Origin of the sequence: Pseudomonas sp. NPDC008258, from assembly GCF_042956345.1 — a bacterium.
Classification (GTDB): domain Bacteria; phylum Pseudomonadota; class Gammaproteobacteria; order Pseudomonadales; family Pseudomonadaceae; genus Aquipseudomonas.
Window position 1 is genome coordinate 282356 of the sequence record NZ_JBIBGE010000001.1, and the last position, 57450, is coordinate 339805.

48 protein-coding genes (2 of these 48 only partly in view) are annotated in these 57450 nt (G+C 62.4%); 24 read left to right on the top strand and 24 right to left on the bottom strand.

Translation table 11 applies throughout. The annotated features are described in order from the left end of the window. Window positions 1-302, bottom strand: the start of a protein-coding gene (locus ACFY9W_RS01270) for a leucyl aminopeptidase (RefSeq protein WP_391124674.1). Its footprint begins 1192 nt before the window's first position; only the first 302 of its 1494 coding nucleotides appear in the window; its start codon is at window positions 300-302; its stop codon lies beyond the left edge, outside the window. Window positions 303-603: 301 nt separating this feature from the next. Between ACFY9W_RS01270 and lptF the strand changes: the two genes are divergently transcribed. Next, the gene (lptF, locus tag ACFY9W_RS01275; protein ID WP_391124677.1) at window positions 604-1719 is read left to right on the top strand and encodes an LPS export ABC transporter permease LptF; all 1116 of its coding nucleotides are present in this window, start codon (window positions 604-606) and stop codon (window positions 1717-1719) included. Beyond that, window positions 1712-2773 carry an LPS export ABC transporter permease LptG gene (gene lptG, locus ACFY9W_RS01280; protein WP_391124680.1) on the top strand — a complete coding sequence of 354 codons (1062 nt, stop codon included), beginning with the start codon at window positions 1712-1714 and terminating at the stop codon, window positions 2771-2773. The genes lptF and lptG overlap by 8 nt, the downstream gene beginning before the upstream one ends. A gap of 182 nt (window positions 2774-2955) precedes the next feature. Here the strand turns inward: lptG and ACFY9W_RS01285 are convergent, their stop codons facing one another. The 6 genes from ACFY9W_RS01285 to gcvH form a co-directional block, all read right to left on the bottom strand. Beyond that, window positions 2956-3444, bottom strand: coding sequence for an RDD family protein (locus ACFY9W_RS01285; protein WP_391124683.1), 489 nt, complete (start codon window positions 3442-3444; stop codon window positions 2956-2958). A 90-nt stretch (window positions 3445-3534) separates the two neighbouring features. Beyond that, window positions 3535-3747, bottom strand: a complete 213-nt coding sequence (locus ACFY9W_RS01290) for a cold shock domain-containing protein (protein WP_391124686.1) — start codon at window positions 3745-3747, stop codon at window positions 3535-3537. Window positions 3748-4105: 358 nt separating this feature from the next. After that, a complete protein-coding gene (gene gcvT, locus ACFY9W_RS01295) occupies window positions 4106-5227 on the bottom strand; it encodes a glycine cleavage system aminomethyltransferase GcvT (protein ID WP_391124689.1) in 1122 nt (373 codons plus the stop codon). 27 nt (window positions 5228-5254) lie between these two features. Further along, on the bottom strand, window positions 5255-6631 hold the full coding sequence (locus ACFY9W_RS01300) for an L-serine ammonia-lyase (protein WP_391124691.1): 1377 nt from the start codon (window positions 6629-6631) through the stop codon (window positions 5255-5257). A 153-nt stretch (window positions 6632-6784) separates the two neighbouring features. Continuing rightward, complete coding sequence (gcvP, locus tag ACFY9W_RS01305; protein WP_391124694.1) at window positions 6785-9640, bottom strand: aminomethyl-transferring glycine dehydrogenase; 2856 nt, start codon at window positions 9638-9640, stop codon at window positions 6785-6787. An 11-nt stretch (window positions 9641-9651) separates the two neighbouring features. Continuing rightward, entirely contained in the window at window positions 9652-10035 is a 384-nt protein-coding gene (gene gcvH / locus ACFY9W_RS01310; protein WP_391124697.1) for a glycine cleavage system protein GcvH, read from the bottom strand. Between the two features lie 600 nt (window positions 10036-10635). On the opposite strand from gcvH, the gene ACFY9W_RS01315 reads away from it, so the two are divergent. Both ACFY9W_RS01315 and ACFY9W_RS01320 read left to right on the top strand, forming a co-directional pair. Then, the gene (locus ACFY9W_RS01315) at window positions 10636-12027 is read left to right on the top strand and encodes an FAD-dependent oxidoreductase (protein WP_391124812.1); all 1392 of its coding nucleotides are present in this window, start codon (window positions 10636-10638) and stop codon (window positions 12025-12027) included. 78 nt (window positions 12028-12105) lie between these two features. Continuing rightward, a complete protein-coding gene (locus tag ACFY9W_RS01320) occupies window positions 12106-12600 on the top strand; it encodes a RidA family protein (RefSeq protein WP_060497447.1) in 495 nt (164 codons plus the stop codon). A gap of 52 nt (window positions 12601-12652) precedes the next feature. Here ACFY9W_RS01320 and gltS read toward each other — a convergent pair whose 3' ends face one another. The 7 genes from gltS to arcD (ACFY9W_RS01355) form a co-directional block, all read right to left on the bottom strand. Then, on the bottom strand, window positions 12653-13858 hold the full coding sequence (gene gltS / locus ACFY9W_RS01325; RefSeq protein ID WP_391124701.1) for a sodium/glutamate symporter: 1206 nt from the start codon (window positions 13856-13858) through the stop codon (window positions 12653-12655). A gap of 127 nt (window positions 13859-13985) precedes the next feature. Continuing rightward, complete coding sequence (locus ACFY9W_RS01330; RefSeq protein ID WP_391124704.1) at window positions 13986-15494, bottom strand: sigma 54-interacting transcriptional regulator; 1509 nt, start codon at window positions 15492-15494, stop codon at window positions 13986-13988. A 182-nt stretch (window positions 15495-15676) separates the two neighbouring features. Next, a complete protein-coding gene (locus tag ACFY9W_RS01335; protein ID WP_391124707.1) occupies window positions 15677-16045 on the bottom strand; it encodes a DUF5064 family protein in 369 nt (122 codons plus the stop codon). A gap of 56 nt (window positions 16046-16101) precedes the next feature. Further along, complete coding sequence (gene arcC, locus ACFY9W_RS01340) at window positions 16102-17031, bottom strand: carbamate kinase (protein WP_391124710.1); 930 nt, start codon at window positions 17029-17031, stop codon at window positions 16102-16104. A 184-nt stretch (window positions 17032-17215) separates the two neighbouring features. After that, a complete protein-coding gene (locus ACFY9W_RS01345; protein WP_391124713.1) occupies window positions 17216-18226 on the bottom strand; it encodes an ornithine carbamoyltransferase in 1011 nt (336 codons plus the stop codon). Window positions 18227-18295: 69 nt separating this feature from the next. Beyond that, complete coding sequence (gene arcA / locus ACFY9W_RS01350; protein ID WP_012270694.1) at window positions 18296-19555, bottom strand: arginine deiminase; 1260 nt, start codon at window positions 19553-19555, stop codon at window positions 18296-18298. Window positions 19556-19588: 33 nt separating this feature from the next. Beyond that, window positions 19589-21016 (bottom strand): arginine-ornithine antiporter, encoded by a 1428-nt coding sequence (arcD, locus tag ACFY9W_RS01355; RefSeq protein ID WP_338746204.1) that lies wholly within the window; start codon window positions 21014-21016, stop codon window positions 19589-19591. A 434-nt stretch (window positions 21017-21450) separates the two neighbouring features. On the opposite strand from arcD (ACFY9W_RS01355), the gene arcD (ACFY9W_RS01360) reads away from it, so the two are divergent. Then, window positions 21451-22878 (top strand): arginine-ornithine antiporter, encoded by a 1428-nt coding sequence (gene arcD / locus ACFY9W_RS01360; RefSeq protein WP_391124718.1) that lies wholly within the window; start codon window positions 21451-21453, stop codon window positions 22876-22878. Here arcD (ACFY9W_RS01360) and ACFY9W_RS01365 read toward each other — a convergent pair. From ACFY9W_RS01365 to gap, 6 genes are all read right to left on the bottom strand, one after another. Next, window positions 22858-23271 (bottom strand): YbaN family protein, encoded by a 414-nt coding sequence (locus ACFY9W_RS01365; RefSeq protein ID WP_016501292.1) that lies wholly within the window; start codon window positions 23269-23271, stop codon window positions 22858-22860. The genes arcD (ACFY9W_RS01360) and ACFY9W_RS01365 overlap by 21 nt on opposite strands. Before the next feature lie 54 nt (window positions 23272-23325). After that, window positions 23326-23919 (bottom strand): biliverdin-producing heme oxygenase, encoded by a 594-nt coding sequence (locus tag ACFY9W_RS01370; RefSeq protein WP_391124720.1) that lies wholly within the window; start codon window positions 23917-23919, stop codon window positions 23326-23328. Between the two features lie 203 nt (window positions 23920-24122). Continuing rightward, entirely contained in the window at window positions 24123-26699 is a 2577-nt protein-coding gene (locus tag ACFY9W_RS01375) for a TonB-dependent hemoglobin/transferrin/lactoferrin family receptor (RefSeq protein WP_391124722.1), read from the bottom strand. Between the two features lie 126 nt (window positions 26700-26825). Further along, on the bottom strand, window positions 26826-27788 hold the full coding sequence (locus ACFY9W_RS01380) for a FecR domain-containing protein (protein ID WP_391124725.1): 963 nt from the start codon (window positions 27786-27788) through the stop codon (window positions 26826-26828). 88 nt (window positions 27789-27876) lie between these two features. After that, window positions 27877-28389, bottom strand: coding sequence for a sigma-70 family RNA polymerase sigma factor (locus ACFY9W_RS01385; RefSeq protein ID WP_391124728.1), 513 nt, complete (start codon window positions 28387-28389; stop codon window positions 27877-27879). A gap of 242 nt (window positions 28390-28631) precedes the next feature. Then, window positions 28632-29633 (bottom strand): type I glyceraldehyde-3-phosphate dehydrogenase, encoded by a 1002-nt coding sequence (gap, locus tag ACFY9W_RS01390; RefSeq protein ID WP_391124731.1) that lies wholly within the window; start codon window positions 29631-29633, stop codon window positions 28632-28634. Window positions 29634-29897: 264 nt separating this feature from the next. Here gap and edd point away from each other — a divergent pair, with 264 nt between their 5' ends. The 11 genes from edd (at window position 29898) to ACFY9W_RS01445 (ending at window position 43290) form a co-directional block, all read left to right on the top strand. Continuing rightward, complete coding sequence (edd, locus tag ACFY9W_RS01395; RefSeq protein ID WP_391124734.1) at window positions 29898-31724, top strand: phosphogluconate dehydratase; 1827 nt, start codon at window positions 29898-29900, stop codon at window positions 31722-31724. Beyond that, complete coding sequence (locus tag ACFY9W_RS01400; RefSeq protein WP_391124737.1) at window positions 31721-32683, top strand: glucokinase; 963 nt, start codon at window positions 31721-31723, stop codon at window positions 32681-32683. Before edd ends, ACFY9W_RS01400 begins: the two co-directional genes overlap by 4 nt. Window positions 32684-32882: 199 nt before the next feature. Further along, window positions 32883-33581: a two-component system response regulator GltR gene (gene gltR, locus ACFY9W_RS01405; RefSeq protein WP_391124815.1), complete on the top strand. Its 699-nt coding sequence runs from the start codon at window positions 32883-32885 to the stop codon at window positions 33579-33581. Next, window positions 33562-35016 carry an ATP-binding protein gene (locus tag ACFY9W_RS01410; RefSeq protein WP_391124740.1) on the top strand — a complete coding sequence of 485 codons (1455 nt, stop codon included), beginning with the start codon at window positions 33562-33564 and terminating at the stop codon, window positions 35014-35016. The genes gltR and ACFY9W_RS01410 overlap by 20 nt, the downstream gene beginning before the upstream one ends. 210 nt (window positions 35017-35226) lie before the next feature. Continuing rightward, a complete protein-coding gene (locus tag ACFY9W_RS01415) occupies window positions 35227-36474 on the top strand; it encodes an AGE family epimerase/isomerase (protein WP_391124743.1) in 1248 nt (415 codons plus the stop codon). Window positions 36475-36581: 107 nt separating this feature from the next. After that, window positions 36582-37868, top strand: a complete 1287-nt coding sequence (locus ACFY9W_RS01420; RefSeq protein ID WP_391124746.1) for an extracellular solute-binding protein — start codon at window positions 36582-36584, stop codon at window positions 37866-37868. Window positions 37869-38028: 160 nt separating this feature from the next. Then, the gene (locus tag ACFY9W_RS01425; RefSeq protein ID WP_003255050.1) at window positions 38029-38937 is read left to right on the top strand and encodes a carbohydrate ABC transporter permease; all 909 of its coding nucleotides are present in this window, start codon (window positions 38029-38031) and stop codon (window positions 38935-38937) included. Next, window positions 38930-39775, top strand: coding sequence for an ABC transporter permease subunit (locus ACFY9W_RS01430; protein ID WP_391124750.1), 846 nt, complete (start codon window positions 38930-38932; stop codon window positions 39773-39775). Before ACFY9W_RS01425 ends, ACFY9W_RS01430 begins: the two co-directional genes overlap by 8 nt. Window positions 39776-39778: 3 nt before the next feature. Then, on the top strand, window positions 39779-40933 hold the full coding sequence (locus ACFY9W_RS01435; protein ID WP_391124753.1) for a sn-glycerol-3-phosphate ABC transporter ATP-binding protein UgpC: 1155 nt from the start codon (window positions 39779-39781) through the stop codon (window positions 40931-40933). A 41-nt stretch (window positions 40934-40974) separates the two neighbouring features. After that, window positions 40975-42318: a carbohydrate porin gene (locus tag ACFY9W_RS01440; protein WP_391124756.1), complete on the top strand. Its 1344-nt coding sequence runs from the start codon at window positions 40975-40977 to the stop codon at window positions 42316-42318. A gap of 117 nt (window positions 42319-42435) precedes the next feature. Then, window positions 42436-43290 (top strand): D-hexose-6-phosphate mutarotase, encoded by an 855-nt coding sequence (locus tag ACFY9W_RS01445; protein WP_391124759.1) that lies wholly within the window; start codon window positions 42436-42438, stop codon window positions 43288-43290. Here the strand turns inward: ACFY9W_RS01445 and hexR are convergent. After that, window positions 43283-44146, bottom strand: a complete 864-nt coding sequence (gene hexR, locus ACFY9W_RS01450; RefSeq protein ID WP_061405576.1) for a DNA-binding transcriptional regulator HexR — start codon at window positions 44144-44146, stop codon at window positions 43283-43285. The two genes, ACFY9W_RS01445 and hexR, sit on opposite strands and share 8 nt — an antisense overlap. Window positions 44147-44357: 211 nt before the next feature. Here hexR and zwf point away from each other — a divergent pair, with 211 nt between their 5' ends. The 4 genes from zwf to ACFY9W_RS01470 all read left to right on the top strand — a co-directional run bounded on the left by zwf (window position 44358) and on the right by ACFY9W_RS01470 (window position 48229). Then, window positions 44358-45827: a glucose-6-phosphate dehydrogenase gene (zwf, locus tag ACFY9W_RS01455; protein WP_391124761.1), complete on the top strand. Its 1470-nt coding sequence runs from the start codon at window positions 44358-44360 to the stop codon at window positions 45825-45827. Then, window positions 45814-46527, top strand: a complete 714-nt coding sequence (gene pgl / locus ACFY9W_RS01460; RefSeq protein ID WP_391124763.1) for a 6-phosphogluconolactonase — start codon at window positions 45814-45816, stop codon at window positions 46525-46527. Before zwf ends, pgl begins: the two co-directional genes overlap by 14 nt. Window positions 46528-46544: 17 nt before the next feature. Then, window positions 46545-47225 carry a bifunctional 4-hydroxy-2-oxoglutarate aldolase/2-dehydro-3-deoxy-phosphogluconate aldolase gene (locus tag ACFY9W_RS01465; RefSeq protein WP_391124765.1) on the top strand — a complete coding sequence of 227 codons (681 nt, stop codon included), beginning with the start codon at window positions 46545-46547 and terminating at the stop codon, window positions 47223-47225. A 260-nt stretch (window positions 47226-47485) separates the two neighbouring features. Then, on the top strand, window positions 47486-48229 hold the full coding sequence (locus ACFY9W_RS01470; protein WP_391124767.1) for a monalysin family beta-barrel pore-forming toxin: 744 nt from the start codon (window positions 47486-47488) through the stop codon (window positions 48227-48229). A gap of 56 nt (window positions 48230-48285) precedes the next feature. On the opposite strand, the gene leuA is transcribed toward ACFY9W_RS01470, so the two are convergent. The 3 genes from leuA to xseA all read right to left on the bottom strand — a co-directional run bounded on the left by leuA (window position 48286) and on the right by xseA (window position 52603). Further along, complete coding sequence (gene leuA, locus ACFY9W_RS01475; RefSeq protein ID WP_198752585.1) at window positions 48286-49959, bottom strand: 2-isopropylmalate synthase; 1674 nt, start codon at window positions 49957-49959, stop codon at window positions 48286-48288. Window positions 49960-50392: 433 nt separating this feature from the next. Further along, a complete protein-coding gene (locus ACFY9W_RS01480) occupies window positions 50393-51220 on the bottom strand; it encodes a peptidoglycan DD-metalloendopeptidase family protein (RefSeq protein ID WP_391124771.1) in 828 nt (275 codons plus the stop codon). Between the two features lie 3 nt (window positions 51221-51223). After that, window positions 51224-52603, bottom strand: a complete 1380-nt coding sequence (gene xseA / locus ACFY9W_RS01485) for an exodeoxyribonuclease VII large subunit (RefSeq protein WP_391124774.1) — start codon at window positions 52601-52603, stop codon at window positions 51224-51226. A gap of 505 nt (window positions 52604-53108) precedes the next feature. On the opposite strand from xseA, the gene ACFY9W_RS01490 reads away from it, so the two are divergent. The 4 genes from ACFY9W_RS01490 to guaA all read left to right on the top strand — a co-directional run. Further along, window positions 53109-53864 carry a TSUP family transporter gene (locus tag ACFY9W_RS01490; RefSeq protein WP_391124777.1) on the top strand — a complete coding sequence of 252 codons (756 nt, stop codon included), beginning with the start codon at window positions 53109-53111 and terminating at the stop codon, window positions 53862-53864. A 47-nt stretch (window positions 53865-53911) separates the two neighbouring features. Continuing rightward, window positions 53912-54466 (top strand): sugar ABC transporter ATPase, encoded by a 555-nt coding sequence (locus tag ACFY9W_RS01495; protein ID WP_391124780.1) that lies wholly within the window; start codon window positions 53912-53914, stop codon window positions 54464-54466. Between the two features lie 148 nt (window positions 54467-54614). Then, entirely contained in the window at window positions 54615-56084 is a 1470-nt protein-coding gene (gene guaB / locus ACFY9W_RS01500; RefSeq protein WP_016713074.1) for an IMP dehydrogenase, read from the top strand. A gap of 78 nt (window positions 56085-56162) precedes the next feature. Then, window positions 56163-57450, top strand: the 5' portion of a protein-coding gene (gene guaA / locus ACFY9W_RS01505; protein WP_391124784.1) for a glutamine-hydrolyzing GMP synthase. It continues 290 nt past the right edge of the window; only the first 1288 of its 1578 coding nucleotides appear in the window; it begins with the start codon at window positions 56163-56165; the stop codon falls past the right edge of the window.

The window sequence follows — 57450 nt, forward strand, 5'->3', positions numbered from 1 at the left end:
TTGAGCACGCCAGCGACACTGGCAACCAGTTTGCGCCAGGCGCGGTCGCCCAGGGCTTCTTCCTTGCCGCTGCCTACCAGCAGCACGCGCTCGGCCTTCAGGCCAGGCAGGTTTTGCAGCAGCAGGGTCTGGCCCGGCTTGCCGGCCAGGTCACCACGCTTGAGCACGGCGCTAATGGCACCTTCGCAGGCTTGGTCGACAGCCTTGGCAACGGCGCCGAGCTTGCGGTTTTCACCTACCGGAATGACCAGGGTGGCAGTTTTTACCGATGCAGCAGCTACGCTTTTTACAACCAGTTCCATGTCAGGATCCCCGAATGTTCGATACCAATGACGCTGTGTGTGCCAGCGCTCTGGACGGGCCTGGCCGCGTAGTCGCGTGCCAGCAGAAAAGCTGCCAGTTTGAGCCTGCGGCAAGCGTGCTGACAACCCCGTTATGCGCCTTCATGCGCGGCCAAGTGACAGGGGCGGTCAATCACAGGATAATGCGCGCACTTTACATGGAGGTTCGCCTTTGGCGAACCGGCATTGGTCTTGGATGTACTAAGTCATTGTTTGGCGCCATTGCATGGCAGTCCGCCCTGACAACCCAGGAGTGTCTGGTTTGATCGTCTTTCGTTATCTGTCCCGCGAGGTCCTGGTGACCTTGAGCGCCGTCAGCGCTGTGCTGCTGGTGATCATCATGAGCGGGCGCTTCATCAAGTACCTGGCCCAGGCTGCGCAGGGCGTGCTCGACCCGGGCGTGCTGTTCCTGATCATGGGCTTCCGGCTGCCGGGCTTCCTGCAGCTGATCCTGCCTCTGGGGCTGTTCCTCGGCATTCTTCTGGCTTACGGGCGGCTGTACCTGGAAAGCGAGATGACCGTGCTGTCGGCCACCGGCATGAGCCAGCAGCGCCTGCTGGGCCTGACCATGGCGCCGGCCGCCCTGGTCGCTCTGCTGGTCGCCTGGCTGAGCCTGAGCCTGGCACCGCTGGGCGTGGCCCAGGTGCAGCAGATCATCGCCCAGCAGGACACCCTGACCGAGTTCGACACCTTGGTGCCGGGCCGCTTCCAGACCTTGCGTGACGGCTCACGAGTCACCTACACCGAGCAGCTGTCGGACGACCGCGTCAACCTGGCCGGGGTGTTCATCTCCGAGAAGCGCTTCAACCAGGACAAGACCAAGGATCGCGCCCCGTCGGTACTGGTCGCCGAGAAAGGCCACCAGGAGATCCAGGCCGACGGCAACCGCTACCTGGTGCTGGAGAACGGCTACCGTTATGACGGTAACCCTGGCCAGGCCGATTACCGCGCGATCAAGTACGACACGTATGGTGTGCTGCTGCCCAAGCCGGAAGTCGCCGAGGAAGTGACCGAGCGCGAAGCCATCCCCACTTCCGAGCTGATCGGCAAGAAGGGCCTGCGAGAGCGCGCCGAACTGCAATGGCGGCTGTCGCTGCCGATCCTGGTGTTTGTGGTCACCCTGCTGGCGGTGCCGCTGTCCCGGGTCAACCCCCGCCAGGGCCGCTTCCTCAAGCTGCTGCCGGCAATTCTTCTGTACATGGCCTACCTGACAATGCTTATTTCCGTACGCGGCGCCCTCGAGAAGGGCAAATTGCCGATTGGCCTGGGCATGTGGTGGGTCCACGGCCTGTTCCTGCTGATCGGCCTGGGCCTGTTGTATTGGGAACCGCTGCGCCTCAAGCGCGCTGCCCGTCGTGCGGAGGTGGCCCATGGGTAAGCTGGACCGCTACATCGGCCAGAGCGTGCTGCTGGCCATCCTGGCCGTGCTGGGCATCATCCTCGGCCTGGCCTCGCTGTTCGCCTTCATCGACGAGATGAGCGACCTGAGTGACACCTACACGGTGATGGAGGCCGGTAACTTCGTCCTGCTGACTGCACCCCGGCGGCTGTACGACATGCTGCCGATGGCCGCCTTGATCGGCTGCCTGATCGGCCTGGGTAGCCTGGCCAGCAGCAGCGAACTCACCATCATGCGTGCGGCCGGGGTTTCGATTGGCCGCATCGTCTGGGCGGTGATGAAGCCGATGCTGGTGCTGATGCTGGTCGGCTTGCTGATTGGCGAGTACCTGGCTCCGGTGACCGAGAACAAGGCCCAGGCCGACCGTTCCCTGGCCCAGGGCGGTGGTGAGGCGCAAAGCTCCAAGCGCGGCATGTGGCACCGCCAGGGTGAGGAGTACGTGCACATCAACGCTGTGCAGCCTAATGGCCTGTTGCTGGGTGTGACCCGTTACCGCTTCGACAGCGAGCGCAAGATCGTGACGTCGAGCTTCGCCCGCCGCGCGCAATACCAGGCCGACCACTGGCTGCTTGCCGACGTGCGTACCACCTACTTCCGTGGCGACCATACCGAAGTTGTCAACGCGCCGGAGGAGCGCTGGGACGTTTCGCTCACGCCGGAACTGCTCAATACGGTAATCCTGGCGCCAGAGTCGCTGTCGATTACCGGCCTGTGGGACTACATTCACTACCTGTCGGATCAGGGCCTGAACAATGCCCGCTACTGGCTGGCGTTCTGGACCAAGGTGCTGCAGCCGATGGTGACGGCGGCGCTGGTGCTGATGGCGATCTCGTTCATCTTCGGCCCGCTGCGTTCGGTAACCCTTGGCCAGCGCGTGTTCACCGGTGTGCTGGTGGGCTTTGTGTTCCGCATCGCCCAGGACCTGCTGGGGCCATCGAGCCAGGTGTTCGGCTTCCCGCCGCTGCTGGCGGTGGTGATCCCGGCGGGCATCTGTGCCTTGGCCGGTTTGTGGTTATTGCGCCGGGCGGGGTAGTGGCCTGAGCTGCATAAGAAGCCGACCCCAGGGTCGGCTTTTTCATGGGTGTCAGCATGTGCTGGCCTCTTCGCGGGCATGCCCGCTCCCACAGGTACAGCGCAGGCATCAAGGTGGGTGCTATCCCTGTGGGAGCGGGCGAGCCCGCGAAGAGGCCAGCAACGCCAACATGAATCTTTGGTTTATTTCTTCTGCTTCGGCACCCGCACCAGCTGGCTTTCCGAATAGATGTCATGCCAGCCACGCTTGCGCTTGTCGATCAACACCCAGAAAAACCCCAGCCCCAGGCACAGCCACGAAGCAATCGACACCACGAAGCGCAGCAACGCCTGCCACAGGCTGATGGCCGAGCCATCGGCGTTCTGCACCCGCACGCCCCATACCTGCATGCCCAGCGTCTGCCCACCGTGGGTCCAGAATTTGGCAAAGAAGCCAAACAAGGCGAACAGCAGTACCGTCGACAGCAACGGGTCGCCATCCAGTGCGCCGGCCTCGGTCAGTTCGCGCATGCGTGCTTCGCCAATGATCGCCATCTGGATCAACTTGTAGGCGCCGGCAGTCACGATCAGCAGCGCCGTGCACAGCAGAAAGTCATAGAACATCGCCGCCAGGCGCCGGCCAAGGCCGACCGGTGGGAAATCACCCTGGGGTGTAAGCAGAGACTTGGTCATGCAGGGCAGCTCCAGAAATCGAAGCCGCTATTCTACGGGCAAAAAAAAGCCCCTGCACTTGGCAGGGGCTTTTGGGTGTCTGGTATTCGCTTAGGCGACGACCTGAACCTTGTCAGCCTGTTGGCCTTTCTGGCCCTGGACTGCTTCGAAGGTGACTTTCTGGCCTTCTTTCAGGCTCTTGAAGCCGTTGCCTTCGATAGCGCGGAAGTGCACGAACAGATCCGGACCGCTTTCTGGAGTGATGAAACCGTAACCTTTTTCGTCGTTAAACCACTTGACGGTACCGCTCTGACGCTCAGCCATTGTCTTATTTCCTACGAAGCTTGAATTGTGATGACAGTTACTTTCGCACTTATCTGTAAGCGAAAGATTACTGGGCTGGGTTGCAGGAAAGTAAGAGACGTCGAACGGGTTGTAGCAAATATCGGCTACTGGCCCAGGTCACGAACTGTTGCGACCCATGCAAACACAGTCCCGTGAATGTACGCCAACTGCCGAGCGAAAAACAAGCCCTTGGTCGTATGGAAAAATGGCCGTTTGCCGATAACCGACCGTTTTGTCGGAAACGGTATGGCGCCTGGCCTGGCGCCATATTCAAAAGTTATTGGCAAGGTTCGAAAACGAATATGTCGAACCTCACCGAACTCTTCATAAAGTGGCTTCAGCCGCGGTAGTAACGTTGTGCCACGAAAGGCATTTTGCTGACTTTCAAGGCAACCTTCTTGCCGCGCACCACGGCATACAATGCGGTGTCGAGTGCGGCATGTTCACTATCGATATAACCCATTGCGACAGGTGCACCGAGTGTGGGGCCAAAACCGCCACTGCACACTTTACCTACGGGTTTGTCGTTTGCATCGACAATATCGGCCCCTTCACGCACCGGTGTACGTTCTTGTGGCAGCAGCCCGACGCGTTTGCGGACCACGCCATCGCGCTGGTGGGCATAGATCGCTTCGGCGCCCGGGAAGCCGCCGGCACGTGCACCATCGGCACGGCGCACCTTGGAAATCGCCCACAGCAGGCTGGCTTCAATCGGGGTGGTTTCGGTGTTCATGTCGTGGCCGTACAGGCACAGGCCGGCTTCCAGGCGCAGCGAGTCGCGTGCACCCAGACCGATCGGCTGTACTTCCGGCTCGGCCAGCAGGCGGCGGGCCAGGGCTTCGGCAGCATTGACCGGTACCGAAATTTCGTAGCCGTCTTCGCCGGTGTAGCCCGAGCGGCTGACGAAGCAGTCTTCACCCAGCAGTTTCACCGGGCGGAACTGCATGAAGGTCATGCCGGCTACTTCGGGGGCCAGGCGCTCCAGCACCTTGACTGCTGCCGGGCCTTGCAGGGCGAGCAGGGCACGGTCTTCGAACAGTGGTTGCACCTCGCAACGGTCGCCAATGTGTTTCTGCAGATGGGCCAGGTCCTGGTCCTTGCAGGCGGCGTTGACCACCAGGAACAGCGTGTCATTGCCCAGGTTGGCAACCATGAGGTCGTCAAGGATGCCGCCTTGCTCGTTAGTGAACATGGCATAGCGTTGCATGCCTGCCGGCAGGTCGATGATATCCACCGGTACCAGGCTTTCCAGGGCCTTGGCGGCGTCGGCGCCGCGCAAGGTGATCTGGCCCATGTGCGAAACGTCGAACAGGCCGGCCTGCTCGCGGGTGTGCAGGTGCTCCTTGAGCACGCCCAGCGGGTACTGCACGGGCATGTCGTAGCCGGCGAACGGCACCATGCGCGCACCCAGTTCAAGGTGCAGGGCGTGCAGTGGGGTCTTGAGCAGTGTTTCGGACATCGGTGACTCCTTGCTGTTGTTGTCGGGTCAACATTCGATGATGTTGACGGCCAGGCCGCCGCGGGCGGTCTCTTTGTATTTGCTTTTCATGTCGGCGCCGGTCTGGCGCATGGTGCGGATAACCTTGTCGAGCGACACGAAGTGTTGCCCGTCGCCGCGCAAGGCCATGCGTACCGCGTTGATCGCCTTCACCGAGCCCATGGCGTTGCGCTCGATGCAGGGCACCTGGACCAGCCCGCCGATCGGGTCGCAGGTCAGGCCCAGGTTGTGTTCCATACCGATTTCAGCGGCGTTTTCCACCTGCTGCACACTACCGCCCATCACTTCGCACAGTGCTCCGGCGGCCATCGAGCAGGCCACGCCAACCTCGCCCTGGCAGCCCACTTCGGCGCCAGAGATGGAGGCGTTTTCCTTGTACAGGATGCCGATGGCGGCGGCAGTGAGCAGAAAACGCACCACCCCGTCATCGCTGGCGCCCGGTACGAAGCGCATGTAGTAGTGCAACACCGCCGGGACGATGCCTGCCGCGCCGTTGGTGGGCGCAGTGACCACGCGCCCGCCGTAGGCGTTTTCTTCGTTCACCGCCAAGGCGTAGAGGTTGACCCAGTCGAGTACCGAAAGGGCATCGCGCAAGCTTGCCTCCGGGTGGCGACTCAGCTGGCGGTACAGGGCCGGAGCCCTGCGCTTGACCTTCAGCCCGCCCGGCAATATGCCTTCATGCTGGCAGCCGGCTTCGACGCAATCCTGCATCACCTGCCAGATGCGCAGCAGCCCCGCGCGGGTTTCTGCCTCTGGGCGCCAGGCGGCCTCGTTGGCCAGCATCACCTGGCTGATCGACAGGTTTTGCGTGGTGCAGTGGCCGAGCAGTTCCTTGGCGGTCTTGAACGGGTAGGGCAGCACGGTGCTGTCCTCGACGATGCGGTCGTGGCCGGCGGCGTCTTCGTCCACCACGAAACCGCCGCCCACCGAGTAGTACTCGCGGCTGCGGATCTGCAGGCCGGCGTCGTCGAAGGCGCGGAAGATCATGCCATTGGGGTGGTAGTCCAGCGGCTTGCGGATCATCGCCAGGTGCTGCTTTTCAATGAACGCGATGCTGTGCTCGCCCAGCAGGTTCAGCCGGCCGCTGTCGCGGATGGCTTGCAGGCGGGCGGGGATGATGTTGGTGTCGACGGTGTCGGGGTGTTCACCTTCAAGGCCCAGTAGCACGGCCTTGTCACTGCCGTGGCCCTTGCCGGTAGCGCCCAGCGAGCCATACAGCTCGGCCTTGATGCTGGTGGTGCGGGCCAGCAGGCCATCACGGCGCAGCCCTTCGGCGAAGCGTGCAGCGGCGCGCATCGGGCCGACCGTGTGCGAACTGGAGGGGCCGATGCCGATCTTGAACAGGTCGAAGACGCTCAGTGACATGGTGGACCTCCTGCCATGGATAGTGGGCGGATGGTGAACCCTGTGGGAGCGGGCGTGCCCGCGAATGCGTCGGTGAGGCCACCATCGCATTCGCGGGCATGCCCGCTCCCACAGAGGGCCACACCTCAGGTCAGGTGGCGGGCCAGAGGGCTATCAGGCGTCCTGATAGCTCTCGATCGACGGGCAGGCGCATACCAGGTTGCGGTCGCCGAACACGTTGTCTACCCGGCCGACCGGTGGCCAGTACTTGCTTTCCACCAGGCTTGGCAGCGGGTACACCGCCTGCTCGCGGCTGTAGCCGTGGCCCCATTCGCCAACCAGTTCGGCCGCCGTGTGTGGGGCGTTTTTCAGCGGGTTGTCGTCCTTGTCCAGGCTGCCGTTTTCGACCGCGCGGATTTCCTCGCGGATCTGGATCATCGCGTCGCAGAAGCGATCCAGTTCTTCCTTGGCTTCGCTTTCGGTCGGCTCGATCATCAGCGTACCGGCCACCGGGAAGGACATGGTCGGGGCGTGGAAGCCGAAGTCGATCAGGCGCTTGGCCACGTCGTCAACGCTGATACCGCTGGTGTCCTTCAGTGGGCGCAGGTCGAGAATGCACTCGTGGGCCACCAGGCCATTTGCGCCGGTATACAGAACAGGATAGTGCTCTTCCAGCCGGCGGGCGATGTAGTTGGCGTTCAGGATCGCCATCTGCGACGCACGCTTGAGGCCGGCACCGCCCATCATGCGGATGTACATCCAGGTGATCGGCAGGATGCTGGCGCTGCCGAACGGTGCGGCGCACACCGCACCTTCGGTGTTTTCCAGCTGTGCGTGGCCTGGCAGGAACGGCGCCAGGTGCGACTTGACGCCAATCGGGCCGACGCCCGGGCCGCCACCGCCGTGCGGGATGCAGAAGGTCTTGTGCAGGTTCAGGTGGGACACGTCGCCGCCGAACTTGCCTGGGGCGCACAGGCCGACCATGGCGTTCATGTTGGCGCCGTCGATGTACACCTGGCCACCATTGTCGTGGATGATCGCGCAGATTTCACCGATGGCCTCCTCGAACACACCGTGGGTCGACGGATAGGTGATCATGATCGCGGCCAGGCGCTCGCGGTGCTCGATAGCCTTGGCGCGCAGGTCCTCGACATCGACGTTGCCGCGGGCATCACAGGCGGTGACCACGACGCGCATGCCAGCCATGTTGGCAGTGGCCGGGTTGGTGCCGTGGGCCGACGATGGGATCAGGCAGATGTCGCGGTGGCTTTCGCCACGGCTGCGGTGGTAGGCGCGGATAGCCAACAGGCCCGCGTACTCGCCCTGCGAGCCGGCGTTGGGTTGCAGCGACACGGCGTCATAGCCCGTGGCGGCGCACAGCATGGCTTCCAGCTCGGTGGTCATCTGCAGGTAGCCCTGGCTCTGCTCGGCCGGGGCGAACGGGTGCAGGTTGCCAAACTCGGCCCAGGTGACCGGGATCATTTCGCTGGCGGCGTTCAGCTTCATGGTGCACGAGCCCAGCGGGATCATGCTGCGGTCCAGCGCCAGGTCCTTGTCGGCCAGGCGGCGCAGGTAGCGCATCAGCTCGGTTTCGCTGTGGTAGCGGTTGAACACCGGGTGTTCGAGGATGGCCGACTGGCGCAGCAGAGTGGCTGGCAGCAGCGGGGCGGTGCTTGCGGCCAGGGCGGCGAAATCAGGTTGTGCCTGATCGCCGGCGAACAGCTGCCACAGGGCTTCGACATCTGCCTGGCTGCTGGTTTCGTCCAGCGACAGGCCCAAGTGGGTGGCGTCGACCTGGCGCAGGTTGATGCCCTGGGCGCGAGCCTTGTCGTGCAGGCCGGCGGTGGCAGTGCCGGTGGCCAGGGTCAGGGTATCAAAGGCGCTGGCGCCCACTACCTGCACGCCCGACGCCTTCAGGCCAGCGGCCAGGATTGCGGTCAGGGCATGGGTACGCTCGGCAATGCGTTTGAGGCCGGCCGGGCCGTGGTACACGGCGAACATGCTGGCGATGTTGGCCAGCAGCACCTGGGCGGTGCAGATGTTGCTGGTGGCCTTCTCGCGGCGGATGTGCTGCTCGCGGGTTTGCATGGCCAGGCGCAGGGCGGTCTTGCCGAAGCGGTCGATGGATACGCCGACCAGGCGGCCCGGCATGTCGCGCTTGAAGGCATCACGGGTGGCGAAGTAGGCCGCGTGCGGGCCACCGAAGCCCAGTGGCACGCCGAAGCGCTGGGCGCTGCCGATGGCCACGTCGGCATCGAATTCGCCCGGCGGGGTCAGCAGGGTCAGGGCCAGCAGGTCGGCCGCAACGGCCACCAGGGCGTTGGCGGCGTGGAAGCGCTGTACCACTTCACGGTAGTCGAACACTTCACCGTTGCTGCCCGGGTATTGCAGCAGGGCGCCGAAGAAGGCGCTGACATCGCCCAGCTCGCGCTCGTCGCCGACCACAACCTCGATACCCAGCGGTTCGGCACGGGTGCGCAGTACGTCGAGGGTTTGCGGGTGGCAGTGCACGGAGGCGAAGAAGGCGTGGCTGGCCTTGTTCTTCGACAGGCGCTTGCAGAAGGTCATGGCCTCGGCTGCTGCAGTGGCTTCGTCAAGCAGGGAGGCGTTGGCGATCGGCAGGCCGGTCAGGTCGCTGATCAGGGTCTGGAAGTTCAGCAGCGCTTCCAGGCGGCCTTGGGAAATCTCCGGCTGGTACGGGGTGTAGGCGGTGTACCAGGCCGGGTTTTCCAGCAGGTTGCGCAGGATCGGCGCCGGGGTGTGGGTGTTGTAGTAGCCCTGCCCAATGTAGCTTTTGAACACCTGGTTCTTGCCGGCGATGGCCTTGAGCGCGGCGAGGGCGTCGGCTTCGCTCTGGCCGTCGTGCGAGCCAAGTACGCTGGTGCCCTTGATGCTGTTGGGGATGACCGCGGCGGTCATGGCTTCCAGCGAGTCGAAGCCCAGGGTGGCGAGCATGGCCTGCTCGTCAGCGGTGCGCGGGCCGATGTGGCGGGCGATGAATTCGTTGGCGGTGCTGAGGTTGATGGTCATGGTGGGGATCCTCAGGCGTCGGCGTTGGCGTTGAGCAGGCGGTCATAGGCGTCCTGGTCGAGCAGGGCGCCGACAGCGGCGGCATCGGCAGGCTTGAAGCGGAAGAACCAGCCTTCGCCCATCGGGTCTTCGTTGACCAGTTCCGGGCTGTCTTCGAGCTGGCCGTTGACCTCGACCACTTCACCGGTCAGGGGCATATAGACGCCGCTTGCGGCTTTTACCGACTCGACGGTGGACGCTTCGCTGCCTTTCTCATAGTGCTGCAACTCTGGCAGTTGCACGAAAACCACATCGCCAAGGGCGTTCTGGGCGTAGGCGGTGATGCCCACGGTGACGCTGCCATCGGCTTCGACGCGCAGCCATTCGTGATCTTCAGTGAAACGCAACTCGCTCATGGGGAATCCTCGGGAAGCAGGGCGTTGGGCGCGGTGGCTCCGCGCTCTTGGGTTGGAATTCTCAAAGCAAAAATGCGGCCAATCTTAAAAAACCATTAAAAATCATATATCTATGAGTTTTTTGAGAGTCGAGGCGCATTCGGCTGGAATGAAAACGCTACAGTAAGCAGGCGAGGGAAAAGGGTTTCGGGATCAAACCCTTGTACGTGCGCAGCGGGAGGGGCTTGTATTGATTTCAATCCGCTGTATTTAAATCGATACAGAGCGGTACGCCTGGTCTGTACCGACCTTATCGGTGGTGTTGGTCGGCAATCCAGATCTTTGACTTGAAGTAACTTTTGAAACTTCGCGTCGCTCTATCAACTTTTTATGTCGGCTGTACGAAAGTTTCCAAATAGGTGAACTAAGTATTTGCCCTCAGCGATTTTTTCTACCGTGGGGCGTCACCAGAATGGCCACCCTTCAATTTGAACCGTCAGCCTGACGCAACGTTGGCCAAGACGGCTGTCGGCCAAGTATGTGTCTCGCTGCCTGGGCTCATGCAACCAACACCGAATACCAGGAAAGGAAAGTGTCATGGGAATGACAAGGCGTAAATTCATGATCGGCGGTGGCGTCGTGGCGGTGGCGGGTGCCGCGGGCATTCTGACCCCCCTGTTGACCCGCGAAGGCAGGCTGATCCCCGGCAAACCGCGGTTTGGCTATGTAGAGGGCACCGCAGGGGCGCTTCCCGGGCAGGCAGATGTCGTCGTCATTGGCGCTGGTATTCTGGGGCTGATGACTGCAATCAACCTCGTCGAGCGCGGCCTCTCCGTAGTTGTCGTTGAAAAGGGTGAGATTGCCGGTGAGCAGTCCTGCAGGTTCTATGGTCAGGTCATGACCTATAAAATGCCTGATGCGACATTCCAGTTGCACCATCTTGCCAAGCAACGCTGGCGAGAGATGAATGCCAAAGTGGGTGCAGATACAAGTTACCGCACACAAGGCCGGGTCGAAGTACCTTTTGATGAAGAAGACCTGGAAGGCGTCAGAAAGTGGATCGATGTCAAAACGCGGGAAGTCGGCGGGGACATTCCTTTCAAGACGCGAATCATTCAAGGCAGTGAACTCGAACAGCGGCTGCATGGAGCAGCTTCGAAATGGTCGGTGGCAGGCTTTGAGGAAGACTCCGGTAGCCTGGATGCCGAGCGCGCATCATTTGTCATGGCCGAGTACGCCAAGAAAGTGGGGGTACGGATCTACACCTATTGCGCCGCCAGGGGCCTGGAAACCCAGGCAGGTGCCATCTCCGATGTAGTGACAGAGAAGGGTGCCATCAGGGCCTCTCGCGTGATCGTGGCCGGTGGCGCATGGTCAAGGTTGTTCATGCAGAACCTGGGCGTCGATGTACTAACTTTGCCCGCCTACCAGTCCCAGCAGATCATCAGTGCGGCACCCCTTGCACCCGGGGGCAACGTTGCATTGCCGGGCAATATCTACTTCCGCGAGCAGGCTGACGGCACATACGCCACCTCGCCACGCGTCGTCGTTGCCCCGGTGGTCAAAGAGTCGTTCATGTATGGCTATAAATACCTGCCATTGCTGGCCATCCCCGACTTCCCGGTGCACATCTCGCTGAACAGGCAACTGATCGATTCGTTCCTTCAGCCAACGCACTGGAAGCTGGACGAGGTTTCGCCTTTCGAGAAAAACCGGCTGATGACCGCAGCCCCGGACTTGCCGGAACTGAATGCATCACTGGAAAAGCTCAAGGTCGAGTTCCCCGCCTTCAGCGACGCGAAACTGATCGATCAGTGGAGCGGTGCCATGGCCATCGCACCCGACGAAAACCCCATCATTTCGCAGGTCAATGAGTACCCGGGGCTGGTCCTCAACACCGCAACCGGGTGGGGGATGACCGAAAGCCCCGTGTCGTCCGAATTGTCGGCGGACTTGCTGCTTGGCAAGGCGCCGGTGCTAGACCCCAAGCCCTTCAGCCTGTATCGGTTCTAAGTACACCAGGCGCAATGGAATGACCCGTGCGCGCGTCGTCGATGCGTGCACATTTTTGGCAATCATCAGGAGTACAGAATGAAAGTTGCTTTAACGACCGCAGCAATGGCCGTGGCACTCGCAGGTGCCGGGAGCGTTCATGCACAAGAAATCGTGCGCCATGGCGCAGGTAGTTTCCCTATCTCGTCGGCTGTAGAGGTACCTGCCGGTAAGACGGTTGTCTACCTGAGTGGTTCTGTGCCGTCGGTTATTCACCCCGACGCACCCAAGGGCTCGCTGGAAGCCTACGGTGATACCAAGGCACAAACCATCAATGTGCTTGGCAACATCCAGCAGCAGCTGAAAGAACTGGGCCTTGGTCTTGCCGACGTGGTGAAGATGCAGGTGTTCCTGGTGGGCGGGCCGGAGAACGGCGGCAAGATGGATTTCGACGGTTTCATGGCCGGCTATACCCAGTTCTTCGGGCCAGCCGCCAAGCAGCCGGTGCTTCCTGCGCGCTCGGCGTTCCAGATTGCAGGCCTGGCCGATCCTGCCTGGCGTGTCGAGATCGAGGTGACAGCGGTTCGTCCCTGAACCCAGGCATGCGCAGTCCCGGGCTAGCCATGCCCGGGACTGGCCGGTGGGTTTAGCCAGTGATGAACAGCGGCAATGCCAGGTACAGCTTGATCACGATCACGTTGATGATGTCGATGAAGAACGCACCTACCATCGGTACCACCAAAAAGGCGATGTGCGAGGCGCCGTAACGTTGGGTCACCGCTTGCATGTTGGCAATCGCCGTTGGAGTTGCACCCAGGCCGAAGCCACAATGCCCCGCCGCCAGCACCGCCGCATCATAGTTGCGGCCCATGACCCGGAATGTCACGAAGATCGCAAACAGTGCCATGACCAATGTCTGTGCAGCCAGCAGTATGAAGAACGGCAATGCCAGTGCTGCCAGGTCCCACAACTTGAGTGACATCAAGGCAATCGCCAGGAACAACGACAAACTCACATTGCCCAGCACTGATACTTCCCGTTCGAATACTTGGTAAAAGCCCAGCGCTGAAAGCCCGTTGCGCAACAATACGCCCACGAAGAGTACGCAAACGAACGTCGGTAGCTCGAGTGCCGTCCCTTTCAGGAAGGCGTTAAGTAATGTGCCAGCCAGCAAGCTGACGGCGATAAGGGCCAAGGTTTCGATGAATGAAAACGGGGTGATCAGGCGCTCTTTTTCCGGCTGTTCAAAGCCTTTTGGTAACTGTGGGGTTTCGTCTTCGATTCCCGATATCTTGACCCGCTTGATCAGCAGCCGGGCGACCGGGCCACCAATCAGGCCCCCCAGTACCAAGCCGAACGTGGCAGAGGCCATTGCCAGTTCGGAGGCCGATGCCAGGCCAAACTTCTCGGTGAACGTAGTACTCCAGGCTGCGCCTGTACCGTGGCCACCCGACAGGGTGATGGAGCCAGCCAGCAGGCCCATCAGCGGGTCGAGCCCCAATGCGGTAGCAAGGCCGATGCCCATGCCGTTCTGAACCACCAGCAAGCCTGTCACAACCAGCAGAAACACCGCGACCACGCGGCCGCCCTTTTTCAGGCTGGCGAAGTCTGCGCTCAAACCGATGGTGGCGAAGAATGCCAGCATCAACGGTGCCTGCAACGAGGTATCAAACTGGACATGTATATCGAAACTGCGCAGTGCCAGGAGTGTCAAGGCAACGACCAACCCGCCTGCAACAGGTTCCGGGATATTGTAAACACGCAAGAAACCAATGCGTGCGACCAGCCCGCGCCCCAGTAAAAGTACTAACGAGGCGGCTACGAGTGTCCCGTAAAAATCGAGTTCAAACATCAAGGTACTCTTCGTTCAAGGTGACATGCGAAATTACGATGTCACCATTCTACGGCGAGCCTTCCAGTCAATTGCGGCCAAGCGGCTAGGAAAAGTCTGAACAAACTGTCGGTTTTAACGACACGTATCAAAGTTTCCCGGGTATTCCATATTTGCGCAGTCGCTGGGCAATAGCGGTATGCGAAGTTTGCAAGCGCCCGGCCAGCTGCCGTGTCGATGGGTAACTGGCATACAGTCGTTGCAACAGTTCGCGCTCGAAATCACCTACCGCTTGTTCAAGACTTGCCACTTCACCATCCTGGCCACGCGCCACCGAGGTGCCTGCGATGTCCAGGTCACCGATGTCCACCAGGTTGCTCTCGCAGATGGCTGCGGCGCGGAAAATCACGTTCTGCAATTGGCGCACGTTGCCCGGCCATGGGTTGGCCAGGAGTGCCGAGTGGGTGGCCGGGGTCAGCCGGCAGGGCGGGCGCTGGATCTGCGTGCAGGCCTGCTGCATGAAGAAGTGCGCCAGCATCAGGATGTCCTGGCCACGGTCGCGCAGCGGCGGCACCTGCAGGTTGAGTACGTTGAGGCGGTAGAACAGGTCTTCGCGGAAGGTGCCCTCGGCGACCATGCGCTCCAGGTCGCGGTGGGTGGCGCTGATGATGCGCACATCCACCCTCACTTCGCGGTCGCCGCCCACCCGGCGGAAGCTGCCATCGCTGAGAAAACGCAGCAGCTTGGCCTGCAGGTACGGCGACATCTCGCCAATTTCATCGAGGAACACCGTGCCCTGGTTGGCCAGTTCCATGAGCCCGGGTTTGCCACCGCGTTGTGCGCCGGTGAAGGCGCCGGGGGCGTAACCGAACAGTTCGCTCTCGGCCAGGCTTTCGGGCAGTGCGGCGCAGTTCAGGGCCAGGAACGGAGCGGCGTGGCGGCTGCTGATGGCGTGGCAGGCGCGGGCTACCAGCTCTTTGCCGGTGCCGGTTTCGCCATGCACCAGCAGCGGTGCATCGAGGGTTGCCACCCGCAGCGCGCGCGCCTTGAGCGTGCGGATGGTCGGCGACTCGCCGAGCAGGGCATCGAAACCTTCGGCGTGGTCGTGGTGCAGGGCCGACAGGCGTTCACCCATCCGTGAGGGTGGGTACAGGGTCAGCAGGCCACCAGCGTTGGTGATCGGCATTGCGTCCAGCAGCAGGCTCTGGCCGTTGAGCTGCATTTCGCGCATGGGCAGGTGGAAGTTGTTGTCCAGCAGGGCTTGCAGCAGCGCCGGGTCGCCGAACAGTTCACCCACCGAGCGCCCGGCAGATTCGCGGCCGCACAGGGCGATCAATGCCGGGTTGGCCAGCAGCACCATGCCCGCGCTGTCCACCGCCAGCACCGGGTCGCTCATGGCGGCCAGCAGGGCGTCCAGTTGCAGGTGGCGGCGTTGACCGGGGAGGATGTCGACCACGTCCACCGATTGCACGCCATGCACCTCGAACAGTGCGTCGTGCAGCTCTTCGAGCACGGCGGGGCTGAGGGTGGGGGCGTCGATGTAGACGTTCGGCGGGACCATCTCCACGGCATCCAGGTTAAGGTTGCGGGCACCGAGCAGGGCGAGGACTTCCTGGGTGATGCCGACGCGGTCGATGAAGCTGACGTGGATGCGCATGGGGGACGATGAAGTGATGGCCGGGGAGGGCGGTAGTATGCCTCAACATCGCCGGGGCCGCTTTGCGCCCCATCGCCGGCAAGCCAGCTCCCACAGGGCAGCGCAGATTTCAAGCTTTGCGCAGTCCCTGTGGGAGCTGGCTTGCCGGCGATGGGGCGCAAAGCGGCCCCCGGTTCTGGAGTTTACTCCAGATGTTCAGGCTTGATCGGATCGCCCGATTTCACATCCAGTTTTTCGCGAATGTCTGCAAACATGTAGTCGTAAAGCTTGTGCGGCGAACTCAGTGTCTCGAATTTCTTCGGCGGTGCCAGATACGACTGCGCCTTGCGGGTCAGCAGCATGAGGAAGCTGGGCAATACCTGGTCCTTGGCGAGGAAGAATTTTTCTTCCACCTGCTTGCCTTCGATGTTGCCATGCATGTGGAACTGAATGCCCCTGCCTTCCTTGGGATCAGACACTGCCTCGTATTCGATGTTCAGGTCGTAGCTGTGGTCTGCCGGGTTCAGCGCAGCGCGCTCGATGTGTACATGACCGGGGTGGTACTGGGCCATGGCTAGCTCCTTCGGAAGGTCGAAAATGGCGGGCACCGTAGGCCCGCCGACTGCATTCAACGGTAGCTGATCCCCGGCTTCGCGGTGGAAACCCGTGTGCCGGCGGTGCCTTTCACAATGTCTTCAATGTTTTCCAGCGAGCTGATCACCGCCACCTTGCCGGTGGTACGGGCAAAGTCACTGGCAGCCTGCACCTTCGGCCCCATGGAACCGGCGGCAAAACCCAGGCGTTCGAGTTCGTCGGGATGGGCCTGGGCAATGGCTTTTTGCGTAGGCTTGCCCCAGTCAATGTAGGCTGCATCGACGTCGGTGGCGATAATCAGAAGGTCGGCTTCCAATTGTTCGGCCAGCAGTGCCGAGCACAGGTCCTTGTCGATCACCGCTTCGATGCCCTTGAGCTTGCGGTTTTCATCGTACATGGTGGGGATGCCGCCACCGCCTGCGCAAATCACGATGCTTTGCTTTTCCAGCAGCCACTTGATCGGGCGGATTTCAAAGATGCGCTTGGGTTTGGGGCTGGCCACCACGCGGCGATATTTGTCGCCATCAGCTTTGACCACCCAGCCCTTTTCCTTGGCCAGGCGCTCAGCTTCTTCCTTGCTGTAGACCGGGCCGATGAACTTGGTCGGGTCCTTGAAGGCTGGGTCGTTGGCGTCCACTTCCACCTGGGTCAGCAGGGTGGCGAACGGCACCTCGAAGGCCAGCAGGTTGCCCAGTTCCTGCTCGATCATGTAACCGATCATGCCCTCGGTTTCGGCACCCAGTACATCCAGCGGGTAAGCCTCGTCAGGCTTGTAGGACAGCGCCTGGAGCGACAGCAGGCCAACCTGCGGGCCGTTACCGTGGGCGATGACCAGTTCGTTGCCAGGATGGATCTTGGCGATCTGTTCGGTGGCGGTGCGGATATTGGCACGCTGGTTGTCAGCGGTCATGGGCTCGCCGCGACGCAGCAGGGCGTTACCGCCCAATGCAACAACGATACGCATGGGGAATGTCCTTTAACGAAAAAAGAATGAGCTGCCGCTGTACAGAACACTGCTGGGTTCCCTGTGGGAGCGGGCGTGCCCGCGAAGAGGCCAGACCAGGCATCATCAATGATGCGGCTGACGCTTTCGCGGGCTCGCCCGCTCCCACAGGTACCGTGCAGGTCTCGGCGGTAGCAGAAGCTGTTTAGAGATCAGCCAGGGTCGACACCAGGATCGCCTTGATCGTGTGCATGCGGTTTTCCGCCTGCTCGAACGCGATGCAGGCCGGCGACTCGAACACGTCGTCAGTCACTTCAATGCCGTTGGCCAGGTCCGGGTACTGTTCGGCGATCTGCTTGCCTACCTTGGTCTCGGAGTTGTGGAACGCCGGCAGGCAGTGCATGAACTTGGTCCGTGGGTTGCCGGTAGACTTCATCAGCTCGGCATTCACCTGGTATGGCTTGAGCTGCTTGATGCGCTCACCCCAGGCTTCGATCGGCTCGCCCATCGATACCCACACGTCGGTGTGCACGAAGTCCACACCCTTGACCGCCGCTTTCGGGTCTTCGGTGAGGGTGATGCGGGCGCCGCTCTCCTCTGCGTACTTCTTGCAACGGTCGACCAGGTCGTCATGTGGCCACAGTGCCTTGGGCGCGGCGATACGTACGTCCATGCCAAGCTTGGCGCCAATCAGCAGCAGCGAGTTACCCATGTTGTTGCGGGCGTCGCCCAGGTAGGCGTAGCTGATGTCGTGCAGCGGCTTGTCGCTGTGTTCACGCATGGTCAGCACGTCGGCGATCATCTGGGTGGGGTGGTACTCATCGGTCAAACCGTTGAACACCGGCACGCCGGCGAACTTGGCCAGCTCTTCGACGATTTCCTGCTTGAAGCCACGGTACTCGATGGCGTCGTACATGCGCCCGAGCACGCGGGCGGTGTCCTTCATGCTCTCTTTGTGGCCGATTTGCGAAGAGTTGGGGTCGATGTAGGTGACGTTGGCGCCCTGGTCATAGGCAGCTACTTCAAAGGCGCAGCGGGTACGGGTGGAGGTTTTTTCAAAGATCAGGGCGATGTTGTTGCCCTTCAGGTGTTGCTGCTCGGTGCCGGTGTACTTGGCGCGTTTCAGGTCGCGGGACAGGTCCAGCAGGTAGCGCAGTTCGCGCGTGGTGTGGTGTTCGAGGCTGAGCAGGTTGCGGTTATGGATGTTGAACGCCATGACATTTCTCCTTGAGTTTGGTGAACGCACCGGCCGCCGCTTTGTGAGGGCGGCCGGGGGTGATGGGCGTTAGTAGTCGATCGGGTCGCGCACGATCGGGCAGGTCATGCAGTGGCCGCCGCCACGGCCCCGGCCCAGTTCGCCGGCGCTGATGGTGATGACTTCGATGCCGGCCTTGCGCAGCAGGGTGTTGGTGTAGGTGTTGCGGTCGTAGCCGATGACCACGCCCGGCTCGATGGCCACCACGTTGTTGCCGTCATCCCACTGTTCGCGTTCGGCGGCGAAGCTGTTGCCGCCAGTCTCGACCACGCGCAGGCCACCCTTCAGACCGAGCTGCTCGCCGACCACTTCAATGAACGACTTGTTGATACGGCGTACGTCCATGCCGTAAGGCTTGCTTTCGTCCGGGCGGATGATGAATGGCACGATCTCTTTCACCACTTCCGGGAAGACCGTGACCAGGTCGCGGTCGCAGAAGCTGAACACGGTGTCCAGGTGCATGGCGGCGCGGGACTTCGGCAGGCCGGCGACGATCACTTCCTTGACGGCGCCCTTGGCGAACAGGTTCTGTGCCAGCTGGCCGATGGCCTGGCGCGAGGTGCGCTCGCCCATGCCGATGAGCACGATGCCATTGCCGATCGGCATCACGTCACCGCCTTCGAGGGTGGCATTGCCGTGGTCCTTGTCCGGGTCGCCGTACCACACCTGGAAGTCGGCGCCAGTGAACTCCTTGTGGAACTTGTAGATGGCGGTGGTCAGCAAGGTTTCCTGGCGTCGCGCCGGCCAGTACATCGGGTTCAGTGTCACGCCGCCGTAAATCCAGCAGGTGGTGTCGCGGGTGAACTGGGTGTTGGGCAGTGGCGGCAGGATGAAGCTGGAGTGGCCCAGGTAGTCGTTGTACATCTTGACCACGTCGGCACCTTCGCTTTGCGGCAGGTCCTGGCCCGCCACGCCGCCGATCAGGAACTCGGCCAGGTGGCGCGGGTCAAGGCCTTCGAGCCAGCTGCGCACTTCGTTGGTCAGGCCCACACCGACGGTGTCGGGGGTGATCTTGCGGTCGAGGATCCACTTCAGGGCCTCTTTGTTCTGCACGATGTCGGTCAGCAGGTTGTGCATCTCCAGCACATCCACACCGCGTTCGCGCATCTTGGTGACAAAGTCGAAATGGTCACGCTTGGCCTGGTCGACCCAGATCACATCGTCGAACAGCAGTTCGTCGCAGTTGCTCGGCGTCAGGCGCTTGTGCGCAAGGCCCGGGGCACAAACCATTACCTTGCGCAGTTTGCCGGCTTCGGAGTGGACACCGTACTTCTGTTTTTCAGCGGACATGGTTTCATTCCTCCAATTGAACGAAGACGTGGGTCAAAGGGTCAGGAAGCCGTCGTACAGGCCGAAGGCTGCCACCAGGGCGCCGATGACCACGGCTGCGAAGATCAGTTTTTCCACGTTGGTGAAGACAGGTTGGCCTACCTCACGCTTGGCCTTGGCGAACAGGATGGCGCCAGGTGCGTAGAGCAGGGCCGAGAGCAGCAGGTATTTCACGCCGCCGGCGTACAGCAGCCAGATGGCGTACAACAGGGCGATACCACCGATGATCAGGTCTTTCTTGCGTTCGGCCAGGGCCTGTTCGTAGGTTTCGCTGCGCAGGGCCAGCAGGAAGGCGTAGGCCGCCGACCACAGGTAAGGCACCAGGATCATCGAGGTGGCGAGGTAGATCAGCGACAGGTAGGTGCTGTTGGAGAACAGCGTGATGACCAGGAAGATCTGCACCATGGCGTTGGTCAGCCACAGGGCGTTGGCCGGTACCTGGTTGGCGTTTTCGCGGCGCAGGAACTCCGGCATGGTGTGGTCCTTGGCGGCGGCGAACATGATCTCGGCACACAGCAGCACCCACGACAGCAGGGCACCCAGCAGCGAGATGATCAGGCCGACGCTGATCAGCACCGCACCCCAGTGGCCGACCACATGCTCCAGCACGGCAGCCATCGACGGGTTCTGCAGCTTGGCCAGTTCCGGTTGGGTCATGATGCCCAGCGACAGCACGTTGACCAGTACCAGGAACAGCAGCACGGTAACAAAGCCGATGACCGTGGCCTTGCCCACGTCAGAGCGTTTTTCCGCCCGGGACGAGAAGATGCTCGCGCCCTCGATGCCGATGAACACCCACACAGTGACCAGCATCATGTTGCGCACCTGGTTCATCACACTGCCCAGCTCTGGCGTACCCAATGCCCAGATGTCGGCGGTGAAGATGTCGAGCCTGAAGGCGAACAGGCAGATGAGTGCGAACAGCACCAGCGGCACCACTTTGGCCACGGTGGTGACCAGGTTGATGAATGCCGCTTCCTTGATGCCGCGCAGCACCAGGAAGTGTACCGCCCACAACAGGACCGACGCGCCAATGATGGCGGCCGGCGTGTTGCCTTCACCGAAGATCGGGAAGAAGTAGCCCAGGGTGCTGAACAGCAGCACGAAGTAGCCGACGTTGCCCAGCCAGGCACTGATCCAGTAGCCCCAGGCCGAAGAGAAGCCCATGTAGTCGCCAAAACCGGCCTTGGCGTAGGCATACACCCCGCCATCCAGGTCAGGCTTGCGGTTGGCCAGGGTCTGGAACACGAAGGCCAGGGTCAGCATGCCGACGGCGGTGATACCCCAGCCGATCAGCACGGCACCAACCCCAGCGCTGGCCGCCATGTTTTGCGGCAGCGAGAAGATCCCACCACCAATCATCGAGCCGACGACAAGTGCAACTAACGCGCCGAGCTTTAGTTTTCCGGATGAATCAGACATTTAACAACTCCTGCCAGGAGAAAGTTGACGTAAGAATAAATCTGACGCCTCAGCCACAACCTGACGTGTGTCAGTTTATGGTGACGTGAAGGTAGGAAATTTCCTTCACGGTGCTCCTGGAGAGTGCCGACAGCTTAAGCTGCAGGCCTTGCGCGCTGGCACCTCCATGTCTTTCTAGAGCAAACGCTCTGTTCAGCCTGCGATGCTTGAAGCTAGCCGCTTTTGCCGCTTTCGCAAATTTTTCACAATAATTTCGAGTTTTAACGGGAACTTTTCCAGTTGCTGGGCAGCTGCTAGCGTTATAAGGATTGGTGCATAGACAAAGCAGTTATGAGTGCTATAGGTTTAATGGCGTGTTCCATTATAAGTAACAACATTTATATGGCGCGCAGGGCTGTTTCAAAGTCATTACAGCGCGAAAAAACGGGGGATGCATGAGCGAACCGGGACAGAAGCTGCGCCTGGGCGCGCTGATCGCGCTGGTGGTGGGCTCGATGATCGGTGGCGGGATCTTCTCGCTGCCGCAGAACATGGCGGCGCGTGCCGACGTGGGGGCAGTGCTGATTGGCTGGGGCATTACCGCCGTCGGCATGCTGGCACTGGCCTTCGTGTTCCAGACCCTGGCCAACCGCAAGCCGGAGCTGGATTCGGGTGTTTACGCCTACGCCAAGGCTGGCTTCGGGGATTACATGGGTTTTTCCTCGGCCTGGGGGTACTGGATCAGTGCCTGGCTGGGTAACGTCGGTTACTTCGTGCTGCTGTTCAGCACCTTGGGCTTCTACTTCCCGGTGTTTGGCGAAGGCAACACGCCAATTGCCATCGGCTGCGCCTCGGTGCTGCTCTGGTCGGTGCACTTTCTGGTGCTGCGCGGCATCAAGGAAGCCGCGTTCATCAACCAGGTAACCACTGTGGCCAAGCTGGTGCCGCTGGTGATGTTCGTGGTGATTGCGGCGTTTGCTTTTCGCGCCGACATTTTCACCCGGGATATCTGGGGCCTGAGCAACCCGCAGTTTGGCAGCGTGCTGGAGCAGGTACGCAACATGATGCTGGTGACCGTGTTCGTGTTCATCGGCATCGAGGGCGCCAGTGTGTATTCCGGGCGCGCCCAGCGCCGTTCGGACGTTGGCAAGGCCACGGTCATTGGCTTTCTGGGGGTGTTGGCGCTGCTGGTGCTGGTGAATGTGCTGTCGCTGGGGGTAATGACCCAGCCGGAGCTGGCCGGTCTGCAAAACCCTTCACTGGCTTCGGTGCTGGAGCATATTGTCGGGCCTTGGGGGGCTTTGCTGATCAGCCTTGGCCTGGCGGTTTCGCTGCTCGGTGCCTTGCTGTCATGGGCGCTGCTGTGTGCCGAAATCCTTTTTGCCACGGCGCGGGACAAGACCATGCCGCGTTTCCTGGCCAAGGAAAACGCCAACCATGTGCCGGCCAATGCCCTATGGCTGACCAACTGCATGATCCAGGGCTTTTTGCTGATTACGCTGTTCTCGGCCGGCACCTACACCAGCCTGATCTACCTGGCTTCGTCGATGATCCTGGTGCCGTACCTGTGGTCGGCGGCCTATGCCGTGCTGTTGGCGGCGCGTGCAGAAACGTATGCCGGGCAGCCGGGGGTGCGGCGCAAGGACTTGCTGGTGGCGCTGGTGGCCTTGCTGTATGCCGTGTGGCTGCTGTACGCAGGGGGGCTGAAGTACCTGCTGCTTTCGGCGCTGTTGTACGCACCGGGGGTGATCCTGTTCGCAAGGGCCAAGCGCGAGCAGGGGCAGGCGTTGTTCACCACCTGGGAGAAGCTGATTTTCGCTGCCGTGCTGGCGGGCGCTGCTTTGGCAGCCTACGCCCTGTATTCAGGGCTGTTGAGCTTGTGACGGGGCTGGGCAGGCATGTTCCGGGCGTGACCAGATCCACAGGTTGCCCAGGGTCATGCCGGCGATGGCCAGGAACACCGGCCAGTGGTGTTCCAGGAAGGTCAGCATCAGGCCTGCGCACAGCAGCATGCTGATGGTCGCGCTTACCTTGGCCCGGCGCTGGATCACCTTGCCATTGCGCCAGTTGTACAGGATTGGCCCGAACAGCCGGTGGTTCTCCAGCCAGGCAGACAAACGCGGCGAGCTGCGGGTAGCTGCCCAGGCAGCCAGCAGGATGAATTCGGTGGTCGGCAAACCAGGAATGACGATCGCCACCAAGCCCACCCCAAGGCTTACGTAAGCCAGGATTCCATACAACAGGCGGGCGATCTTCGAGCGGGCAGGTCGGGTCATGGTCTCACTGCAAAAAGCGGTTCGGCCACCGGTAGGGTGGCCGGGTACGGCGTATCAGGCCAGCGCGGCATCCGCAGCATAGGCATGCTTGAGCAGTTCGGTGAAACGCTCGAAGGCAGCAACTGCACCGCGCTCGGCGGCGGCGTCCTCTTCGGCCGACAGCTCAAGGCCATCGAGGATGCGGGTGAATTGCTTCCAGCCCTCGGCACGGCCACCGGCCGGCTCGCCCAGATGACGGGCACCGAAACTGTCGGACAGCTCCAGGGCCACGGCACGCTTGATCAGAAACGCAGCGCCCAGTTTGGAGCCTTCGGAGACGAAGATCCAGCCCATTGCCTCGCCCAGGCTTGGTTTGCCCAAGGCGCCAGGCACGGCAGCGGGTACTTCGGTGTCGAGGTCGGCAAGGTCCAGGCGGGCCTGGTCGGCACGGCAGCGCTCGGCCAGGTCGGGGACGATGGCGATCAGTTGCGGGTCGTTGTACAGCGCTTGCAGCTCGGACTGGAACAGGTACTGGGCTACGACGAAGCGGGCAAAGCTTTCGCGGCTGTCGAACGGCTTGTGCGATTTGACCAGGGCATCCAGCTCGGCGTGCGGGGCGTGGGTGATCTGGTTCAGGCGCTGGGAGCGCAGGGCTGGGCGGTCGGTCATGGGGCAGTCCTTGGAAAAAGGGGCGTCTAGATACAAGACGAAACAGCGGGGGCGGGACAGTAAAAAAACTGGGTTTTAGTGGTGTTTGTACCGGCCTCTTCGCGGGCACGCCCGCTCCCACAGGGAAACCACAGGCCTCAAGACTTGCGAAATACCTGTGGGAGCGGGCGTGCCCGCGAAGAGGCCAGTACAGGCCAGTGGGATCAGATATCCCACACCACATTGATACCGAAGTTGCGCCCCGGCATGCTCAGGCGGTCGATGTTGGCTGGCTGGGTCACACCAGCTTCACCCTGGCCGTCGTAGCTGCGTACCGAATCCCACTGCCAGTACTTCTTGTCGGTGAGGTTGTACAGCCCGGCGTTGATGGTGACGTCGTCGGTGACCTTGTAGAAACCGGTCAGGTCCAGCACGCCGTAACCAGGGGTGCGGAACTTGGAAGTCGAGCCATCGGGCGAGTAGAAGTTGCTGTCGTCGACACGGGTCTTGCGCTTGACCAATGTCCAGCTCAGCAGGCCGCCGTAGTTCTGCTGCTCGTAACCCAGGCCGAACACGCCCTTCAGCGGGTTGACGCTGTTCAGCGGCTGGCCGGTGTCATCGTTGCGACCGTAGGTGTACGCAATCGAACCCTGGGTGTACAGACCTTGTGGAGCACCAAAGTGGTCCAGGTTCAGGCGGCCTTTGACCTCGGCACCCTTGATGGTGGCGTGCTTGATGTTGTTGGCCTGGAAGGTCTGCTCCAGATTGGCGCTTTGCACCGCGTCTTCGTCAATGAAGTCGCGGTACTTGTTGTAGTACACCGCCACGTCGAAGTTGCCGGCGTCGAAGTTGCCACGCAGGCCGGTTTCGTAGCTTTTGCTCTTCTCCGGTTCGAGGTTCGGGTTGCCCTCTACACGGTAGCCTTGCTCGATGTTTTCAAAGCGACCATACATGGCTTTGGCCGTCGGCGTGCGGAAGCCTTCGGCATACTGGCCGTACCAGGTGTAGTTGTCGTTGAAGGCATAGGTCAGGCCAAACTTGGGCGAGACGCGGTGCCACTTCTTGTCCGAGTCGTCCTGGGAGGTAGGTGCCGTACCGGTCGACGCCAGGCCACGCAGGAATTCGTCGGTGAACTTGGGCTCCATGCGCGTGTAGTCGTAGCGGGCGCCGGGCATGAAGGTCCAGTTGTTCCAGCGGATCTCGTCCTGCACGAACAGGCTGTAGGTGTTCACGGTCGGGTCTGGGAAATCGCTGACCAGTGCCTGGCCGTCTGCCGCACGGTCGGCGCCGACGGCGGTGCAACCGGAGCCAATGGTCAGGCAGGTGCCGGTGCCACTGCGCGAGCCGGTGACCTTCTCGTGCTTGAGCGTGGTGCCGTAGGTGAGCAGGTGGTCGGTGGCGCCGATGCTGAAGGCCTTGTCCAGCTGGGCGTCGAATACCCACTGGCGGTCCTTGTAGGTGGTGTCGCGGGTACGCAGCACCTGGCGACCGGGCGGTGCGTAGACTTCTTCGGTGTGCTGGTCGGTCTTGGCGATCTGGTAGTTGAGGCTCCATTTCACGTGGTCGGCAACCAGCGAATCCAGGCCGAACTCATGGTTGATGCCGAAGCGCTCGCGGGTGATGGTGTCGTTGCCGCTGCGCGCCTTGTAGTAGCCCATGCCGCCAAAGCCGGGAATGAACGGCCCGCCCACCGCGCTGAGGATGTTCTGGTCGCGGTCATCCTTGTAGCGTTCGTAGGTGAAACCCAGGCGCGCGTCGTCGGCGTAGTTCCAGCCCAGCTTGGCCAGCACGTTGGTGGTGCGCACGTCCATCGGGTTGGCTTCGGTGCGCGACAGGCCGTCGCCGCTGTGGTTGCCGTGGGTTTCAGTCTCGTGGCCGTTGCGCTGGCTCAGGTGCAGCAGGCCATCGAAATCGCCCTCGCGGCCAGCGACGGTAGCGGAGGTCAGCCAGCTTTCGTCAGCCGAGCTGTAGCCGGTTTTCAGGCGTGCGCCTACGTCCTTGCCGGGCTTGATGATGTCGTCCGGGTCGAGGGTGAAGTAGCTCACCGCACCGCCGATGGCGTTGCTGCCGTACAGCACCGAGGCCGGGCCGCGGAGGATTTCCACGCGCTTGACGATTTCCGGGTCGACGTAGTTGCGCTGGGTTTGCGCGTAGGGGCCGTAGAAGAAGCTGTCGGGGATCGACACGCCGTCGACCTGGGTAAGGATCCGCTCGCCGTCGATACCGCGGATGTTGTAGCCGTTCAGGCCGCTGCGCTGACCTGTACCGGCCACCGACACACCCGGCTCGTAGCGCACCAGGTCCTGGATGTTGTTGACGTTCTGCCGGTCCAGTTGCTCGCGGGTCTGCACGCTGACGGTGCTGGGCACCTGGCTGACGTCCTGGGCGCTACGGGTGGCGCTGACGGTCACCTGCTGCAGGGCCACCACGTTGCCGCTGGCCTGGCGTTCAAGTACCACGTTGCCGTTGCTGATCTTGCGGAAACCCAGGCCAGTACCGTGCAGCAGGCGCTTGAGCGCCGCTTCGGGTGCCAGCGAACCTTGTACACCCGGCGAAGCCACGCCATCGGCCAGCTCGGCGCTGAAGCCGACTTGCCAACCGGTGACCTGGCTGAAGGCGTTGATTGCCGACACCAGCGGCTGCTGGCTGATGCTGAAGCGGTAGTCACCCATGCGCGGGCTGCTGGCCTGGGCCGGTTCGGCGGCCAGCGCAGGCAGGCTGCAGGCGCCGCTGGCGAGCAGGGCCAAGGTCAACAGGGACAGACGGGGAAGGGTGGACGAGCGGGTAGGACCAGTGGACATCGGTAGCGCTCCCAGATGCGCGGGCTGTTATAGGTGATGGCTGTTCTCGTTTTCAAACAAGAATCAGTTGCATTGGCTATAACGAGACGGGCGGGGTAGCGCGATCGCGTAAAAATAATTTGCGGGTCAGTTCAGGATGACCAGCGCCGGGTACTCGTGCAGCTGTGCCGAGGTGATGTGGGCCAGTGCGCGCAGGGTTTCCAGTGGCTGGTCGAGGCGGTAGTTGCCGGTGACGGCAACGTCTTCCAGTTGCGCATTGCGGTTGATGATCCAGCCGGGGTAATAGCGCCGCACTTCGGCCAGCACCTGGCTCAACGGGCAGTTCTCGAAGACCAGGCGGCCGTCGACCCAGGCCAGGTCCTTGTTCATGTCGGGGCGCTGGCGCTGGCTGAAGCCCTGCGGGCCGACGCTGATGCTGTCACCGGCACTCAGGCGGATGCGCTGGTCGCGCGCGCCCTGCAGGTCGACATCACCGCGTTGCACCCGCACCTGGGCCTCGCCATCGAGGTAGCGCACGGCAAAGTCGGTGTTACGCACCTGGGCACGCAGCGGCCCGGCTTCCACCTCCAGCGGCAGCAACGCGTCCTCGGGTACCTGAAAGTAGGCCTCGCCCTGCAGCAGGCGGGCTACCTGGCGGCCGTCGCGACGGTCGCTGGCAAATGCCGAGTTGGTGTTGAGCAGCACCTTGGCACCGTCGTCCAGTTGCAGACGCTGGCGCTCTCCCACCACAGTCAGGTGGTCAGCTTGCAGGCGCATGGGCAGGTTGCCGACAGTAAACAGCCCGACCAGCAGCACTGCCGCAGTGGCCAACGGTTTCCAGTGGCTGCGCAGGCGCCCGCGCCATGAGCGGCGTTGCTGCTGGTGCAGCTGCGTGGCTACATGGTGCAGCGGCGTACCATTCCACAGGGCTTCGGCCTCGACATAGGCCTCGGCGTTTTCCGGTGCGGCGCTCAGCCAGGCTTCAAAGGCCTGGGTGTCTTCGGTGCTGGCACATTGCAGGCGCACCAGCCAGTCCAGCGCCTCGTCCATGGCACGAGCACGGGCGCTGGGCCCGGCGGGTGACGGGCGAGGGGCGGGGCTGTCAGTCACGGTGAATCCTTGAATGGTTTTTCGCGAATGATCAAGGCTAAGGCGGGGTGTGGCAAGGGCTTTGCGTAACCGCCTGGCTGCGGTCGGCTCACTTGAGGCGGTCGGCGACACCCATGCAGATCGCCATGATCAGCTTTAGCTCCTTCTGTACCGTGCTGGGCGAAACCTTCAGTTGCTCGGCAATTTCCAGATAGGTGGCGCCATGCAGGCGGCTGAGGATGAAGATGCGCTGCTGGCGTTCGCTCAGCTGGTTGAGGCTGAGGCTCAGGTGCTTGAGCAACTGCTCGGCGTGGGCGGCATCTTCGCTGCTGGTGGCGGGTGCGGCCACGCTGTGCAGCACTTCGTCGGGCACGTCGTCGACCAGCATGCGGGCCTGCACCCGGCGTGCCCGCAGGTGGTCCAGTGCCAGGTTGCGTGCGGTCTGGAACACGAACGGCTCGATATGCTCGATGGGCCGCTCGCCCAGGGCGCGGGAAACCCGCAGGTAGGTTTCCTGCAGCAGGTCCTCGGCGGTGCTGGGGTTACCGACCATGCGCTGCAAGGTGCGCAGCAGGGTAAGGCGCTGGACGAGGAAGACAGAGTTGAACCGGGACTGACTCACGGGGGGACCTGGCCGACGAAAGGTTAATGATAATGCTTATCATCTGTGCCTGAGGTCAAGTGTGGAAATGTTAGGAAAAGGTAAAGATTGTACGTTGCAGGAGGTCAGCGTTCTTTTGTGGAAGCGGCCTTGCGTCGCGAAAGGGCTGCAAAGCAGCCCCAGAAATTTCTGCGCAAAAGCTGAAGTACGGGGGCCGCTTCGCGGCCCTTTCGCGACGCAAGGCCGCTCCCACAAAGCGTGCGTCAGCTTGCCCGGCACAGCGCCAAACAGTTATCCAGCATCCGGTTACTGAACCCCCACTCATTGTCGTACCAGGCCAGCACCTTGAGCATGCGCCCGTTGGCCCGGGTGTGGTTGGCGTCGAAGATCGACGACAGCGGGTTGTGGTTGAAATCGCAGGAAACCAGCGGCAAGGCGTTGTAGCCCAATACCCTGGAGTGCTTGCTGGCTTCAAGGAACAGCTGGTTGACCTGCTCGGCGGTGGCTTCGCGCTTGAGGTTGACGGTGAGGTCCACCAGCGACACGTTGATCACCGGTACCCGCACCGCCATGCCGGTCAGCTTGCCGGCCAGTTCCGGCAGCACCAGGCCCACGGCTTCGGCGGCGCCAGTCTTGCTCGGGATCATCGACTGGGTGGCCGAGCGCGCGCGGTACGGGTCGCTGTGGTACACATCGGTCAGCACCTGGTCGTTGGTGTAGGCGTGAATGGTGGTCATCAGGCCCTGCTCGATGCCGAACTCGCGGTGCAGCACCTGGGCGATCGGCGCCAGGCAGTTGGTGGTACAGGAGGCGTTGGAAATGACCTGGTGCGAGGCCCGCAGGATGTCGTGGTTGACCCCGTACACCACCGTGGCATCGGCGCCCTTGGCCGGTGCTGAGACAATCACCTTGCCAGCCCCGGCGGCCAGGTGCGCGGCAGCCTTGGCGCGGTCGGTGAACAGCCCGGTGCACTCGAACACCACGTCGATCGCCTCGGCCTTCCAGGGCAGCTCGGCCGGGTTGCGGATGGCACTGACCGCAATACGGTCACCATTGACCGTGAGGCTTTCGTGGTCGGCCTCGACCGTGGCGTCGAAGGTGCCGTGCACGCTGTCGTATTTGAGCAGGTGGGCATTCATGGCGCTGTCGCCCAGGTCGTTGATGGCGACGACCTGCAGGTCCTGGCGGTAGCCTTGGGTATACAGTGCGCGCAGGACGTTGCGCCCGATGCGGCCGAATCCATTGATGGCGATGCGTAGGGTCATGGCAGTACCTCTGGCAGTCCGAGTGAAACCTGTGGCAAAAAGGAGCTTCACTGAAACGGTTTTGTTGTTGGAATTACAAGATTATTCACTGGCTGATAGAAAACAAGCCTTTTTAGTGGCAGTATTTTGTTTAAACATACAACGAGTGGTTGGGCGATGTGCCTCCACCGATGCAGCGGGCTCCTTACCTTGAGCCTAGGCCGCAATCGTTTGGAGGGGAAATGCCCGGTAAACCGCCCTTACAATTAGCCTGGAGTCCAGTACATGCATCCGCGCATCCTTGAGGTCACCCAGCGGCTGGTCGAACGCAGCCGTGCCACCCGCGAACGCTACCTGCAGCTGATTCGCGGCGCGGCCAGTGACGGCCCCATGCGTGCCAGCCTGCAATGCGCCAACTTCGCCCATGGCGTGGCCGGTTGCGGCAGCGAGGACAAACAGACCCTGCGCCTGATGAATGCGGCCAACGTAGCCATCGTCTCGGCCTACAACGACATGCTGTCTGCTCACCAGCCGTACCTGCACTTCCCCGAACAGATCAAGCAGGCCCTGCGCGAGGTCGGTTCGGTCGGCCAGTTCGCCGGTGGTGTGCCGGCCATGTGCGATGGCGTTACCCAGGGCGAACCGGGCATGGAGCTGGCCATCGCCAGCCGCGAAGTCATTGCCATGTCTACTGCGGTAGCGCTGTCGCACAACATGTTCGACGCCGCGCTCATGCTGGGTATCTGCGACAAGATCGTCCCGGGGCTGATGATGGGCGCACTGCGCTTTGGCCACCTGCCGACCATCTTCGTGCCAGGTGGGCCAATGGTTTCCGGTATCTCCAACAAGCAGAAGGCCGACGTGCGCCAGCGCTATGCCGAAGGCAAGGCCAGCCGTGAAGAGTTGCTGGAGTCGGAGATGAACTCCTATCACAGCCCGGGTACCTGCACCTTCTACGGCACCGCCAACACCAACCAGTTGGTGATGGAAGTGATGGGCCTGCATCTGCCGGGCGCTTCGTTCGTCAACCCGTACACGCCGCTGCGCGATGCGCTTACCGCCGAGGCCGCGCAGCAGGTCACGCGAATGACCAAGGCCAGCGGCAGCTTCATGCCGCTGGGCGAAATCGTCGACGAGAAGGCGTTGGTAAACTCCATCGTCGCCCTGCACGCCACGGGCGGTTCGACCAACCACACCCTGCACATCCCGGCGATTGCCCAGGCGGCCGGTATTCAGCTGACCTGGCAGGATATGGCCGACCTGTCCGAAGTAGTGCCGACCCTGTCGCACGTGTACCCCAACGGCAAGGCCGACATCAACCACTTCCAGGCCGCTGGCGGCATGGCGTTCCTGATCCGCGAGCTGCTGGATGCCGGGCTGCTGCACGAAGACGTCAACACAGTGGCCGGCCATGGCCTGCGCCGCTACACCCGGGAACCGTTCCTCGACAACGGCAAACTGGTGTGGCGTGAAGGGCCGCAGCAGAGCCTGGACGAAAGCATCCTGCGCCCGGTGGCACGGCCATTCTCGGCCGAAGGCGGCCTGCGGGTGATGGAAGGCAACCTGGGCCGTGGCGTGATGAAGGTTTCTGCCGTTGCCCCCGAGCATCAGGTGGTCGAAGCCCCGGCGCGGGTATTCCACGACCAGCAGTCGCTGGCCGATGCGTTCAAGGCCGGCGAGCTGGAGCGTGACTTTGTCGCCGTGGTGCGCTTCCAGGGCCCGCGCTGCAACGGCATGCCAGAACTGCACAAGCTCACGCCGTTCCTCGGCGTGCTGCAAGACCGAGGCTACAAAGTGGCGCTGGTTACCGACGGGCGCATGTCGGGTGCCTCGGGCAAGATTCCGGCGGCCATCCATGTTTGCCCCGAAGCGTATGACGGCGGCCCGCTGGCGCGGGTGCGAGATGGTGATATCGTGCGGGTCGATGGTGTCGAAGGCACGCTGCGGGTGATGGTGTCGGCCGAAGAACTGGCCAGCCGCGACCTGCCGCCAGCACCTCAGGGCAACGACCTGGGCTGTGGGCGCGAGCTTTTCGGCTTCATGCGCATGGCGTTCAGCCCGGCAGAGCAGGGCGCCAGTGCCTTTACCTCTGGCCTGGAGCACCTCAAATGAAAGACCTGCTGGTTGGCGACATCGGCGGCACCAATGCCCGTTTTGCGTTGTGGCGTAACAACCAGTTGCACGAGGTGAAGGTGTTTGCCACCGCGGACTACACCAGCCCGGAGCAGGCCATCGAGGCCTACCTGCACGGCCAGGGCATCGCCCGCGGCGGCTTGGCGGCAGTGTGCCTGGCGGTGGCCGGGCCGGTCGATGGCGATGAGTTCCGCTTTACCAATAACCACTGGCGCCTGAGCCGCACGACCTTCTGCAAGACCTTGCAGGTCGAGCGGTTGTTGCTGATCAACGACTTCACCGCCATGGCGCTGGGCATGACCCGCCTGCGCGAGGGTGAATTCCGCGAGGTGTGCCCCGGCCAGGCCGACCCGGCGCGACCTGCGCTGGTGATAGGGCCAGGCACTGGCCTGGGCGTGGGTTCGCTGCTGCGCCTTGGCGAGCAGCACTGGCAGGCCTTGCCGGGGGAGGGCGGCCATGTCGACCTGCCGGTGGGCAATGCCCGCGAAGCGGCAATCCACCAGCAGATCCACGGGCAGATCGGCCATGTCAGTGCCGAGACCGTGCTCAGTGGTGGCGGCCTGGTGCGGCTGTATCAGGCCATCTGCGCGCTGGATGGCGACACACCCCGGCACACTTCCCCTGCGCAGATCACCGATGCCGCGCTGGGCGGCGAGCCACGGGCGCTGGCGGTGGTCGAGCAGTTTTGTCGCTTCCTTGGGCGAGTCGCTGGTAACAATGTACTCACGCTGGGGGCCCGAGGCGGGGTCTATATTGTCGGCGGGGTGATTCCGCGTTTTGCCGAGCTGTTCCTGCGCAGCGGGTTTGCCACAAGCTTTGCCGACAAGGGTTGCATGAGTGGCTATTTTGCTGGCGTGCCGGTATGGCTGGTAACGGCAGAGTTTTCCGGGTTGCTGGGCGCTGGTGTGGCCTTGCAGCAGGCGCTGGATCACGGATAGTTGAAGGGGGCCGCTGTGCGGCCCATCGCGGGCTTGCCCGCTCCCACAAGTGCATCGCTATGCTCATGAATTGTGCGATCCCTGTGGGAGCGGGCAAGCCCGCGAAGGGCTGCAGAGCAGCCCCAATAAAACAGGCAAAAAAGACCTGTAACCAACAAGAGGAAGGACCACCTTGACCACTGCCGGCAAATCGATCCTGATGGTCGACGACGACCAGGAAATCCGCGAGCTGCTGCAAACCTACCTGAGCCGCTCCGGCTTCCAGGTGCATGCCGAGGCCGACGGCGCCGGCTTTCGCCGCGCGCTGGAAAGCACCCCCTGCGACCTGGTCATCCTCGACGTCATGCTGCCCGACGAAGACGGCTTCAGTTTGTGCCGCTGGGTCCGCCAGCACCCGCGCCAGGCCCGCGTGCCGATCATCATGCTCACCGCCAGCTCCGACGAAGCCGACCGGGTCATCGGCCTGGAACTGGGCGCCGACGACTACCTGGGCAAACCCTTCAGCCCGCGTGAACTGCAAGCGCGGATCAAGGCCCTGCTGCGTCGCGCCGAGTTTGGCCAGGCGGCGCCGGGCAATGCGGTGCTGGCCTTCGACGACTGGCGCCTGGACACGGTCAGCCACCGGCTGTTCCACCGTGATGGCGAAGAGGTGGTGCTGTCTGGTGCCGATTTCGCCCTGCTCAAACTGTTCCTCGACCACCCGCAGCAGATTCTTGACCGTGACACCATCGGCAACGCCACCCGCGGCCGCGAGCCGATGCCGCTGGACCGCATCGTCGACATGGGCGTCAGCCGCCTGCGCCAGCGCCTGCGTGACACCGACAAACCACCCCGGCTGATCCGCACCGTGCGCGGCAGTGGCTATCTGCTGGCGGCGCATGTCTGCAGTGCGCCCTGAGCGCCATTGGCGCCTGCTGCCGCGCTCGTTGCTGGGGCGCATGCTGCTGCTGACCCTGCTGGTGGTGCTGCTGGCCCAGGGCTTGTCCAGCATCATCTGGGTATCTCAACTGCGCGCCAGCCAGTTGCAGGGGCTGCGTGCCAGTGCCAGCAGCCTGGCCCATTCGATGAGTGCCAGCGTCAGCTACTTCCGCTCGTTGCCGGTGGCTTACCGGCCGCTGGTGCTCGACCAGTTGCGCAGCATGGGCGGCACGCGGTTTTTCGTATCGCTCAACGCCACGCCGCTGGACATGCAGGTACTGCCCGTCACCCCGCGCAAGCAGGCGGTGATCGATGTGTTCCAGCAGGTGCTGCACGAGCGCCTGGGGTCGCAGATGGAGATTTCCGTAGAGTTCGTCAGCCCTGACGACCTGCGCATTTTCAACAGTGGCCTGAAACTCGACGAGCTGCCACGCTCCTGGGCGCATTACTCACTGACCCTGGAGCCGCTGAACCCGCCGGTGCTGGTAACGCAAATCCGCCTGGGTGAAGGCGAGTGGTTGTACATCGCTTCGCTGCTGCCCGAGCCTTACACCAGCCTTGAGGCCGAACGCCTGCCCCGGCAGCAGATCGGTTTCATCGTGCTCACCACCGCCTTGCTGCTGTTGTTCATCGGCCTGCTGGTGCATTGGCAAAGTTGGCCACTCAAGCGCCTGGCGCGGGCTGCGCGGGAGATGTCGCTGGGGGCCGATGTGGCGCCGCTGGCGGAAGGTGGCGGCAGCGAAGTGGTTGAGGTAAGCCGGGCGTTCAACAGCATGCGCGAGCGCATCAGCCGCTACCTCACCGAGCGCAGCCAGCTGTTCAGCGCCATTTCCCACGACCTGCGCACACCGATCACCCGGTTGCGGCTGCGGGTCGAACTGCTGGAGGACGAACGCCTGCAGGCCAAGTTCAGCCAGGACCTCGACGAGCTGGAGCTGCTGGTCAAGGGCGCCTTGCAGTGCGTGAAGGACACCGACATCCACGAAAACATCGAGCCGGTCGACCTCAACCAGGTGCTGGAGATCCTGGCTGAGCCTTACCTGGGGGACGGTCGCATCACCGTCGATGGCCGGGCGCTGGCACCGTACCCGGGCAAGCCGTTGGCGCTGCGGCGCTGCATCGGCAACCTGATCGACAACGCCATCAAGTACGGCGAGCGGGCGCGGCTGCGCATTATCGACGCTGACAATGGCTTCGTGTTGCAGGTAGACGATCAGGGCCCGGGCGTACCGCAGCAGCAGCTGGAGCAGGTGTTCGAGCCGCATTTCCGCCTGGCCGGGCAGCAGCAGGGGTACGGGTTGGGGTTGGGGATTGCACGCAATATCGCCCATAGCCATGGCGGTGAGGTGAGCTTGCTGAACCTGCGTGAGGGCGGGTTGCGGGTGACCTTGTACCTGCCACGGGGTCTGGACTGAGATTCTGTACTGCCTGTGCCGGCCTCTTCGCGGGCAAGCCCGCTCCCACATGTACGGCGTGATCCCTGTGGGAGCGGGCGCGCCCGCGAAGAGGCCGGCACAGGCAACACAAATGTCACTGCCCAGTGACAATCCCGCCGTCCTTCGTGACATCCACCAAAACCCCGCTGGCTAGAATTCGCAAACGACTGGCAAGGATCAAGCTGGCCCATGAACACCCTCAATCTGCCTGCCACCAGCTGGCTCAAAGCCCCGGCCCACAACGCCTGGCGCCGGGCCGAAGCACAGCGCCTGCTGGATTTCGCCAAGGCCGCGAAACTGCCTGACGGCTTCGGCAACCTCGACGCCAACGGGCAGCTCGCCCCCGGTGCCCGCGCCGAAACCATGAACACCGCGCGCATGACCCACTGTTTCGCCCTGGCCCACCTGCAGGGCATCCCCGGTTGCCTGGCGTATGCCGAACACGGCGTGGCTGCCTTGCGCGGTGCCATGCAGGACGCCAGCTACGGCGGCTGGTTCGCCCACCCCGGGGGGCAGGAAGACAGCGGCAAGGTCGCCTACCTGCATGCCTTCGTCGCCCTGGCTGCCAGCTCGGCAGTGGTGGCCGACGTAGCCGACGCCCACGCATTGCTGGACGACGCGACGCAGGTGATCGAAACGCACTTCTGGAGCGAAGCCGAAGGCGCCCTTCAAGAGGCCTTCTCCCGCGCCTGGCAGCTACCTGAGCCGTACCGTGGCGCCAACAGCAACATGCACGCGACCGAGGCATTCCTGGCCCTGGCAGACGTCACTGGCAACACCCTGTGGCTGCAACGCGCCTTGCGTATTGCCGAGCGCATCATCCTCACCCATGCCGCTGCCAACGGTCATCAGGTCATCGAACATTTCGACGCCCATTGGCAGCCGCTGCCGGACTACAACCACGAACACCCCGCCGACCACTTCCGGCCTTATGGCACCACGCCCGGGCATGCCCTGGAATGGGCGCGGTTGCTGCTGCACCTGGAGGCCAGTCTCGAGCAGGCTGGCCTGCAGCCTCCGCAATGGCTGCAAGGGTGTGCCCGCGCCTTGTTCGATACAACCTGCCAGCAGGCATGGAACGCCGATGGCGAACCTGGTTTCGTCTACACCCTGGACTGGGCCGATCGCCCGGTCGTGCATGCGCGTTTGCACTGGGTGCACGCGGAAGCCTGCGCTGCCGCCGCCGCCCTGTTGCAGCGTACTGGCGAGGCACAGTACGAGCAGTGGTACCGCAACTGCTGGGGGTTTATCGCCAACCACTTCATCGACCCGGTCGCTGGCAGCTGGCACCACGAACTCGATGCCTGCAACAAAACCGCCGGGACCATCTGGCCGGGCAAACCCGACCTTTATCACGCCTATCAGGCGCTGCTGCTGCCAGGCCTGCCACTTGCTCCCAGCCTGGCCAGCAACCTGGCCGGCTATGTAACCAGATGATGACATTCACGCATCGCTTCGTTACCTGAAGGGGCGGCCACGCTGTTTAGACTCCATGCTACGCAAGCGATCGACTTGCACGGCATAACAACAAGAAAGGTGCTTCGATGAATTCCACGCTCTGTCTCGCTGCCGCAATTTCCCTTGCCTCGTTGATCCCGCTGGGTGCCCAGGCTGCCGAATCCAAAGGCAGTGTCGAGGTGGTGCACTGGTGGACCTCGGGCGGTGAAAAGGCGGCAGTCGATGTGCTCAAGGCACAGGTCGAAAAAGACGGCTTCACCTGGAAGGACGGCGCCGTTGCCGGTGGCGGCGGTGCCACGGCCATGACAGTGCTCAAGAGCCGCGCCGTCGCCGGCAACCCGCCGGGTGTTGCACAAATCAAAGGCCCGGACATCCAGGACTGGGCGGCCACCGGCCTGCTCGACACCGATGTGCTCAAGGGCGTGGCCAAGGAAGAGAAGTGGGACTCGCTACTCGACAAGAAGGTCGCTGACACCGTGAAGTACGACGGTGACTACGTTGCCGTACCGGTGAACATCCACCGCATCAACTGGCTATGGATCAACCCAGAAGTCTTCAAGAAAGCCGGCATCGACAAGGCGCCTGCCAACCTCGACGAATTCTATGCAGCCGCCGACAAGCTCAAGGCCGCAGGCTTCATCCCGCTTGCCCATGGTGGCCAGCCATGGCAAGACAGCACCGTGTTCGAAAGCGTGGTGCTGGCCGTGATGGGGGCCGACGGCTACAAGAAGGCCATGGTCGACCTCGACAGCGCGACCCTGACCGGCCCGCAGATGGTCAAGGCGCTGACCGAGCTGAAAAAGGTCGCCACCTACATGGACCCGGATGGCAAGGGCCAGGACTGGAATCTGGAAGCCGCCAAGGTCATCAACGGCAAGGCCGGCATGCAGATCATGGGAGACTGGGCCAAGAGCGAATGGACCCTGGCGAAGAAAACCGCCGGCAAGGATTACCAGTGCGTGCCGTTCCCCGGTACCGACAAGGCCTTCCTGTACAACATCGACTCGCTGGCGGTGTTCAAGCAGAACAACGCTGGCACCTCCGCCGGCCAGCAGGACATCGCGCGCAAGGTGCTGGGTGAGGACTTCCAGAAGGTCTTCAGCACCAACAAAGGCTCGATCCCGGTGCGCAACGACATGCTCGCCGACATGGGCAAGTTTGGTTTCGACGCCTGCGCGCAAACCTCCGCCAAGGACTTCCTTGCCGATGCCAAAACCGGCGGCCTGCAGCCAAGCATGGCGCACAACATGGCCACCACGCTGGCCGTGCAGGGTGCGTTCTTCGATGTGGTAACCAACTACATCAACGACCCCAAGGCCGACCCGGCCGATGCGGCGAAGAAACTGGAAGCGGCGATCAAGTCTGCCCAGTGAAGACCTGATGGCCCTATCGCCGGCAAGCCAGCTCCCACAGGTACCCCACAGCTCTCAAAGGCAGTGAATACCCTGTGGGAGCTGGCTTGCCGGCGATAGGGCCAGTACCGACAACACAAAAGGCAGAACCCCACACTGCCTGGGCTTCGGGTACCACATCATGACCACAACCACCGCCCAACTGCGGGCCTCACCCCTGGACGCGCTTCAGCGCTGGCTGCCCAAGCTGGTGCTTGCGCCCAGCATGTTCATCGTCCTGGTGGGCTTCTACGGCTACATCCTCTGGACCTTCGTGCTGTCTTTCACTACCTCGACCTTCCTGCCCACCTACAAATGGGCCGGCCTTGCGCAATACGCCCGGCTGTTCGACAACGACCGCTGGTGGGTGGCCAGCAAGAACCTGCTGCTGTTCGGCGGCCTGTTCATCGCCATCAGCCTGGCTATTGGCGTGTTGCTGGCGGTGCTGCTGGACCAGCGCATCCGCCGCGAAGGCTTCATCCGCACTATTTACCTGTACCCCATGGCACTGTCGATGATCGTGACCGGCACCGCCTGGAAGTGGCTGCTCAACCCCGGCATGGGGCTGGACAAGCTGCTGCGCGACTGGGGCTGGGAGGGCTTTCGCCTGGACTGGCTGATCGACCCTGACCGGGTGGTGTATTGCCTGGTGATAGCCGCCGTGTGGCAGGCCTCGGGCTTCATCATGGCGATGTTCCTGGCCGGCCTGCGTGGTGTGGACCCGTCGATCATCCGCGCAGCGCAGATGGATGGCGCCAGCCTGCCACGCATCTACTGGACCGTGGTGCTACCCAGCCTGCGCCCGGTGTTCTTCAGTGCGTTGATGATCCTTTCGCACATTGCCATCAAGAGCTTCGACCTGGTGGCAGCAATGACCGCAGGCGGCCCGGGCTACTCATCCGACCTGCCGGCCATGTTCATGTACTCGTTTACCTTCAGCCGCGGCCAGATGGGCATGGGCTCGGCCAGCGCCATCCTCATGCTCGGGGCGATCCTGGCGATCCTCGTGCCTTACCTGTACTCGGAGCTGCGGAGCAAACGCCATGCATAGCCCTGCCAACAAGGCGCCGCTGAGCGCGAGCCGCATCGCCATCCACGCCGTACTGCTGGCTGCGGTGCTGTTGTACCTGGTGCCGCTGGTGGTGATGCTGCTGACCAGCTTCAAGACCCCGGAAGACATCAGCACCGGCAACCTGCTGAGTTGGCCGCAGGTGATTACCGGCATTGGCTGGGTCAAGGCCTGGGGCACGGTCAGCGGGTACTTCTGGAACTCGATCATGATCACCGTGCCAGCGGTATTGATCTCCACCGCCATCGGCGCGTTGAACGGCTATGTGCTGTCGATGTGGCGTTTTCGTGGCTCGCAGCTGTTCTTCGGCCTGCTGCTGTTCGGCTGCTTCCTGCCGTTCCAGACCGTGCTGCTGCCGGCCTCGTTCACCCTCGGCAAGCTCGGCCTGGCCAGCACCACCGGCGGCCTGGTGCTGGTGCATGTGGTCTACGGCCTGGCCTTTACCACGCTGTTTTTCCGCAACTTCTACGTGAGCATCCCCGATGCGCTGGTGAAGGCCGCGCGCCTGGACGGTGCCGGGTTTTTCACCATTTTCCGCCGCATCATCCTGCCGATGTCCACGCCCATCATCATGGTCTGCCTGATCTGGCAGTTCACCCAGATCTGGAACGACTTCCTGTTCGGTGTGGTGTTCTCCAGCGGCGACTCGCAACCGATCACCGTGGCCCTGAACAACCTGGTCAACACCAGCACCGGGGCCAAGGAATACAACGTCGACATGGCGGCGGCGATGATCGCCGGCCTGCCAACCCTGCTGGTCTACGTGGTAGCAGGCAAATATTTCGTCCGCGGGCTCACGGCCGGCGCGGTCAAGGGGTAAGTCATGGCAACGCTCGAACTTCGCAATGTGAACAAGACCTACGGCAGCGGCCTGCCAGACACCCTCAAGGACATCCAGCTGTCGATCAATGATGGCGAGTTCCTGATCCTGGTTGGGCCTTCTGGTTGCGGCAAATCGACCTTGATGAACTGCATCGCCGGCCTGGAGCAGATTACCGGCGGCGCGATCCTCATCGACGACCAGGATATCAGCGGCATGAGCCCCAAGGACCGCGACATCGCCATGGTGTTCCAGTCCTACGCGCTGTACCCGACCATGAGCGTGCGCGAGAACATCGAGTTTGGCCTGAAGATCCGCAAACTGCCCCAGGCGGCCATCGACGAAGAGGTGGCGCGGGTGGCCAAGCTGCTGCAGATCGAACACCTGTTGGCGCGCAAGCCGGCGCAGCTGTCCGGTGGCCAGCAGCAACGGGTGGCCATGGGGCGGGCGCTGGCGCGGCGGCCGAAGATCTACCTGTTCGATGAGCCGCTGTCCAACCTCGATGCCAAGCTGCGGGTCGAGATGCGCACCGAAATGAAACTGATGCACCAGCGCCTGAAGACCACCACCGTGTACGTCACCCACGACCAGATCGAGGCCATGACCCTGGGCGACAAAGTGGCGGTGATGAAGGACGGCATCATCCAGCAGTTCGGCACCCCGCAGCAGATCTACAACGACCCGGCCAACCAGTTTGTCGCCAGCTTCATCGGTTCGCCGCCAATGAACTTCGTCCCGGTGCGCCTCACCCGGCAGGAGGGGCGCTTGCTGGCCGTGCTCGACAGTGGCCAGGCGCGTTGGGAGCTGCCCTTGGGCGTAGCCGGTGAAGAGCTGGACGGTCGCGAGATCATTCTCGGCATCCGCCCTGAACAGATCGCCCTGGGTGCCGCAGAGGGCAACGGCCTGCCAGGCATCCGCGCCGAGGTGCAGGTAACCGAACCCACCGGGCCCGACCTGCTGGTATTCGTCACCCTCAACCAGACCAAAGTGTGTTGCCGCCTGGCGCCGGATGTGGCGTGCCGGGTGGGCGACACCCTCAACCTGCAATTCGATCCTGCCCGGGTGCTGCTGTTCGACGCCGCAAGCGGCGAACGCCTGCACCTGGCAAGCACTGCGGCAACTGCAAAGCACAACGTGGCTCACTTCAAAGGCCGTTGACTCGTCTACACCATCAATAAGAAAAAAGAGGACGCAAAGGGATGGAACAGCGCAAACGCATCAGGACATTGGGCTCGCTGGCTTTGCTCGCCGTGGTCGGCAGCAGCGGCGCGCAGGCTGCCGAGGCCTTTTCCAGCGAATCGAAATGGATGACCGGCGATTGGGGCGGCACCCGTACCGAGCTGCTGGAGAAGGGCTATGACTTTACCCTCGACTACGTTGGCGAGGTGGCCGGTAACCTGCACGGCGGCTACAACGACGACAAGACTGCACGCTACAGCGACCAGTTCGCCCTTGGCGCGCACCTGGACTTGCAGAAGATCTTTGGCTGGCACGATGCCGAGTTCAAGCTGGCGATTACCGAGCGCAGCGGCCGTAACCTGTCCAACGACCGCATCAGCGACCCGCGCGCCGGGCAGTTCAGCTCGGTGCAGGAAGTGTGGGGCCGCGGCCAGACCTGGCGCCTGACCCAGATGTGGATCAAGCAGAAGTACTTCGACGGCGCCCTGGACGTAAAATTTGGCCGCTTCGGCGAGGGTGAGGACTTCAACAGCTTCCCCTGCGACTTCCAGAACCTGGCCTTCTGCGGTTCCCAGGTGGGCAACTGGGTCGGTGGCATCTGGTACAACTGGCCGGTCAGCCAGTGGGCGCTGCGGGTAAAGTACAACATCACACCGGAATTCTTCGTCCAGGTTGGCGCCTTCGAGCAGAACCCCTCCAACCTGGAAACCGGCAACGGCTTCAAGCTCAGCGGCAGCGGCACCAAAGGCGCGATCCTGCCGGTGGAGGCGGTATGGTCGCCCAAGGTCAACGGGCTGCCGGGCGAGTACCGCCTGGGTTACTACTACAGCACCGCCAAGGCCGACGATGTGTTCGACGACGTCAACGGCAACCCGCAGGCATTGAGCGGCGGGGCCTTCAAGTCGCATTCCAGCAAGCATGGCTGGTGGGTGGTGGCGCAGCAGCAGGTCACTGCGCATGCGGGTGACGTCAACCGCGGCCTCAGCCTGTTCGCCAACTTCACCGTGCACGACAAGGCCACCAACGTGGTCGACAACTACCAGCAGGTGGGGCTGGTCTACAAAGGCGCCTTCGATGCCCGGCCCAAGGATGACATCGGCTTCGGAGTGGCGCGTATTCATGTGAATGACGACGTGAAGAAGCGCGCTGAACTGCTCAATGCCCAAAGCGGTATCAACGATTACGACAACCCAGGCTTCGTGCCGCTGCAGCGCACCGAGTACAACGCCGAGCTCTACTACGGCTTCCACGTCACCAACTGGCTGACCGTGCGGCCCAACCTGCAATACATCAAGAGCCCCGGCGGGGTGGACGAGGTGGACAACGCGCTGGTCGCGGGGTTGAAGATTCAGTCGTCATTCTGAGGGCATTTGTTGTAAATTTACGCCAATCCCTTTTCGGTTCCCGGCACCCACTGGCCTGCAGTGGGTGTCGGGGATAGGCCGAGACAGCGCTATCTCAAACAACAAGAGCTCTGAACCATGCCCGAACATCCGCTCCATCGCTTCTTTTCCTCGCAGCGGCCAAGGCCTGTATTCGAGTGGGAGCGTTACCAGCAGCGCGATGTGCTGATCATCGATCATCCCCGTTGCCAGGCGGTCTTCAGCCGCCAGGGGGCACAACTGCTGCATTTTCAGCCAGCGGGCGAACGGCCCTGGCTGTGGTGCGCCGAGCAGTGGCCGCAGGTGGGGGCGATCCGTGGTGGCGTGCCGGTGTGTTGGCCGTGGTATGGCCGCCACCCCAGTGAGGATTTGTGGCCGGCCCATGGCTGGGCGCGCCTGCTGGACTGGAAGCTGGTGGACAGCCGCGAGGACGAGGAAGGCGTGACCCTGAAGTGGCGGCTGGACCTGTGCGACTGGCAGGTTGACCTGCATGCAAGGCTGGGTAACCGCATGGAGTTAAGCCTGAGCACCGAGCATCAGGACAGCGAACCCTGCCAGCTGAGCCATGCGCTGCTAGCCTACTGGCGCATCAGTGACGTGTCTGAGATAGCGCTGTCTGGGCTGGAGGATATCGAAGGTTATGACCGCCTCAACCGCCAGGCCTGCCGTGAAGATGGCGCGCTGAAGCTCAAGGGTGGCTGCCAGAAGGTTTACCCGGGTACCCCGCGGGTGCAACTGCAGGACCCGGCCTGGCAGCGCGAGCTGTGTATTGATACCGGTGACAGCGACGACACCGTGGTTTGGCACCCCGGCAACCGCCCGCTGATGGGCGTGACAGGCCGTGAAACGCAGCGCTTCATTTGCGTCGAGGCCGCCAGCGGCAGTGGCGAGGGCCTGAGCCTGGCGCCGGGGCAGCGTGCCCACCTGAGCCTGCAGGCGCACCGGCTCAGTTGAGGTCGTCGTCCTCGATGGGGTAGCGGCTGGCGTTCAGGCTTTCCTTGATCTTGCGCAGGTGCGGCTGGAAGTCCACGCCGCGGCGCAGGGTCATGCCGGTGGCCAGTACATCGAGCACCGTCAGCTGAATGATCCGCGAGGTCATCGGCATGTAGATGTCGGTGTCTTCCGGCAAGGGAATGTGCAGGCTCAGGCTGCAGGCATTGGCCAGCGGCGAGCCGGCGGCGGTCAGGCCCAGCACCGAGGCACCGTTTTCACGGGCCAGGCGCGCTACTTCGACCAGTTCGCGGGTGCGCCCGGTGTAGGAAATGATCACGAACAGGTCACCGGTGTGCGCCACCGAGGCCAGCATGCGCTGCATCAGCACATCGGCGTGGGCCGACACAGCCAGGTTGAAGCGGAAGAACTTGTGCTGCGCATCCAGGGCCACCGGCGCCGAGGCGCCAAGGCCGAAGAAGTGGATCTGCCTGGCCTGGATCATCATGTCCACGGCGCGGCTGACCTGCTGCGGGTCGAGCTGCTGGCAGGCACTGTCGAGTGAGGCGATGGCGCTGGCGAAGATCTTCTGGGTGTAGGCGGCCGGGTCATCGTCAGCTTCTACCGCGCGGCTGACATAAGCGGCGCCGCTGGCCAGGCTCTGGGCCAGTTGCAGCTTCAGTTCCGGGTAGCCGCTGACGCCGAAGGAGCGGCAGAAGCGGTTGACGGTCGGCTCGCTGACCTTGGCCGCCTGGGCCAGCGCAGCGATGCTGAAACGGGTGGCTTGTTGCGGGTTGAGCAGGATGACTTCGGCGACTTTGCGTTCGGCCTTGTTCAGCTCGTCGAGGCGTCCCTGGATCTGTTCCAGGAGGTTTCGCACGCGGTCCATGGGTGTGTCCTTGGGTCGGGAAGACAGCCGGCTGACGAAGCAGCAGGCTTTTTGCACGGTCGTCTATCGTACTGTCGGTGCGGGTGGCGCACCACTTGTCTGTAATACTTATGTGCGATGTTGTGGTTTTTACTACATTATCCCTTGAAAATCGTATGTGAAAGCGGTATTCCTAGACCAACTTTAGGAAAGAACCTACATCATGGCTGCGATCAGTGTCGAACCTTGCACCTTTGCCCTGTTTGGCGCCCTTGGCGACCTGGCATTGCGCAAGCTGTTTCCTGCGCTCTATCAGCTCGACCGTGCCAACCTGCTGCACCCGGACAGCCGCCTGCTGGCGCTGGCCCGCGAGCCGGGTAGCGCGCAGGAGCACCTGAACAGCATCGAAGCCCATTTGCGCCGGCATGTACCCGAGGCCGATATCGAGCCTGCCGCATTGGGCCGTTTCATGGCCCGGCTAGGCTACCAGCACCTGGATTTTCTCCAGCCCGAGGGTTACCAGGCACTGGCCGAGCAACTGCCGGGCGAGCAGCCGCTGATCGCCTACTTCGCCACGGCGGCAGCGGTGTACGGGGCCATCTGCGAAAACCTCGACAAGGCGGGGCTGGCTGCGCGCACCCGGGTGGTACTGGAAAAGCCCATTGGCCACGACCTGGAGTCGTCGCGCCGGGTCAATGATGCCGTGGCACGGTTCTTCCCCGAGGGCCGGGTCTACCGCATTGACCACTACCTGGGCAAAGAGACGGTGCAGAACCTGATTGCCCTGCGCTTCGCCAACAGCCTGTTCGAAACCCAGTGGAACCAGAATTCCATCTCCCACGTAGAGATCACCGTCGCCGAAAAGGTCGGTATCGAAGGCCGTTGGGGCTATTTCGACAAAGCCGGCCAGCTGCGTGACATGATCCAGAACCACCTGCTGCAGCTGCTGTGCCTGATCGCCATGGACCCGCCCAGCGAGCTGTCTGCCGATGCCATTCGTGACGAGAAGGTGAAGGTACTCAAGGCCCTGGCACCGATCACAGGCGACGGGTTGAGCACCCGAGTGGTGCGTGGCCAGTACATTGCCGGCTACAGCGAAGGCAAGCCGGTGCCCGGCTACCTGGAGGAAGACAACGCCAACGCGCAGAGCGACACCGAAACGTTCGTCGCCCTGCGCGCCGACATTCGCAACTGGCGCTGGTCGGGTGTGCCGTTCTACCTGCGTACCGGCAAGCGCATGCCGCAAAAGCTGTCGCAGATCGTGATCCACTTCAAGGAAACGCCACACTACATCTTTGCCCCGGAACAGCGTTTGCAGATCGGTAACAAGCTGATCATCCGCCTGCAACCGGACGAAGGCATTTCTTTACGGGTGATGACCAAGGAGCAGGGCCTGGACAAGGGCATGCAACTGCGCAGTGGCCCCTTGCAACTGAATTTTTCCGACACCTGGCGCAGCGCACGCATTCCAGATGCCTACGAGCGGCTGTTGCTCGAGGTGATGCGTGGCAACCAGAACCTGTTCGTGCGCAAGGACGAAATCGAATATGCATGGAAATGGTGCGACCAGTTGATCGCCGGCTGGCGTAACGCGGGCGATGCGCCTAAGCCTTACGCGGCGGGCTCCTGGGGGCCAATGAGCTCGATTGCATTGATCACACGCGATGGGAGGGCGTGGTATGGGGATATCTGAACTGACGCTGCCAGCAACCGTGAAGGTTCACGATTTGGCGAACGCCAAGGCGCTGGCTGAAACCCTGGCTCATGACGTGGCCGAACGGCTGCGTGCAGCTATTGCTGCCAAAGGCCAGGCTTGCGTGGTGTTGTCCGGTGGCCGCAGCCCGGTGCCGTTTCTTGAGAGGCTGGCCAGCGAAAACCTGGACTGGAGCAAGGTCACTGTCAGCTTGGCGGATGAACGCTGGGTACCGGTGGAGCACGCCGACAGCAACGCTGGGCTGTTGGCCCGTCACTTGCTGAAGGGGGCGGCCGCCAAGGCCCGTTTTGTTGGGCTTTACCAACAGGCAGATAACCTTGATGCAGCTGCGCTGAAGGCCGAGCAAGCCTTGGCCGGGTTGCCGCCCATCGACGTGCTGGTGCTGGGCATGGGCGACGACGGCCATACCGCTTCGCTGTTCCCGGCCAGCCCCAACCTGGAAGCCGGCCTGGACCTGGCCAGCCAACGTCGCTGTCTGCCGTTGCTGGCACCGAGCGTGCCCCACCAACGCCTGTCCATGACCCGCTCGCTGCTGGCAAGCGCTGCCTTTACCGCGCTGTCCGTGCAAGGGCCGGGCAAACTCGCTACCCTGCGCGCCGCGCTGGCTGGCAACGACCTTACTGAAATGCCGATTCGCGCTTTTCTTCACGACCCCCTGGGCATCTACTGGTGCCCATGAGCCAAGGATCCACTGTCATGACCACCCTCGAACGCCCACAGCCCAAGCTCTCGATGGCCGACAAGGCCGCCCGGATCGACGCCATCTGCGAAAAGGCGCGCATCCTGCCGGTAATCACCATCGCTCGTGAGGAAGACGTCCTGCCGCTGGCTGATGCCTTGGCCGCAGGCGGTATCCGTACCCTGGAAGTAACCCTGCGTTCGCAGCATGGTCTCAAAGCGATCCAGGTACTGCGTGAGCAGCGCCCGGAATTGTGCGTAGGGGCAGGCACCGTGCTGGATCGCAGCATGTTCGCTGCGGTCGAGGCGGCCGGGGCGCAGTTTGTCGTTACCCCGGGCATCACCCAGGACATTCTCGAAGCCGGGGTCGACAGCGAAATACCGCTGCTGCCGGGCATCAGCACGCCGTCCGAAATCATGATGGGTTACGCCCTGGGCTATCGCCGCTTCAAGCTGTTCCCTGCCGAAATCAGCGGCGGCGTGGCGGCAATCAAGGCCTTTGGCGGCCCGTTCGGCGATATTCGCTTTTGCCCAACCGGCGGCGTGAACCCGGCCAACGTGCGTAACTACATGGCATTGCCCAATGTGATGTGCGTGGGCGGCACCTGGATGCTCGACAGCAGCTGGATCAAGAACGGCGACTGGGCGCGGATCGAGGCGTGCAGTGCAGAGGCCATGGCGCTGCTGGACGCCAACTGAAACTGTTGTGTGCTTGACGGCTTGTGGGGCGCTTGGTCGGCGCCCCTTTTTTTGCGTTTTTTTTGTGCTGTAGGCGAGTGACGCAAGTTGGACACGTTGGCCATGCAATCGATGCAAGAAGCACTTCCCGATTATTGATGCAGGTGCCGACGCATACGATGGTGTCGCATTGATTAATGTTTGACGTCCTCCGTTTATGTGTGGGCGCCTATTCCCGTCAAGCAGAAAAACCATCTAACCGTTACGCGTGAGGTTCTTGCATGAGTTTCATTGACCAGGACATGATAAAAGCGATAGGCGATTTTCCCCATAAGCGGGGTACTTACGAAATTGAAAAGTATCTCTATGGTATGGACGGGAAGGTAAATCCCGGGTGTTGGGTTTTTGGTGACACGGTGTACGGTGATCTGTTTCTCGGGAACCAGAACTGGGGCACGTACTCGACACCCATTCTGGCGTATCTTGAGTACCTGGGTATGGCGCGTGTTCCTGGTAAGGTGTCTCACACTGAAGAAGTTTCGACGGTAGAGGGTTATAGCCGCTCATTCACCTCTTCACTGGAAACAGAGGTTTCTCTGGGCGCCGGATTTCTAGGCAGTGCGATTGGCGGGAAATTGACAAGCAGTTCAACCGAAGGTATTAGCAAAACGCATACACGGTCCCAGAAAATTGAAATGGAAGGGCCGGGGATATTTAATTTCTATCAGATGCATATGGTGTACGCGCATTGTGTGACTGGTGCCGGAGGCTTTGCGGATTTTTTCAAATATGCAAAAACAAAAACTTACTCCAAAGCAGGTAGGGACGACCGGGAAGACCTGTGTATTGTGACATCTATTGCGACCAGTTCGGTCATTACAGTGTCTGCTGAAAATTCGATAAGACCGCTGGGGTGGGATGAAATCCAAGAGGCGGCCTTGATGAAAGGGCATCAATTCCCTGGAAACAGTGGCCGATGGATATTCAATTATGGCGCATACCATACGCCTGGTAACCGCTATTGAATTGGGGCGTAAAAAAAACCGCATCCCTGGATGCGGTTTTTTTGTGGGCGGGAATATCAGGCCGCCTTGGCTTCCTGCTGGCTCAGCGAGCGGTTCAGTGCACTGAACAGTGCCTTGAAGCTGGCCGTGGTGATGTTTTCATCGATGCCTACACCATGCACCGGGCGGCCGCCGGCTACGCGCAGTTCAATGTAGGCCGCAGCCTTGGCATTGGTGCCAGCACCAATGGCGTGCTCGTTGTAGTCCATGATTTCAACCGAAATCGGCAGGCCGGCTACCAGGGCTTCCAGGGCACCGTTGCCCTTGCCGCGCCAGTGCAGTGTGGTTTCACCTTCGCCGGCCACTTCCACTTCCACGGCGCTGTGGCCGTTTTCTTCCTGCAGGCGGTGGCTGACCAGTGCATACGGTGCGTTGGCCTGGAGGTATTCCTTGTGCAGCAGGCTGTAGATCTGCTGGGCGGTCATTTCCAGGCCAAGGCGGTCGGTTTCACCCTGTACCACCTGGCTGAACTCGATCTGCATGCGGCGTGGCAGGCTGATGCCGTATTCCTGTTCGAGCAGGTAGGTGATACCGCCTTTGCCCGACTGGCTGTTGACGCGGATCACCGCCTCGTAGCTGCGGCCGATGTCGGCCGGGTCGATCGGCAGGTACGGCACCTCCCACAGTTCGCCTTCCTGCTGCTTGGCGAAGCCCTTGCGGATGGCGTCCTGGTGCGAGCCGGAAAACGCGGTGTGGACCAGGTCGCCCACATACGGATGACGTGGGTGCACCGGCAACTGGTTGCACTCTTCGACTACCTTGCGCACGCCATCGATGTCGGAGAAGTCCAGCAGCGGGTCGATGCCCTGGGTGTAGAGGTTCAGTGCCAGGGTCACCAGGTCGACGTTACCGGTGCGCTCGCCGTTGCCGAACAGGCAGCCTTCGGCGCGGTCGGCACCGGCCATCAGGCCCAGTTCGGTGGCGGCAATGCCGGTGCCACGGTCGTTATGGCAGTGCAGGCTGATGATCACGCTATCGCGACGGCTGACGTTGCGGCAGAACCATTCGATCTGGTCGGCGTAGATGTTCGGCGTGGACACTTCCACGGTGGCCGGCAGGTTGAGGATGATCTTGTGCTCAGGCGTCGGGTTCCACACCTCGATGACCGCGTCGCAGACTTCCTTGGCGAACTCCATTTCGGTGGCGCTGAAGGTTTCTGGCGAGTACTGGAAGGTCCAGTGGGTTTCCGGCTGCTGGGCGGCGTACTTGACGAACAGCTTGGCCGCGTTCACCGCGATATCCTTCACGCCTTGCTTGTCCTGATTGAAGACAATGCGGCGGAACGACGGGCTGGTGGCGTTGTACAGGTGGACGATGGCCTTTTTCGCCCCGCGCAGCGATTCGAAGGTGCGGGCGATCAGGTCTTCACGGGCCTGGGTGAGCACCTGGATGGTGGTGTCGTCCGGAATATGGCCGTCTTGAATGAGGGTGCGCACGAAGTCGAAGTCGGTCTGCGAGGCAGACGGGAACGAGGCTTCGATTTCCTTTACGCCCACCTGCACCAGGGTCTTCCAGAAGCGCAGTTTCTTCTCCGAATCCATCGGCTCGATCAGCGACTGGTTGCCATCACGCAGGTCAGAGCTGCACCAGATAGGCGCGGCGGTGATGGTTTTCGACGGCCAGGTACGGTCAGGCAGGTCGATGGTCGGGAAGGCGCGGTATTTCTTCGAAGGGTCTTTGAGCATGGTCATGGAAGCAATCCTTTTGTGTGCGGCCGAGATCGGGCCTGCCGAGCGATAACGAGATGAAGAGGCGAGGCGACGCGATTCAGCCTGGTAGTCGGGCGCTGACCAGGCAGAGGCTGCGATGTTGTCGGAGCAGGATGAGGGTGCTGAAGGTTTTCATGCCTTCAAACTTAACCAGTGAGATGGGGGATGGCAAGCGTTCGGGGAAAATTGAGAGGAATGCTTAAAAAATGCTTTATGGCGATATTTTATGGCTGGTTTTTTCTAGGTGCTTGATATTTTTTGCGCGGTAATTTTCGAAGGCGCAACCCAGTCGAACTGATAGTGCCTGTGCTGGCATATTCGCGGGCACGCCCGCTCCCACAGGTATTGCGCCGAGTCTGAGGGCTGCATTGTACCTGTGGGAGCGGGCGTGCCCGCGAAGCAGGAGGCGCCGATCTCAGGGCTGGAACGCACCAATGAAGATCGCCGGGTCCACCCGCGCATCATTCAGGCTGACATTCCAGTGCATGTGCGGCCCGGTAGCACGCCCGGTCGAGCCAACGCGCCCGACTACCTCGCCCCGGCGCAGCTGCTGGCCCACCTGCACATCGATCTTCGACATGTGGCAGAACATGCTGATGAACCCCTGCCCATGGTCGACAAACACTGTGCGGCCATTGAAGAAGTAATCCCCCACCAGAATCACCTTGCCATTGGCCGGGGTCTTGATCGGCGTGCCCGCGGGCACCGCGAAGTCCAGGCCGGCATGCGGGTTGCGCTCCTCGCCATTGAAGAAGCGGCGAACGCCAAACTTGCTCGATAGCGGGCCGTTGACCGGCTTGTCGAGGATGAGGTTGCTCGGCAGGACAGGGCTGAAGCTGCGGTAGGCCTTGATCTGCTCGGCCAGTTCACGGTCGATACGCTTGAGGTCGGCGGGGTTCGGGTTGACCTGGCGGGTGTTCTTCAGCGTGATGCGCTGTTCGGGGTACTTCTTGCTCCCCACGCTGAAGGGCAGTGTGCGGCCGCCCTGATTCAGCACGGCAGTGCCGGGCTTTTGCGTCAGCGGGATGCCGACGATGGCCAGCCAGGTGTCCTGCTCCTTTACCACCAGCACCGGCTTGCCGTCGAACCGGGCGCTGGGCGCGCTGGCAGCAGGGCCCAGGTCGACCACGGCCACGCCACCAGGTACCGGTTTGTTCAGTGCGCGGGTGATGTAGCTGGCCTGGGCGCCGCCGGCGAGCAGCAAGAGGAAGAGGGCAAACAGGGGCGCGAGCAGGCGGGGCATGTGTCAGTCCAGTAGTGAGAGGGTGACCGGGGTCAGGTGGTTGTCTTCGACGCGCACCCGCAGTTCGCCTTCGTTCAGGCGTGCAGTCAGGCGCTGGCCGTTGCGGGTTTGCTCGGCGCTGCGGATGGCCTGGCCTTGCTCGTCCAGCAGGATGCTGTAGCCACGGGCGAGGGTGGCCAGCGGGCTGACCACTTGCAAGGTTTGCAGCTGGGCCTGGAAGCGTTGGCGACGGTCTTTGAGCACTTCGCGCATGGCCCGTGGCAGGCGCTCGGCCAGGCTGTCCAGGCGCTGGCTCAGCAGTTTCAGGTTGCGCCCCGGGTGCTGTGCGGCCAGGCGCGTGTCCATGCGGGCCAGGCGCTCGCGGCGCTGGCTGAGGCCGAGCATGAAAGCCCGGCGCAGGCGCATGTCCAGATCGTCCAGGCGCTGGGCCTGCTGGCGCAGGCGTTCGCCTGGGTGTCGCAGGCGCCGGGTCAGTGACTCCAGGCGCAGCCGGTCGTGGGTCAGGCGGTTCTGCATGCGCAGCAGCAGGCGCCGTTGCAGGCCGTCCAGTCGTTGCTGCAAGCCGCTGTTGTCAGGGGCCAGCAATTCGGCGGCGGCAGACGGTGTGGGGGCGCGTACATCGGCCACGAAGTCGCTGATCGACACATCGGTTTCATGGCCCACGGCGCTGACGATAGGGGTGACGCAGGCGGCCACCGCACGCGCCACGGCTTCTTCGTTGAAGCACCACAGGTCCTCCAGCGAACCACCCCCGCGGGCCAGGATCAGCGCATCGAAACCAAGGCTGTCGGCCAGGCGAATCGCGCGCACGATCTGCGCGATGGCTTCGCGGCCCTGCACCGCCGTGGGGATCAGGTTGAGTTCCACCTGCGGGGCACGTCGGCCGAACACGCTGATGATGTCGCGGATCACGGCGCCGGTAGGCGAGGTGATGATGCCGATCCGTTGTGGGTGAGCCGGTAGCGGCTTTTTGCGTTCGGTGCTGAACAGCCCCTCGGCGCTAAGCTTTTCCTTCAGTGCCTCGAAGGCCAGGCGCAGCGCGCCGTCGCCTGCCGGTTCGACGGTGTCGAGAATCAGCTGGTAGTCGCCACGCCCTTCAAACAGCGAAACCTTGCCACGCACCCGCACCGCCAGGCCATCACGCAGGGCCTGGCGCACCCGTGTGGCGTTTTGGCGGAACAGCGCACAGCGCACCTGGGCGCCGCTGTCCTTGAGGGTGAAATACATGTGGCCGGACGCCGGGCGGGCGAGGTTGGAAATTTCGCCTTCCACCCACACGCTGCGGAACACGTCTTCCAGAAGCACCCGGGCGCGGCCGTTGAGTTGGCTGACGGTAAGGACCTCACGGTCCAGGCCGAGTCGTTCGAAGGGGTCTTTGATCATGGCGGGCATCATAAAGGACATCGGCCCCGGTTGTCTGTCCCGGGCCCTGTCTCGGTCATTGTGGGAGCGGGCGTGCCCGCGAAACTGGCGCAGCCGGTGCCATCCAGCAGGGCGTGTCATGATTGCCAGGTGTTCGCCTGCACACTTTCAGCGCCTGTGAGATCGAGCGCCGCCCGCGCGGCGCATCGCGAGCAAGCTCGCTCCTACATCTGTTTCTGGCCAATCATTCCTGAGGCACTAACGCGCGGTCCTTGTTTATACGACGCGATATCGAGTCATGCTCCAAGGGTGCGCGCGCCTCTGCCACAGGACTCACTGGCCCGAAACAGATGTAGGAGCGAGCTTGCTCGCGATGCGCCGCGCGGGCGGCGCTCGATTGCATAAGCGCTAAAAATATCAAGGCAGGCATCTTCCAGCCTTAAAACGCTATGACGGCCTGCACCTATCCGCTCCTCGCCGTTCTCACTACGATGCACTATCAAAGGATTCCCCAGGACCCAGCACGATGCTCGCCCAACTGCCTTATTCCGGCCTTGACTGGCTCCCCATCCTCCTTGCCATCGCCGTCGCCTACATCGTTTTCGGCATCGCCGGCTTCGGCACCGCGCTGGTGGCCGGCCCGGTGCTGATCCATTTCATGCCACTGTCGCGGATCATCCCGCTGCTGGTGCTGCTGGATTTCGTCGCAGCCTTCGGCAACCTTTTGCCATCGCGCCGTGATGTGGTGCGTGGCGAACTGCTGCGCCTGCTGCCCTTCATGGCCATTGGCTGCTTCCTGGGCGTGACATTCCTGCTGAATCTCAAATCCGACCTGTTGCTGTTACTCATGGGCCTGTTCGTCACCGCCTATGCGGTCTATGGCCTGGCAGTGAAGGTGCGTCCAGCCAGGTTGTCCGGGCTCTGGGCAGTACCGATGGGGACCATAGGTGGCCTGTTCGGCGCATTGTTCGGCAGTGGCGGCTTCCTGTATGCGATCTATCTCAGTGCACGTCTGGAGGTGAAAGAACACGTACGCGCTACCCAGAGTGCCTTGATCAGTTGCAGCACCATCGTGCGCCTGTCGTTGTTTCTTATCGCCGGCGTATACGCCGACACCAGCCTGCTGTTGCTGGCCGCCTGTCTGCTGCCGGTGATGTTCGTCGGCCTCTGGCTGGGCCGCCGGCTAAGCATGAAGCTGTCCCGCGAAGCCTTTGTCCGCCTGGTCACCTGGCTGGTGCTGGCCAGTGGCCTGGCGTTGATTGGTCGCTACCTGAGCACCTGAGCGGTAGAATTGCGTCATTACCGGCGTTTTTCAGGCTTGTCCCGTTCATGAACACCCAGAGCATCATCGTTCCCAAGCTGTCCACCGTCCCCGTGCATGAAGTCCGCGCCCGCGCCATCCTGCGCTGGCTGGTTCGCGAAAAGGTCGTCGAAGAACAGCTGACCACCTGCGGCCGCACGGGCAACCGCATGGGCCATGCCCTGGCCGCCGGGGCGCGCAAAGTGGCCCTGCACCCGGAAAAGCTACCGTTCGGCGAGCCGGTCAACGGCCTGGAGGTAATGCTCAAGCGCTGCATTTACACCCCCACCGAAGGTTTTCTCGAAGAGGCCGGTTGCCCGGAATGCCGCCGCGAAGTGGGCGAGCCGCTGTTCGAAAGCCTTGAAGAGTGGACCCCGGCAGTGAGCGACAACTTCACCTGCCCGCTGTGTGGCCACGAAGACGACATCAATGGCTTCATTTTTCTGCAGCCATGTGCCTTTTCCAACCTGGGGTTCATCTTCAACAACTGGGGCGAGGCCGGGTTTACCCAGGCCTTTCTCGACAGCTTCGCCGACTGGCTCGACCAGCCGGTGGCCGTGGTGCAAGTCAGCTGCAAGCTTTAAGCCGCAAGCTTCAAGAAAAAGCGGTCTGTATGCCATGCGACTTCTTTTAGCTTGCCGCTTGTAACTTGAAGCTTGATTTACATTGAGCGGCGCGCCGTGCATGAGTATAATGGCGCGCTTCCATTTTTCCCGCCCGGGAGCCCCCGCGATGCTGCGTATCAGCCAAGAAGCCCTGACCTTCGACGATATCCTCCTTGTACCTGGCTACTCCGAGGTACTGCCCAATGAAGTCAGTCTCAAGACCCGTTTGACTCGTGGCATCGAGCTGAACATTCCGCTGGTTTCCGCCGCCATGGATACCGTGACCGAAGCGCGTCTGGCCATTGCCATGGCCCAGGAAGGCGGTATCGGCATCATCCACAAGAACATGACCATCGAACAGCAGGCCGGCGAAGTACGCAAGGTCAAGAAGTTCGAGGCTGGCGTGGTCAAGGACCCGATCACCATCGACGCCGACGCCACCGTGCGCGACCTGTTCGACCTGACCCGCCTGAACAACATCTCCGGCGTACCGGTACTGGCGAACGGCGACCTGGTCGGCATCGTCACCTCCCGTGACGTGCGCTTCGAAACCCGTCTGGACGCCAAGGTCCGCGACGTGATGACGCCGAAAGAGCGGCTGGTCACCGTCCGCGAAGGCGCCGACAAGAACGAAGTCCGCGAGCTGCTGCACAAGCACCGCCTGGAAAAAGTCCTGATCGTTGACGACAAGTTCAACCTCAAGGGCATGATGACCGTCAAGGACATCGAAAAAGCCAAGGCCTACCCGCTGGCCAGCAAGGACGACCAGGGTCGCCTGCGCGTTGGCGCTGCCGTCGGTACCGGCAAGGACACCGGCGAGCGCGTTGCCGCGCTGGTTGCCGCTGGCGTTGACGTGGTGGTTGTCGACACCGCACACGGTCACTCCAAAGGCGTTATCGACCGCGTTCGCTGGGTGAAGGAAACCTACCCGCAAGTGCAGGTGATCGGCGGCAACATCGCCACTGGCGCGGCTGCCAAGGCCCTGGCCGAAGCAGGTGCGGACGCCGTCAAGGTCGGTATCGGCCCAGGCTCGATCTGCACCACCCGTATCGTTGCCGGTGTCGGCGTGCCGCAAATCAGCGCCATCGCCAACGTTGCCGCAGCACTGGAAGGCACTGGCGTGCCACTGATCGCCGACGGCGGCATCCGCTTCTCCGGTGACCTGTCCAAGGCCATCGTTGCTGGTGCTTCCTGCGTGATGATGGGTTCGATGTTCGCCGGTACCGAAGAGGCCCCGGGTGAAGTCGAGCTGTTCCAGGGCCGTTCCTACAAGGCCTACCGCGGCATGGGCTCGCTGGGTGCCATGGCTCAGGCGCAAGGCTCGTCCGACCGTTACTTCCAGGACTCCTCGGCCGGTGCCGAGAAGCTGGTACCGGAAGGTATCGAAGGCCGTGTTCCCTACAAGGGCGCCCTGGCCGCGATCATCCACCAGCTGATGGGCGGCCTGCGTTCGTCCATGGGCTACACCGGCAGCGCAACCATCGAAGAGATGCGCACCAAGCCGGAATTTGTACGCATCACCGGTGCCGGCATGGCCGAGTCCCACGTGCATGACGTGCAAATCACCAAAGAAGCCCCTAACTACCGCGTAGGTTGAGGCTTCCAGCAATATAAGGACGCGGGGCTGTCACGACAGCCCCGCGTCGTTTCCGATTTCCACTGACGAGATTGAGTCATGGCCCTCGACATTCACGCTCACCGCATCCTGATCCTCGATTTCGGTTCCCAGTACACCCAGCTGATCGCCCGCCGCGTGCGCGAAATCGGCGTGTACTGCGAGCTGCACCCGTTCGACATGGACGATGAAGCGATCCGCGAATTCAACCCGCGCGGCATCATCCTCGCTGGCGGCCCCGAGTCGGTCCACGAAGCCAACAGCCCGCGCGCCCCGCAGGCCGTGTTCGACCTGAACGTTCCGGTACTGGGCATTTGCTACGGCATGCAGACCATGGCCGAGCAGATGGGCGGCAAGGTCGAAGGTTCCGACCTGCGTGAGTTCGGTTACGCCCGTGTAGACGTGGTCGGCAAGAGCCGCCTGCTCGACGGCATCGAAGACCACGTAGACGACGACGGCGTACTGGGCCTGGACGTGTGGATGAGCCACGGCGACAAGGTCACCCAGATGCCGGGCAACTTCCACGTACTGGCCAGCACCCCAAGCTGCCCGATCGCCGGCATGTTCGACGATACTCGCGGCTACTACGGCGTGCAGTTCCACCCGGAAGTGACCCACACCAAGCAGGGCGGTCGCATCCTGTCCCGCTTCGTGCAGGATATCTGCGGCTGTGAAGCCCTGTGGACCCCGTCCAACATCGTCGAAGACGCCATCGCCCAGGTGCGTGAGCAAGTCGGTTCGGCCAACGTCCTGCTGGGCCTGTCCGGCGGCGTCGACAGCTCCGTTGTTGCCGCGCTGCTGCACCGCGCCATCGGCGACCAGCTGACCTGCGTATTCGTCGACAACGGCCTGCTGCGCCTGCACGAAGGCGACCAGGTGATGGCCATGTTCAAAGAGAACATGGGCGTCAAGGTCATCCGCGCCGACGCTGAAAAGCAGTTCCTCGACAACCTGGAAGGCGAAGCGGACCCTGAGAAGAAGCGCAAGATCATCGGCCGTACCTTCATCGACATCTTCGATGCCGAAGCCAGCAAGCTGGACAACATCCAGTTCCTTGCCCAGGGCACCATCTACCCGGACGTGATCGAGTCGGCTGGCGCCAAGAGCGGCAAGGCCCACGTGATCAAGTCGCACCACAACGTTGGTGGCCTGCCGGAAGAGATGAACCTCAAGCTGGTCGAACCGCTGCGTGAGCTGTTCAAGGACGAAGTGCGCAAGATCGGCCTGGAACTGGGCCTGCCGTACGACATGGTCTACCGCCACCCGTTCCCGGGCCCGGGCCTGGGCGTGCGCATCCTGGGTGAAGTGAAGAAGGAATACGCCGACATCCTGCGTCGTGCCGACCACA

Excerpts from the sequence above, each read along its gene's own strand:
- lptG (WP_391124680.1), top strand. The coding sequence starts at position 1,712 with ATGGGTAAGCTGGACCGCTACATCGGCCAGAGCGTGCTGCTGGCCATC.
- ACFY9W_RS01285 (WP_391124683.1), bottom strand. The coding sequence starts at position 3,444 with ATGACCAAGTCTCTGCTTACACCCCAGGGTGATTTCCCACCGGTCGGC.
- ACFY9W_RS01290 (WP_391124686.1), bottom strand. The coding sequence starts at position 3,747 with ATGGCTGAGCGTCAGAGCGGTACCGTCAAGTGGTTTAACGACGAAAAA.
- gcvT (WP_391124689.1), bottom strand. The coding sequence starts at position 5,227 with ATGTCCGAAACACTGCTCAAGACCCCACTGCACGCCCTGCACCTTGAA.
- ACFY9W_RS01300 (WP_391124691.1), bottom strand. The coding sequence starts at position 6,631 with ATGTCACTGAGCGTCTTCGACCTGTTCAAGATCGGCATCGGCCCCTCC.
- gcvP (WP_391124694.1), bottom strand. The coding sequence starts at position 9,640 with ATGACCATCAACCTCAGCACCGCCAACGAATTCATCGCCCGCCACATC.
- gcvH (WP_391124697.1), bottom strand. The coding sequence starts at position 10,035 with ATGAGCGAGTTGCGTTTCACTGAAGATCACGAATGGCTGCGCGTCGAA.
- ACFY9W_RS01315 (WP_391124812.1), top strand. The coding sequence starts at position 10,636 with ATGATCGGCGGTGGCGTCGTGGCGGTGGCGGGTGCCGCGGGCATTCTG.
- ACFY9W_RS01320 (WP_060497447.1), top strand. The coding sequence starts at position 12,106 with ATGAAAGTTGCTTTAACGACCGCAGCAATGGCCGTGGCACTCGCAGGT.
- gltS (WP_391124701.1), bottom strand. The coding sequence starts at position 13,858 with ATGTTTGAACTCGATTTTTACGGGACACTCGTAGCCGCCTCGTTAGTA.
- ACFY9W_RS01330 (WP_391124704.1), bottom strand. The coding sequence starts at position 15,494 with ATGCGCATCCACGTCAGCTTCATCGACCGCGTCGGCATCACCCAGGAA.
- ACFY9W_RS01335 (WP_391124707.1), bottom strand. The coding sequence starts at position 16,045 with ATGGCCCAGTACCACCCCGGTCATGTACACATCGAGCGCGCTGCGCTG.
- arcC (WP_391124710.1), bottom strand. The coding sequence starts at position 17,031 with ATGCGTATCGTTGTTGCATTGGGCGGTAACGCCCTGCTGCGTCGCGGC.
- ACFY9W_RS01345 (WP_391124713.1), bottom strand. The coding sequence starts at position 18,226 with ATGGCGTTCAACATCCATAACCGCAACCTGCTCAGCCTCGAACACCAC.
- arcA (WP_012270694.1), bottom strand. The coding sequence starts at position 19,555 with ATGTCCGCTGAAAAACAGAAGTACGGTGTCCACTCCGAAGCCGGCAAA.
- arcD (WP_338746204.1), bottom strand. The coding sequence starts at position 21,016 with ATGTCTGATTCATCCGGAAAACTAAAGCTCGGCGCGTTAGTTGCACTT.
- arcD (WP_391124718.1), top strand. The coding sequence starts at position 21,451 with ATGAGCGAACCGGGACAGAAGCTGCGCCTGGGCGCGCTGATCGCGCTG.
- ACFY9W_RS01365 (WP_016501292.1), bottom strand. The coding sequence starts at position 23,271 with ATGACCCGACCTGCCCGCTCGAAGATCGCCCGCCTGTTGTATGGAATC.
- ACFY9W_RS01370 (WP_391124720.1), bottom strand. The coding sequence starts at position 23,919 with ATGACCGACCGCCCAGCCCTGCGCTCCCAGCGCCTGAACCAGATCACC.
- ACFY9W_RS01375 (WP_391124722.1), bottom strand. The coding sequence starts at position 26,699 with ATGTCCACTGGTCCTACCCGCTCGTCCACCCTTCCCCGTCTGTCCCTG.
- gap (WP_391124731.1), bottom strand. The coding sequence starts at position 29,633 with ATGACCCTACGCATCGCCATCAATGGATTCGGCCGCATCGGGCGCAAC.
- edd (WP_391124734.1), top strand. The coding sequence starts at position 29,898 with ATGCATCCGCGCATCCTTGAGGTCACCCAGCGGCTGGTCGAACGCAGC.
- ACFY9W_RS01400 (WP_391124737.1), top strand. The coding sequence starts at position 31,721 with ATGAAAGACCTGCTGGTTGGCGACATCGGCGGCACCAATGCCCGTTTT.
- gltR (WP_391124815.1), top strand. The coding sequence starts at position 32,883 with ATGGTCGACGACGACCAGGAAATCCGCGAGCTGCTGCAAACCTACCTG.
- ACFY9W_RS01410 (WP_391124740.1), top strand. The coding sequence starts at position 33,562 with ATGTCTGCAGTGCGCCCTGAGCGCCATTGGCGCCTGCTGCCGCGCTCG.
- ACFY9W_RS01415 (WP_391124743.1), top strand. The coding sequence starts at position 35,227 with ATGAACACCCTCAATCTGCCTGCCACCAGCTGGCTCAAAGCCCCGGCC.
- ACFY9W_RS01420 (WP_391124746.1), top strand. The coding sequence starts at position 36,582 with ATGAATTCCACGCTCTGTCTCGCTGCCGCAATTTCCCTTGCCTCGTTG.
- ACFY9W_RS01425 (WP_003255050.1), top strand. The coding sequence starts at position 38,029 with ATGACCACAACCACCGCCCAACTGCGGGCCTCACCCCTGGACGCGCTT.
- ACFY9W_RS01430 (WP_391124750.1), top strand. The coding sequence starts at position 38,930 with ATGCATAGCCCTGCCAACAAGGCGCCGCTGAGCGCGAGCCGCATCGCC.
- ACFY9W_RS01435 (WP_391124753.1), top strand. The coding sequence starts at position 39,779 with ATGGCAACGCTCGAACTTCGCAATGTGAACAAGACCTACGGCAGCGGC.
- ACFY9W_RS01440 (WP_391124756.1), top strand. The coding sequence starts at position 40,975 with ATGGAACAGCGCAAACGCATCAGGACATTGGGCTCGCTGGCTTTGCTC.
- ACFY9W_RS01445 (WP_391124759.1), top strand. The coding sequence starts at position 42,436 with ATGCCCGAACATCCGCTCCATCGCTTCTTTTCCTCGCAGCGGCCAAGG.
- zwf (WP_391124761.1), top strand. The coding sequence starts at position 44,358 with ATGGCTGCGATCAGTGTCGAACCTTGCACCTTTGCCCTGTTTGGCGCC.
- pgl (WP_391124763.1), top strand. The coding sequence starts at position 45,814 with ATGGGGATATCTGAACTGACGCTGCCAGCAACCGTGAAGGTTCACGAT.
- ACFY9W_RS01465 (WP_391124765.1), top strand. The coding sequence starts at position 46,545 with ATGACCACCCTCGAACGCCCACAGCCCAAGCTCTCGATGGCCGACAAG.
- ACFY9W_RS01470 (WP_391124767.1), top strand. The coding sequence starts at position 47,486 with ATGAGTTTCATTGACCAGGACATGATAAAAGCGATAGGCGATTTTCCC.
- leuA (WP_198752585.1), bottom strand. The coding sequence starts at position 49,959 with ATGACCATGCTCAAAGACCCTTCGAAGAAATACCGCGCCTTCCCGACC.
- ACFY9W_RS01480 (WP_391124771.1), bottom strand. The coding sequence starts at position 51,220 with ATGCCCCGCCTGCTCGCGCCCCTGTTTGCCCTCTTCCTCTTGCTGCTC.
- xseA (WP_391124774.1), bottom strand. The coding sequence starts at position 52,603 with ATGATCAAAGACCCCTTCGAACGACTCGGCCTGGACCGTGAGGTCCTT.
- ACFY9W_RS01490 (WP_391124777.1), top strand. The coding sequence starts at position 53,109 with ATGCTCGCCCAACTGCCTTATTCCGGCCTTGACTGGCTCCCCATCCTC.
- ACFY9W_RS01495 (WP_391124780.1), top strand. The coding sequence starts at position 53,912 with ATGAACACCCAGAGCATCATCGTTCCCAAGCTGTCCACCGTCCCCGTG.
- guaB (WP_016713074.1), top strand. The coding sequence starts at position 54,615 with ATGCTGCGTATCAGCCAAGAAGCCCTGACCTTCGACGATATCCTCCTT.